Source organism: Streptomyces sp. NPDC056224 (assembly GCF_042267665.1).
In the GTDB taxonomy this organism is placed as follows: Bacteria; Actinomycetota; Actinomycetes; order Streptomycetales; family Streptomycetaceae; genus Streptomyces.
This window is the reverse complement of sequence record NZ_JBHJTK010000005.1, coordinates 224228-279639: the sequence shown is the minus strand read 5'-3', so window position 1 is coordinate 279639 and position 55412 is coordinate 224228. Positions and strand designations below refer to the sequence as shown.

Sequence of the window (55412 nt, the reverse complement as noted above, 5' to 3'; positions counted from 1 at the left end):
CTCGGCGGCGCCGGTGGAGTCCCAGAGCCAGTGCGTGGCGTTGCGGACGATCAGGGGCGCGGGTTCCGGTACCCGCCCGGCGTACTGGATGCCGAGGAGCTGCTGTTCCGGGCGGTCGACCTCGCGCCACAGGCTGGGGCGGCCGGGGCCGCGGCGTTTTCGGCAGGTGAGGAGCCGGTCGTCGACCCCTGAGGCCGAGGGGCCGAGCTCGACCTGCCAGTACATGGTGTTGGCCGAGAGGAAGACGAGGGAGGTGCCGTGGTCGCGGGCACGCTCGACGGTGCGGCGCATGGGGGCGGACCAGTACTCGTCGTGGCCGGGGAAGACCAGGCCGCGGTAACGGGTCGGGTCGACACGGCCGGCGTGCAGGTCGCGGGTGTCGGCGTAGGCGAGGTCGTAGCCGTAGCGCTCGGCCCAGCGGATGAAGTCGTATGCGTGGCCCACGTGCAGGGGCAGGCCCGCGCCCGCGTAGGGGCGGTCGAAGGAGACCGTGATGGCCGCGTCCTGCTCGCCGAGCAGCCGCCCCTCCTCGTCCCAGGCGTGGTAGAGGCTGGCGCCGGTGCGGCCGTCCTCCGGGTAGAGGTTGTACGCCTGCCAGGTGATGTCGGGAAGCAGGAGCAGGAGGTCCGCCGGGTGGTCGTCGCGGACCGTGAAGGGGATGTGGGAGCGGTAGCCGTCGACGGTGGTGAGGACGGCGACGTACGCGCCGACGCTCCAGTACGACGGGACCTGGAGGCGCCAGGACAGCCACCAGTGGTGACAGGAGACGGTGCGGTCGGCGGCCAGGGGGGGCGGCTGCACGATGCCGGACAGGCGGGGACTGGTGGTGATCTTGGAGGCGCCGTCGCCGCCGTAGTGGCCGATGCGGTAGACGTCGACGGAGAACTGCTGGGGCGGATCGACGGTGATGTGGAAGTCGATGGCCTCGCCGGGGGTCACGGCTCCGGTGGAGGAGAAGCCCTTGATCTGGCGGTGGACGTCATCGGCCGTACGGGGGCCGCCGGTGCCGCGGGCGCGGGGGATCTGGCCGGTGCCGGCGGCCGCGGCGGCCGGGTCCACGTACCAGGGCACGACCTGGCCGGTGTCGTCGAAGTAGAGCTCGCTGCCGCGGAACCAGGGCAGGGGGCCCTGCCCGAAGGGGTCCGTCACCGCGTGCGCGAGCGCACCTGACTCCCAACGCCGGATCTGGTCCGCTCCCATGACCGCTCCCCTCCCTCGCTCCCCCGAACGGGCGTGCATCGACCCCAGCACATCACATAACGCATGCAGTCCGTCACCGTTCGTCGCGAATTGACGTGACCGGAACATGGAGAACCGGCCACGTGTGCGATCAGTAGCCCGCCGGGGCGAGGGCCGTCACACCAGGCGGACGGGCTTCTCCGGGCGGACGCCGAGGTCGGCGAGCCAGTCGCGCAGGGGCTCCGGGTCCCCGTCCTCGACCAGGCAGAGCACGCGCGGCGCCAGGTCGGAGCGGCGGTCGCCGCCGATCAGCAGGATCGGGCCGTCGAGCCAGTCCAGGCCGGGCGCGGCTCCGGCCGAGTCGACGGCGGCGCAGCACACCATCGCCGTGACGTGGTCGGCCAGCAGGTCCCGGCCGCTGCGCGGCGGCTGGAGCGGGAACAGCGGTACGGCGTCCGCGCCGCGCGCCTTCGCGGCCCCGGCGGACGGACCGGCGGCCCGCTCCTCGCGGGCCAGGTCGCCGCTGAGGCGTCCCGCCAGCGCCTCCCCGGCGGCTCCGTCGCCGGCCCGGTCGGTGAGGTAGCCCAGCACCCGCTCCAGCGTGGGTCCGGCCCCGGCGGACGGACCGGCGGCGCCGACCGGCAGTCCTGCCGGGGCGGCCAGGGAGTCCAGCGCCGCGTGCAGCCGGGCCGCCTCCGTACGCCACTTGCGGTCCACGACCTCTTCCGGATACGCCGCCCAGTCCACCGGGGACCAGTCCGGCCCGGCCTCGGCCGGACCGCCGTGGAAGAGCCGCGCGGCCAGCAGCGAGGCTGCCTCGTCGACCATCCCGGGCTGTTCCAGCAGGTCACAGGCGGGGCGCTCGCCGAGCCGCGAGGTGAAGCCCTCGGCCAGCCGGTCCCGCCGCGACAGCTCCGTCAGCGCGGAGACCACCCCTGCGTCGAGATGCGCCGGCCAGCGGCCCATCCGCCAGGCGGGCAGGGCGACCCGGGTCAGCAGCCGGTCCCAGCCCGCGTAGGCCAGGCCGACCTGCTCCTGGGCGACGATGCGCAGCCCGTAGTCCACACCCTGTGCACGCTCCGAGGCGGCAGCGGCCACCCCGCGCTCCATCTCGGCGGCATCCACCCGGCACAGCCGCAGCAGCAGCCGGGCGGGCCCGGCGATCCAGCCGAGGCCGGGCCTGCCGCCCACGTCCACGGCAGCGTCCAGGCCGCGCACGAAGCCGCGCGCGTCGGCTATGTCGGGATGCGCGGAGGGTCCGGTGCCCGCGACGACCGGTGCGAGGACGGCCCGCAGCTCGGCGACCCGCATCCACCACAGGAAGGGCGAGCCGATCACCAGCACAGGAGCCGCGCCGGGCTCGGACTCCGGGCCGGCAGTTCCGGCTATGCCGGCGGATGTGCGCGCGCCGCCGCGGCGGTGGGCCGCGTGGGTGCGGTCCTCCAGCCAGCTGTCGCAGTCCGGCGTCAGGGCTATCGCGGAGGGCGGTGGTACGTCCATCCGGTCGGCCAGGTCCCGCACCAGCCGGTAGAGATCGGGCGCGGCGGCCTCCGGCACCGGCACCGTCGGCGTCACGGCGGGGCTCGCCCGCAGCACCACGGCCGCGAAGATCCCGCCGGCCAGCAGCACCAGCGCGGCGACCGCGCACACGGCGAGGGTCACCGCGGGCCAGGGGTCGCCGGCCAGCCGCCCGGTCATCCGGGCGGTCACCAGCACCACCGCGAGGGCGGCGGGCAGCAGCCCCAAGGCCAGGGCCCTGCTGCGCACGCGCAGCACGGCCAGGGCGCGGGACCGCGCGGACGGCACGCCCACTTCCATGATCGAACCGGTTCCGGACACGGCCGGACCTCACCCCCTCTGCCCTGCGGCGGCTTTGCTCACTCCCCCACTGTGACACCCGCCACTGACATCGCAATGCCGGTGGGCCAAGTGCCGGAATGCTTGGCAACGCACCCTAGTTGGGGTACGCCCGGCCGTCAGGCGGACCGGGTGACGATCACCCGATGGAATGGCTTTGGGTAAAGCTGGGTGCGTTCGAACGAGGTCGAATGCACTCGCGCCCGGACACGCCCGCGGGCCCGGGCGCACCTCGGGCGCACCGGGCCCGCGGGTCGGGGGAGCCGCTGGTCAGCGTCCCTCGGCCGCCTTGGCGGCGATGTCCGTACGGTGCTGCGAGCCGTCGAGCCGGATCCGCGACACCGCCTTGTACGCCTTGTCCCGGGCCTGCGCCAGGTCGGAACCGGTCGCCGTCACCGACAGCACGCGGCCGCCCGCGCTGACCACCGCGTCGCCCTCGCGCCGGGTCCCGGCGTGCAGCACGTACGCGTCGGGTCCGTCCTCGGCGGCCACGTCGGCCAGGCCCTCGATCACGTCGCCGGTGCGCGGGGTCTCGGGGTAGTTGTACGAGGCGATGACCACCGTGACCGCCGCGTCCTCGCGCCAGCTCAGCGGCGGCTCGGCGTCCAGGGTGCCGTTGGCGGCGTTCAGCAGCACGCTCGCGAGCGGGGTGCGCAGCCGGGCCAGGACCACCTGGGTCTCGGGGTCGCCGAAGCGGGCGTTGAACTCGATCACCCGGGTGCCGCGACTGGTGATGGCGAGGCCCGCGTAGAGCAGCCCGGAGAAGGGGGTGCCGCGGCGGCGCAGCTCGTCCACGGTCGGCTGGAGGACCAGCTCCATGACCTCGTCGACCAGCTTCGGGTCGGCCCAGGGCAGCGGGGAGTACGCGCCCATGCCGCCGGTGTTGGGGCCCTCGTCGCCGTCCAGGGCCCTCTTGAAGTCCTGCGCGGGCTGGAGCGGGACGACGGTGACGCCGTCGGTGATGGCGAAGAGCGAGACCTCGGGGCCGTCGAGGTACTCCTCGATGACCACCCGGTCGCAGGCGAGGGCGTGGGCACGGGCCGCGGCGCGGTCCTCGGTCACCACGACGCCCTTGCCGGCCGCGAGGCCGTCGTCCTTGACGACGTACGGGGCGCCGAAGGCGTCGAGGGCCTCGTCCACCTCTTCCGGGGTGGTGCACACGTAGCTGCGCGCGGTCGGGACCCCGGCCGCGGCCATCACGTCCTTGGCGAAGGCCTTGGAGCCCTCCAGCTGGGCCGCCTCGCCGGACGGGCCGAAGACGGGGATGCCGGCGGCGCGCACGGCGTCGCCGACCCCGGCGACCAGCGGGGCCTCCGGGCCGACGACGACCAGGTCGGCGCCGAGTTCGGTGGCGAGAGCGGTGACGGCGTCGCCGTCGAGGGCGTCGACCGGGCGCAGCTCCGCCACCTCGGCGATGCCGGCGTTGCCGGGAGCGCAGTACAGCGCGGAGACGTCGGGGTCGAGGGACAGAGAGCGGCACAGGGCGTGTTCGCGGGCGCCGCCGCCGATGACGAGGACCTTCACGCTGCTCAGACTAGCCCGGACGGCGCGGCCGGTTTCGTGCGGCCACCCCAATCAGGAGGGACTACTCATTCGTGTATTCCTCCACAACGGTCGCTCCGAGCTCGCGCACGATGAGGTCGTGACCGGTCAGGGCGCTCTCGACGAGGTCGGGATCGTCCTCCTCCGCGAAGTCGTCCTCGGGGGCGACCGGCGGGGGCGCCTGCTGCACGGGGGGCTGCGGGGCGGAGGCCGACTGGGGCGGCTGCTGCTGGTACTGCGGCTGCTGCTGCGCGGGGGCGGACGGCGCCTGGGGCGGCGGGCTGTAGGCCGGGGCGGGCGGCGGCGGGGCGGCGTACGAGGACGTCTGGAGCGGGGCGGGCGAGCCGCCGCCGACCACCGCGTCGATCTTCCAGTTGACCTGGAACTGCTCGGCCAGGACCGCCTTGAGCACGTCCTCGCTGCCGCTGCTCGCGAAGTTGTCGCGGGCGCCGGCGTTGGGGAAGCCGAGCTGGAGGGTGGTTCCGTCGAAGCCGGTGACCTGCGCGTTCTGGCTGAGCAGGATCCAGGTGAAGCGGCGGCGGTTCTTGACGGCCTCCAGCACGCCGGGCCACATCGCCTGGATCTGTCCGGCTCCGGCGGCCATGCCGGGGGAGGGCGCGGCGGCGGGAGCCGCGGCGGCCGGGGCCTGCTGGGCGGGGGCGGGCGCGGCCGGGGCTCCCTGGCCGGGGGCGGCCGCGCTCGGCCAGGCACCGGCGGCGGGGGCCGGGGCCGCAGGGGCGGCCTGAGCCGGGGCGGCCGGGGCGGCGGCTCCCGGCCAGGCACCGGGGGCGCCGCTGCCGGGCTGAGCGGCCCCGGGCCAGGCACCGGGCGCGGGGGCGGCGGGGGCCTGGGCAGGAGCGGCGGGGGCGGGGGCCTCGGCGGGAGCGGCCTGAACCGGCGCCTCCGGCCGCGCGGGAGCCCGTACCGGCTCGGGGGCGGCGGCCGGCGCGGCGGCCGGAACCGGCGCGGGGGCCTGTACGGCGGCGCGCGCGGCGGCGACGCCCCCGCCGGGGCCGGCGGGCGCCATCGCGTGCGCCTCGGGCCCCGGTACGTAGCCCATGGCGGGCGGCGCGGCGAAGGAGGCGGCCGCGCCGCGCTCCAGCCGGTCGAGCCGGGCCTGGAAGGACCGCTCGTCGTCGAAGGCGGCGGGCAGCAGCACGCGGGCGCAGATGAGCTCCAGCTGCAGCCGCGGCGAGGTCGCGCCGCGCATCTCGGTGAGGCCGCTGTTGACGAGATCGGCGGCCCGTGACAGCTCGGCGGCCCCGAACACGGACGCCTGGGCCTGCATCCGCTCCACGACGTCGGCGGGGGCGTCGATCAGCCCCTTCTCCGCGGCGTCGGGCACGGCGGCCAGGATCACCAGGTCGCGCAGCCGCTCCAGCAGGTCGGCGACGAACCGGCGCGGGTCGTTCCCGCCCTCGACGACCCGGTCGACGACCTCGAAGGCGGCGGCCCCGTCACCGGCGGCGAAGGCGTCGACGACGGAGTCGAGCAGCGACCCCTCGGTGTACCCGAGCAGCGAGGTCGCCATGGCGTATGTCACACCGTCGTCGGCGGCGCCGGCGAGCAGCTGGTCCATCACGGACATCGAGTCACGCACGGAACCGGCGCCGGCGCGCACGACGAGCGGCAGCACGCCGTCCTCGACCTTGGCGCCCTCGCGCCCGCAGACCTCGCCCAGGTACTCCCGCAGGGTGCCGGGCGGGACGAGCCGGAAGGGGTAGTGGTGCGTCCTGGACCGGATGGTCCCGATCACCTTCTCCGGCTCCGTGGTGGCGAAGATGAACTTGAGGTGCTCCGGCGGCTCCTCGACCACCTTCAGCAGGGCGTTGAAGCCCGCCGAGGTGACCATGTGGGCCTCGTCGATGATGTAGATCTTGTAGCGGCTGGAGGCGGGCCCGAAGAAGGCCTTCTCCCGCAGGTCACGGGCGTCGTCCACACCACCGTGGGAGGCGGCGTCGATCTCGATGACGTCGATGGAACCCGGCCCGTTCCTGGCCAGGTCCCGGCAGGACTGGCACTCCCCGCACGGGGTCGGGGTGGGACCCTGCTCACAGTTCAGGCAGCGGGCCAGGATGCGCGCGCTGGTCGTCTTTCCACACCCGCGCGGCCCGCTGAACAGGTACGCGTGATTGACCCGGTTGTTCCGCAGGGCCTGCATCAGCGGGGCAGTGACATGCTCCTGCCCGATGACCTCGGCGAACGACTCGGGGCGATAGCGGCGGTACAGCGCAAGGGACGACACGTCTACGAGGTTATCCGGGCCCGCCGACAACGGCGGCCCGCCGGCGCCACCAAGGCCTCCCGGAACGCAAAGCGCCCCCCACGCACCCGCCAGAGCCCACTTACCCTTGCTGCCTTCCGGCCCTGGGGGAGTTGGGTGAGATAGCGCCACGTGAGGGGCTGAGCCCACCCTAGCGGATGGACGCCCCTGGAATCGAGTCCGGCCCCGACCTGCCCTCCCGCGGACGATCACGTTCGCGAGCACCCCTCAACGTCTTGTATTGTTTGCGGCGGAGGATTCGCCTAGTGGCCTAGGGCGCACGCTTGGAAAGCGTGTTGGGGGCAACCCCTCACGAGTTCGAATCTCGTATCCTCCGCCAGTGCCTCACCGGGCACTTGAAGGCCCCGACCGGGAAACCGGCCGGGGCCTTCTGCGTTCCGCACCCCCGTTCGAGTCACATGCGCCTCGGACATCCGCTGACGATCACGATGTCCGTGCGCGGCGTCACGCACGCGTCACGCACATGCCCGCCGCCTGTCCGGATCAGCGTTCGGCGAGGCGCTACTACGATCGCCGGTCATGGACTGGCTGGAGCGCACCGCGAAGCTGAGGCAGTGGACGAGGAGCGGGACGCGCGCCCCGCACAAGCCGTTGTTGTTCCTCTACGCCCTCGGCCGTTTCCAGCGGGATGCCGACGGCGAGCTGCGGTACAGCGTGGTGGAGGAAGACCTGAAGCGGCTGCTGGCCGAGTACGGGCCGGCCAACAGGACCACCCCGGCCTACCCGTTCCACCACCTGGCGAGCGACGCGGTGTGGGAAGTGCGCACCGATCACGGGCTCGGCAGCCCGGGCAGCGGAGTGCGGGAACTGCGGGCGTCGGGAGCCGCGGGGCGGCTGGCACCGGAATTGCGGGCGGCACTCCGCAGAGAGCCGTCACTGCTCGGCCGGATGGCGCGCATCCTGCTCGACCTGAACTTCCCGCCCTCGCTCCATGGCGAACTGTGCGACGTCGTCGGCCTGGAACTGGAGCCGACGGCGACCGAGCGGCTCCCGACGGTGCCGAGGCAGCGCGACCGGCGCATGCGGGAGCTGGTGCTGACGGCGTACGAGTACCGGTGCGCCTTCTGCGGCTACGACGGGAGGATCGGCGCGGTGCCGGTCGGACTGGAGGCCGCGCACGTGCGCTGGTGGGCGTTCGGGGGCCCCGACGACGTCGACAACGGGCTGTGTCTGTGCTCGCTGCACCACAGGCTCTTCGACAAGGGCGTCCTCGGCGTCGGCGACGGCCACCGCATCCTCGTCTCGCAGCGCTTCGTCGGCCACAGCCCCGCCGCCCGGGAGCACGTCATCGCTCTCGCCGGCCGTCCGCTCACAGGCCCACAGGCGGGCGTCCGCCCTGTCGCGGCGGCCCACCGCTCCTGGCACACCAGCCAGGTCTTCCACGGCCCCCCGCGCCACTGCGACGACGCCGGCCGGGGCATGTGACGGCAGGACCACCGAGCAGCGCCGGGGCCGGGTCCCCTCCCGACTCGAAGCCGCCGGCATCGGGAGGGACGAAGCCCGCCGGCCCTGTACCCACCCCCGGAAGGTGCGGGAGCGGTCGGAGCGTGGGCGCGTCGGGGGCTGGGACCGGTCAGAAGCCGAGGGCCAGGGCGGCGACGGCCGGGGCGGCGTAGAGGAGGGGGAAGGGGATGTGTGCGTACGAGCGGGCCCGGACGACGGTGATGACGGCCCCGGTGTAGTAGAGCGCGAGGCCGATGGCGGCGGCGATGCCGAGGGCGGGGACGAAGAGGCCCGCGACGAGGCCGGCGGCTCCGGCGGCCTTGGCCGCGCCGAGCCAGGTCCACCAGGTGCGCGGGACGCCGTAGGCGGCGAGGGGCTCGACGACCCACTTGGCGCCGGTGAAGACCGAGACCGCCGAGAAACCGGTCATGAAGGCGGCGACGAGGGTGACGACGACAGCGGTGGTGGACATGGGATCTGCTCCTCTGGTGGATTCCCTTGTGTGCGTCTCACTCCTCTGACCCGCCGCGTCACGCGAGTGTGACCGGCTCGCGAAAAAAACTTCCGCGCCCCGACGCCCGCACCCCGCCGGCGGTTCCGCGAGGGTGTCCGACTGCGTCGGCGCGGTCACGCGCGTGTGGTGCGGCGCCCTGCCGCCGCCGCGCCCGGGGATCTTGCCCCGCCGCGGTCCGACCCGCCGATCAGGCGGTCCGCAGCGAGATCTCGGTCGCCTTGATCAGCGCGACGACGGAGGAGCCCGCCGCCAGGCCGAGCGCCCCGACGGCGTCCGCGGTGATCGCCGCGGTCAGCCCGCCACCACTGACGTTGACCTTTACGGAGGCCATGGCGGGGCCGGCGACGACGTCGGCGACGGTGCCGGGGATCTGGTTGCGGATGGACAGGCCCTCGACCGGGCCGGTGGCCAGGGCCACGTCCGTGGCCTTGACCAGCGCCGTGACCGGGGAGCCCGCCGCGATGCCGAGGTCCTTGACGGCGTCGGCGGTGACGGCGGCGGTGATCTCCTGACCGCCGTCCAGCCGGACCTTGACCGCCGCCATGGCCTCACCCGCGGTGACGGCGGTGACGGTACCTGCGATCTGATTGCGGATGCTGAGGCTCATGCCCCAACCGTAGGGTCGTCCGCACGGACGGGCGTCGGGCCCTCGCGGCCACGACGAAGAACCACCCGCCCGGCTGGCACGGCCTCATCCGAACTTCGGCATCTCCCCGACCGTCGTCGACATGTCGATCACGGCGAAGGCCGCGCCCTGCGGGTCCGTGACCGCCGCGAAGCGGCCGAACGGGCTGTCCATCGGGCCGAAGTGCAGCTTCCCGCCGTGCTTCTTCGTCTTCGCCACCGCCTCGTCGCAGTCGGGGACACCGAAGTAGACCTGGATGTAGGACGGAATCTCCGGCGGGAACTCGTCGCCCATCTTCATCCGGCCCAGCACCGGATTCCCGGGGCCGCCGACGCTGAAGACCTTGAAGTCCATCCCGGCCGCCTCCGGGTCGTCACCCGCGTCCATCCGCTGCGCGTCGTACGGGAAGACCTTCGTGAAGAACGCGTCCGGCTCGGCCGGTTCCCGGGTGAAGACCTCCGCCCAGGCGTACGCGCCCGCCTCGCCCATCTTCTCGAAGCCCTTGTGCCCGCCCGGCTGCCAGACGCCGAAGACCGCGCCGCTCGGCTCCTTCGCGATCAGCATCGTGCCGAAGTCGCCGACCCGCATCGGCTCCATCACCACTTCGCCGCCCGCCGACTTGATCTTCTCGGCCGTGGCCGCCGCGTCGGGCGAGGCGAAGTACAGGCACCACTGCGAGGGGGCCTCCGCGCCGGGCATCGGCGGCACCAGGGCGGCGACCGCCTTGCCGCCGGAATACGCCTGCGTGTAGTTGCCGTACTCGCTGCTCGCCTCGCCGAAGGTCCAGCCCAGCACGTCGCCGTAGAAGGTCTGCGCGCCCTCCACGTCGGAGAACATCGCGTCTGCCCAGCACGGCGCGCCCTCGGTGAACTCAACCATGATCGATCGACTCCTCGACTCGTACCTGTCGTCCGGCCTGCGTCGTCCCCACGCTAGGCGTGCGGTGCGGCGGCCGCGCGGGGAGCGCGTCCGCGCGGCAGGCTGGACCCATGGACAAGGACATCACCATCCGGCTGGCCCAGCAGCCGGAGGCCGACGCGCTGCTCGCCCGGAGCCCGCTCGCCGCGCTCATCGGGATGCTGCTGGACCAGCAGGTGCCGATGGAGTGGGCGTTCTCGGGGCCCTGGACGGTCGCCCAGCGGCTCGGCTCCGACGACCTGGACGCGCACGCCATCGCCGCGTACGACCCGGAGGCCTTCGCCGCGCTGCTGTCGCAGAAGCCCGCCGTCCACCGGTACCCGGGGTCGATGGCGAAGCGGATCCAGCAGTTGTGCGCGTACCTGGTGGAGCACTACGACGGGGACGCCGCGGCCGTCTGGGCCGACGCGTCGACCGGGGCGGAACTGTTCGGGCGCCTCAGGGAACTGCCGGGCTTCGGCGAGCAGAAGGCGCAGATCTTCCTCGCCCTGCTGGGCAAGCGGTTCGGCGTGCGCCCGAAGGGGTGGCGGGAGGCCGCGGGGGGCTACGGACAGGCCAACGTGTACCGCTCGGCGGCCGACATCACGGGGCCCGAGTCCCTGGCCAAGGTCCGGGCGCACAAGCAGGAGATGAAGGCCGCGGCCAAGGCCGCGAAGGCCTCCGGCGCCTCCTGATCCGGCCCCGGCGCGCAGGCCCGGCCGACCTGACAGACTCCGGGACACCCGTGGCACCGGTCGGTCCGGGGCGGCGAAGCTGGGGACATGACAGAGATCGCGCCGACCCGCGCCGCCACCGCCGAAGCCATCTACGACGCCCCCGGCAGCCTCATCACGCTGCTGACGGACACCGCCGAACTCACCTGCAACACGGCTACCTTCGACGAGGGCGCGGCGGGGGCCCCGGTCCACTTCCACACCAAGGCCACCGAGTTCTTCCACGTGACCGCCGGCCGGCTCGACATCCTGGTCGACGACGAGGTACAGACCCTCGAAGCCGGCGACTTCATCGCGATCCCGCCGGGCGTCAAGCACGCCTTCGCCCCCGCGGCCGGCCACACGGCCAGCGTCTTCGTCGGCTTCACCCCCGGCATGGGGCGCTTCGACTACTACCGCCTCCTCGGCCGGGTGAACGCGGGCGAGGCCACCGTGCAGGACATCAAGGACAGTTCCCCGACGTACGACAACCACTACGCGGAGAGTGCCGCCTGGAGCGGCCGCCGCCGCAGCGCGGAGCCGTAGGTCACGTCCGCGTCGAGGCGCCGCAGCTCCTCCGAGATCAGCTCGGCGCCACTGCGGATCTTCAGGGCCACCCTGCGGTCGGGACTCCCCGGCAGCATCAGGGTGGCCAGCGCGCCGGCGGGCCGGTCGATCCGGATCTCGCCGCCCGTGGTCTGCAATGCCACGCGGGTGATCACCGGGCCGTCGCTCGCCACCCGGGCCACGCTCGTGCCGAGCCGGTCCTCCAGCCAGCGCGCCAGCAGCTCGGCGCTCGCGTTGTCGGGCTCGCTCTCCACCGTCGCGCCGGTCACCGGCAGCGGCTTCTGGTCCAGGGCGGCGGCCAGCAGCGCCCGCCACGGCGTCAGCCGGGTCCAGGCCAGGTCGGTGTCGCCGGGCTGGTAGGCGGCGGCCCGGTCGTCGAGCACGCCGACCGGGTCGGCGGCCTCGGCCGCGTCCGTGATCCTGCGCTGGGCGAGCGCGCCCAGGCAGTCGTTGGCCAGGTCGGCGGGGGCGTCGGCGGGCCACCACGCCACCACGGGCGCGTCCGGCACCAGCAGCGGCAGGACGACCGAGCCGGCCTGCCCGGTCAGGTCCCCGTGCAGGCGCAGCACCAGGGTCTCCCCGGTGCCGGCGTCCGAGCCGATGCGCAGCTCGGCGTCGAGCCGGGTCGCGCGGAGCTTGTGCGGGCCCCGGGAGGTCCGCTTGATCACCGCGATGATGCGGCACGGGTGTTCGTGCGAGGCCTCGGAGGCCGCGCGTACGGCGTCGTAGGCGTTCTCCTCGTCGGTGACGACCACCAGGGTCAGCACCAGTCCGGTGGTGGGGCTGCCGATGGCCCGGCGGGCGTCGAGCAGGGCCCGGTTGATCTTGCTGGACGTGGTGTCGGTCAGTTCGGTCCGCATGGAACGAGTCTGTCAGCGCACACCCCGTTCCGGGCACCCGGTGCGCTCGATTCCGCCTCGAACAGCGCTCCCGGGCCCGCTCCCGAGCCGGCCTCCGGGCCCGCAGGCCGCTCCCCGTCACTCCCCGGCCACTCGCAGCCACTCCCGGCCGCTCCGCGCCGGGCCGCTGTCATCTGCGCCGGCGGGCCGTACCGAAGATCGAGCGCGAGATCTCGCGGCCCAGCTGCGACCCGACCGACCGGGCCAGCGAGCGGAACAGCCCGCTCCCCACCACCTGTTCGGCCAGCGAGGGATCCGGCTTCGGCGCGCTGCGCGCCCCCCTCGCGGCCTCCTTCTCCGCCGCCTTCTCCGCCGCCTTCTCCGCCTTCTCCGCCTCCCCGGCCCTCTTCTCGGCTTCGGCGGCCGCCGCGGCCGCCTCCGCCCGCGCCTCGGCGGCGGCCTGCTCGGCGCTGATCTTCTCGTACGCCGACTCGCGGTCGACCGGCTCCGCGTACCGCGGGTAGAGCGGCGAGGACTTCACGGCCCGGTCCAGCGCGGCCGCCCCGAGCGGTCCCATCAGCGACTGCGGGGCGCGCAGCCGGGTCGCCGCGACCGGGGTCGGGGCGCCGTTCTCGCTCAGCACGGTGACGACCGCCTCGCCGGTGCCCAGTTGGGTGAGCAGCTCCTCCAGGTCGTACGCGGAGCGGGGGAAGGTCCTGACCGTCGCCTTCAGGGCCTTCGCGTCGTCGGGCGTGAAGGCGCGCAGCGCGTGCTGCACCCGGTTGCCGAGCTGGGCGAGCACGTCCGACGGCACGTCCTTGGGGGTCTGCGTCACGAAGAAGACGCCCACGCCCTTGGAGCGGATGAGACGCACCGTCTGGGTGACGGAGTCGAGGAAGGCCTTCGACGCGCCGTTGAAGAGCAGGTGCGCCTCGTCGAAGAAGAAGACGAGCCCGGGCTTCTCCACGTCGCCGACCTCGGGCAGGTCGTTGAAGAGGTCGGCCAGCAGCCACATCAGGAAGGTGGAGAAGAGCTGCGGCTTGTCCGAGGCCGCCGCGAGTTCCAGTACGGAGACCGTTCCGCGCCCGTCCGCGGCCGTCCGCAGGAACTCCCCGGTGTCGAACTCCGGCTCGCCGAAGAACTCCGCAGCCCCCTGCTGCTCGAAGGCGGTCAGCGCCCGCAGGATCACCCCGGCCGTCACCGTGGACAGCCCGCCGATTCCCTTGAGTTCCGGCTTTCCCTCGTCGGAGACCAGGAAGGCGACGACCGCGCGCAGGTCCTTGAGGTCGATCAGCTCCAGGCCCTTGGCATCCGCGTAGTGGAAGATCAGGCCGAGCGACTGCTCCTGCGTCTGGTTGAGCTGGAGCACCTTCGACAGCAGCACCGGACCGAAGCTCGTCACCGTGGAGCGGACCGGGATGCCGGGGCCGATGCCGCCGAGCGAGTAGAACTCGCTGGGGTATCCGGTGGCCTCCCACCGCTGGGCGACCTCCGCGGCCCGCTGCTCGGTCTTCGGGTGCGACGCGCCCGGGACGGAGATTCCCGAGACATCGCCCTTGATGTCCGCGAGGAAGACCGGGACGCCGTTCGCCGACAGCTGTTCGGCGATGAGCTGGAGGGTCTTGGTCTTGCCCGTGCCGGTGGCGCCCGCGACCAGCCCGTGCCGGGTGAGCATGGGCAGGGGGATGCGAATCTGCCGGTCGGGCAGGCAGACGCCGTCCCAGAGCAGGGCCCCGAGGTCGAGCGCGGGTCCGGCGAAGGCGTACCCGGCGGCGATCTTGTCGGCCGGGCCCGGCTGATCCGCCGAGGCGGCGGCTTCGGTGCTCTCACTCATGCATCACTCCCGAATTGACCCTGTCCGCCACTTTTGCACCCGCGCTGCGAGGCTGCGCCCGCAGGGCCGGGCCCGGTAGGCTTTCCGTGTGATCTTCAAGCGCATCGGTAACGGAAAGCCGTACCCCGACCACGGCCGGGAAAGCACCCGGCAGTGGGCGGACGTCGCGCCGCGCCCGGTCCGGCTCGACCAGCTGGTGACGACCAAGGGGCAGCTCGACCTCGAAACGCTGCTCGCCGAGGACTCCACCTTCTACGGCGACCTCTTCGCGCACGTCGTCAAGTGGCGGGGTGACCTCTACCTGGAGGACGGACTGCACCGCGCCGTGCGCGCGGCCCTGCAGCAGCGCCAGGTCCTGCACGCCCGCGTCCTCGAAATGGACTGACGCCCCGCCCTCCGGACCCGCGCCGGAACGGACCTCACCACCGCCCTCGGGATGCCCCGGGGCGGGCAGCCGCTTCGCGTAGATTGCGCCTTTCGGGTCAGTATTGACCTATCAGCAGATCATTTAGTAGGCATCGTCGGCGGGCGGCACTACGCTGCGCCCATGAGCATGCTCACTCCCCCCGGCATGGGCGGAAAGTACCGCGTCACGGGAGCCGCCTACCCCCGCATGAGCCGTAAGCGGAGCCGCCGTCGGATCGTCCTCGCCGTGTTCGGCTCGGTCCTCGCACTGGCCCTGCTCGGCTACGGGGCCCTGCAGCTCATCGACGTGTTCCAGGGCAACAGCCCGAAACGGAATACCGCCGCTGGGACCAAGGACTGTCCGACCACAGCCGCCGAGCCCGCCGTCAAGGGCGGCTCCAAGGCCGGCCCCGAAGCCGCCGCCTCCGCAGCGGCCGGGCCGGCGGTCGTGCTGCCCAAGCCCGGCGACATCACCGTCAACGTCTACAACGCGACCCCGCGCGCCGGGCTCGCCAAGGCCGTCGGCGACGAGCTGGCCAAACGCGGCTTCGTCATCGGCAACGTCGGCAACGCCCCCGCCGACTTCGACAAGAAGGTCCCCGGCATCGCGATACTGCTGGGCTCCCCCGCCACCGACAAGGCCGCCTTCTCCGTACTGGGCACCCAGCTCGTCGGCGCCACCCAGCAGACCGACGCCCGCGAGACCGCGGACATCGACCTGATCCTGGGCGACGCCTTCAAGGAGCTGAGCACGAAGGAGGACGCGGACAAGGCGCTGGCCCTCCTGGCCAACCCCGTGCCCGCGCCCGCCAAGAAGTGCTGACCGAGCCGGACGACCGCTCCGCGGGAAACTACTCCGCGGAGCCGTACATGCGGTCGCCCGCGTCACCCAGGCCCGGGACGATGTAACCGTGCTCGTTGAGCCGCTCGTCCACCGCGGCGGTCACCACCGTCACCGGCGTGCCCGCCAGCTCGCGCTCCATGATCTCGACGCCTTCGGGCGCGGCCAGCAGCACCACGGCCGTGACGTCGTCGGCGCCGCGCTTGATCAGCTCCCGGATCGCCGCGACGAGCGTGCCGCCGGTGGCCAGCATCGGGTCGACGACGTAGACCTGCCGCCCGGAGAGGTCTTCCGGCATGCGCGTCGCGTACGTGGAGGCCTCCAGGGTCTCCTCGTTGCGGACCATGCCCAGGAAGCCCACCTCGGCGGTCGGCAGGAGCCGCACCATGCCGTCGAGCATGCCGAGGCCGGCGCGCAGGATCGGCACGACCAGCGGGCGCGGGTGCGAGAGCTTCACACCGGTGGTCGGCCCGACCGGGGTCTCGATGTCGGCCTGCTCGGTGCGCACGTCCCGGGTGGCCTCGTACGCGAGCAGGGTCACCAGCTCGTCGGCGAGCCGCCGGAAGGTGGGGGAGTCGGTGCGCTTGTCGCGCAGGGTGGTGAGTTTGTGCGCCACCAAGGGGTGATCGACGACCTGCAAACGCACAACATCCTCCAAAACTCGACCTGCGACCTGCAAAAACGGCCGCACGACGCGACCTGCACCCAAAAGGCTACGCGCTGACGCGGCCCCTTCGCGTCCGAAGCCGCAGCCACGCCCGCGACAGCCTGCGGATGCGGCCCGCCCGGACGCCCACCACGCTGGACTGATGAGCAACGCACCGGTGATCGCGGCCGTCGACGGATCCGATCACAGCCTGAGGGCCCTGGAGTGGGCCAGGACCGCGGCTCTGCTGCACGGTACGCGGCTGCTGATCGCCCACGTCCTGCCCGACCACGCCCAGCTGTACGCGGGGCGCCGAACCGCCCTGCACGACGCCTCGCAGCCGGAGGAGTTCGCCGATCCGGTGAGCGACCGGATCCGGGCCCTGCTCGGCGGCCCCTCCGGGCTGCCCGAGGGGGTCGAGTACGTGGCGCTGGAGGGCTCCGTCCCCGAGGCCCTGCGGGTGATCGGGGCGGAGGCCAGGGTGCTGGTGATGGGTTCGCGGGGGCGGGGCGGCTTCGCCAGCCTGCTGCTCGGCTCGAACAGCCGCGCCGTGGCCGCCACGGCCCCGTGTCCGGTCGTGGTGGTCCCGCACGCGGAGCGGAGCGCGGGGGCGCTGAAGGCCGCCGCCGGGCAGTCCGCCGGGCGGGTGGTGCTCGGCCTGCACGCCGCCGAGACGCCCGACGACGTGCTCACCTTCGCGTTCGCGGAAGCGGCCGTGCGGGGGACCACCGTCCAGGTGGTGTCCGCGTACGCCATCCCGCCCGCGCCGACCATGGTGATCGACAGCCCGTTCACGGTGATCCCGCCGGAGGGGCTGGCCGACGACGGGAACGCCGTGCCCGCCGAGCGGGAGATGCTGCGGTCCCAGACGGAGCGGCTGGCGCCCTTCCGCACCCGGTACCCGGACGTCCGCGTGGAGCAGGCCGCCGTGCCCGGAGACGCGGCGGGCCGGCTGGTCACCGCCTCCGAGTCGGCGGCGCTGGTCGTCGTGGGGCGCCACCACCCGCGGCGCACCGCCATGTCCCTGCACATCGGCTCGGTGGCGCACGCGGTGCTCCACCACGCGCACGGCCCGGTGGCCGTGGTCCCGACGCTGTCGGACGACGTCTGACCTGCACAGGGGTGGCATCAAACCGCCCGTCCGGGGGAAGGTGGGTGCAGGGGGAACGACCGACCAGCCCGGGGTGGTGGCCGATGCCCGACACGCAGCCGAGCGACGACGCGCCGGAGACCGCCGCGCAGCGCCGAGCACGCCGCGCGCAGTTCCTGCGCGACCTGATGGAGGCACGCGCCCTGCGCGACCGCGTCCAGCCCCGCCGCGCCCGCGCGGCCCGCATGCGCCAGCAGATGCGCATGCGCACCTTCCGCTGGTGACCGGGGCCCGGCGCCCGGCCCGGCCCCGCGACACGACCGGGCGCGGCAGCCTCCGCGAGGGAGCCGCCCCGGCCTCCGGCGGCGCCCGGCAGCCGTACGACACCACCGCCCCACAGCCCCCGTGCGGGCCGCGCGGCGCACGGCACGGGACGACGCAAGCGCGGAAGACCTCTCGCAAAGCCGCTGTTTCTGCCACGATGCCGATTGGGCGGGGCAGGACGGCGGGCACGACAGCCGTTCGACCCCATCCTCCGGCCGGGGGGACCTCCAACCGGCACGCCTAAGACCAGTGGGAGAGTCACGGTGTATTTCGCCGCACTGCTCGCGCGCACCGAAGACGGGTGGGAAGCGAGCGACATGGAACTCGACGACGTCGAGTCCCTCAGTGATCTGATCGATCGCGCCCGTTCCGCCGCTGTCGACGACGACACGGTGGTCGCCCTCATCGAGCAGGAGGACGCCTGGTTCGGCGTCGTCCGCGTGGACGGCGAGGAGGACCCGCGGTACTTCGTATCGAACGCCTCCGCGGCCGCCCGCAGCTCCTACGGCTCGATGCTGACCAAAGAGCTGCTGGGCAGCGACAAGGAGGACGACGAACTCGACGAACTGGACCTGGACGGCACCGAGGACGGCGAGGACGAAGCACTCTCCGCCTTCACCGACGAGGACGACGACGAGGACGAGGCGGGCCGCGGCGGCGCGGAGCCGGTACCGGCCGGCCCGCTCGGCGACCCCCGGCTGCTGGACGACCTCGGGGTGACCCACAAGCAATTGATGACCCTGGACGGGGACGCCCTCTCGGAGATCGCCGACTCGCTCGGCGCCACCGAGGTCCTGGAGGCCGTCCGCTAGTGATCCACACGCACCAATCGCACACCCCCGATCCCGTACGGGATCCCTGGCGGGACTCCATGCGCCTGGCGCTGCAGGAGGCCGCCCGGGCGGTGCCGGCCGGCGACGTGCCGGTCGGCGCCGTCGTGCTCGGCCCGGACGGCGGGATCCTCGCGACCGGGTACAACGAGCGCGAGGCGACCGGCGACCCGACGGCGCACGCCGAGGTGGTGGCGCTGCGCCGGGCCGCCGCCGCGCTCGGGGAATGGCGGCTTCCGGGGTGCACCCTGGTGGTGACCCTGGAGCCGTGCGTGATGTGCGCGGGCGCGCTCGTGCAGTCGCGCGTCGCCCGGGTCGTCTACGGCGCGGACGACGAGAAGGCCGGCGCGGCGGGCTCGCTCTGGGACCTCGTACGGGACCGCAGGCTCAACCACCGGCCCGAAGTGGTCCGCGGCGTCCTCGCGGCGGAGTGCGCGCGGCAGCTGACGGACTTCTTCCGCGACCTGTGACGACGCCCGCCCGGAGGGGCGGCAGCCGACGCGGGATGCCGATTTCGGCGAATGCGCCTCCTTAGGCTAGGATCCATCTCGGTAGTGTGTCCGAGTGGCCGAAGGAGCTCGCCTCGAAAGCGAGTATGGGGCAACCCATCGGGGGTTCAAATCCCTCCACTACCGCTCCGATCGAAAGCCCCGCCCCGCAAGGGTCGGGGCTTTCGGCGTTCGTACGGCCTTCGTTTGGCTCCCGGGCTTCGTTTGGCTCCCGGACTTCGCCGGCTCCCGGCCCTCTTTCGGCTCAGGGCTGCCGGTTGGCGCCCATGGCTGTCGTTCGGCGGTCGGCCGTCGTTCGGCCGACGGCTTCCTGCGGTGCAGGGCGCTCTCCGCTCCGCTCTCCGGAGTACGGCCGCGTGACCGCCCGCCCCCTCGGCCGTTGTCACGGCATGACCAAGACCCAGCGCATGCTCGCCGCCTTCGCCCTCGCGGGGGCCGCCGCGGGCCTCGCCGCACCCGCCGCCTCCGCCGCGCCCCTCGCGCCCCTCACCCTCCCGGACCTCCCGACGGCCGCTCCCGGCATGCCCGCCGGGGCCACGCCGGCCTCCGTCCAGGAGATCGGCGGGAAGCTCGGCGAGGGAGCCAACCAGCTCAACCAGCTGATGGAACTGCCGAACCAGCTCTCGCCCGTGATCGCCCCCGTACAGCCCCTCACGGACCTCGCCGGCGGCCTGCAGTAGCCGCAGCGGCGCCTGCGGGAGCGGGAAACGCGGAGAAGGCCCCGACCGGGGTCGGGACCTTCCGCGTGTCGGACGGGGGAAGTGGCATCCGGGGGACAAGCCACTTCCCCCGAGGAGGACGGACCTGCCGGTCCGGGCCGCAGTCAGGGGAAAGCCGGCGGCTCGGACCCCGCAGCGAGGCCCTGTCCCTCACCCACCGGTTCCCTGCCAGAACCGGGGGGCGCACACCCATCGTGCGCCCCCCTTGTCCGTCGGCACCCCGGCAAAGGACCCGGAGCACCGGGCCATTGGTCCTTAAAGGTCGGGTGAGTGTCCAAACCTGACCGGTTAGACTCACCCGACTTTGCAGGACCGGTTGGGGAGGCCGTCACCGCTCATGGACACCAAGAAGCTCATCACGGGTGCCCTCACCGTCTTCGTCCTCTTCGTGATCATCACCCAGCCCAAGCGGGCGGCCGAGATGGTGGGAATAGGTTTCCAGGGCATATCCGATGCCGCCTCCGGCATCGGCGAGTTCATGACCGAACTGGTGCGCTGACCCGTACGCTGAAGCGGCTTCCGGACTTCCCGGCCCCCCACTCCGACGGGTGGGGGGCTTTTGCATACCCATCACTGGGCATAATGCCCCAATATGCCCAACTTGCCTTCAACACGGTGATATACGGTGCTTGCACACAGTGCACATGTCTTGTGATGCTATGACCGCTTTTGACGGATGAGTTGACTGAAGGGGTGGCGTGACCGTGCCGGCCAGTACAGCGCCTCAGGTGCCACCCCAGCAGGACCCCCAGGTGCCGCCCCAGCATGAACCCCCGTACGAGCCCCGACGAGAGTCCCGGCAGGAATCGGTCCAGGAGCCCCGGCAGGAATCCCGGCAGGCGGTGGCCCGGGATGCGGCCCACGAGGCCCCCCAGGAGGCCCCCCAGGAGGAGCCCCCGCCCGCCCTGGCCCCCCAGAGACCGCCGAGCCGGGGCGCGGACACCCGGGCCCTCACCCAGGTCCTCTTCGGGCAGCTGAAGGACCTGGAGCCGGGCACCAACGAGCACCACCGGGTGCGCGGGGCCCTCATCGAGGCCAACCTCCCGCTCGTGCGGTACGCGGCCGCCCGCTTCCGCAGTCGCAACGAGCCGATGGAGGACGTGGTCCAGGTCGGCACCATCGGACTGATCAACGCCATCGACCGGTTCGACCCGGACCGCGGCGTGCAGTTCCCGACCTTCGCGATGCCGACCGTCGTGGGCGAGATCAAGCGCTACTTCCGCGACAACGTCCGCACCGTCCACGTGCCGCGCCGCCTCCACGAGCTGTGGGTGCAGGTCAACGCCGCCACCGAGGACCTCACCACGCTGCACGGCCGCACCCCGACCACCCCCGAGATCGCCGAGCGGCTGCGCATCAGCGAGGACGAGGTCCTCTCCTGCATCGAGGCCGGACGGAGCTACCACGCGACGTCGCTGGAAGCCGCCCAGGAGGGCGACGGGATGCCCGGCCTCCTCGACCGGCTCGGCTACGAGGACCCGGAGCTGGTCGGAGTCGAGCACCGCGACCTCGTCCGCCACCTCCTCGTACAGCTGCCCGAGCGTGAACAAAGGATCCTGCTGCTGCGGTACTACAACAATCTGACGCAGTCGCAGATCAGCGCCGAGCTGGGCGTGTCCCAGATGCACGTCTCCCGGCTCCTCGCCCGGAGCTTCGCCCGACTGAGATCCGCAAACAGGATCGAGGTGTAACCGGAACGAGTGGAGATCATCCCCTCGTATCCCGACAGAACGGACGGATCCCCTTCTGACCTCTTCTGTCGCTGGAGATATATGTCGACTTGGCGCTACAGCGTGTTGCCGACATGTGACATTCTGCTTGAACCGCGTTTGCCGCAGCCCCGCCTCCGGTATTCAGGTGGAGGCTGCGTTCCTCCGACGGGCGCGCCGCACGCGACCGTCCGCGACCTCAAGGGGGTGGCATGTCCGTAGACCAGGGCAGCTCCAAGGTGCTCACGCTCGTCAAGAGCGCGACTCCGGCAGTGTCCGACCGCTCGGAAGCCATCGACACCCGCACCCTCTCCCGCTCCCTCTTCCAGCGCCTTGCCGCCCTGGACGCGGACAGCCCCGACCGGGCGTACGTACGCGACACCCTGATCGAGCTGAACCTGCCCCTGGTCCGGTACGCCGCCGCCCGCTTCCGCAGCCGCAACGAGCCGATGGAAGACATCGTCCAGGTCGGCACCATCGGCCTGATCAAGGCGATCGACCGGTTCGACTGCGAACGCGGCGTGGAGTTCCCGACGTTCGCGATGCCGACCGTCGTGGGCGAGATCAAACGATTCTTTAGGGACACCTCCTGGTCCGTCCGCGTCCCGCGCAGGCTCCAGGAGCTGCGTCTCGCGCTGACCAAGGCCAGCGACGAGCTCGCCCAGAAGCTGGACCGCTCGCCGACCGTGCCGGAGCTCGCCGCCGTCCTGGGCGTCTCGGAGGAGGACGTGGTCGACGGTCTCGCCGTCGGCAACGCCTACACCGCCTCCTCGCTCGACTCGCCCTCGCCCGAGGACGAGGGCGGCGAGGGCTCGCTCGCGGACCGCCTCGGTTACGAGGACACCGCGCTCGAAGGCGTCGAATACCGCGAGTCGCTGAAGCCGCTGCTCGCCAAACTCCCGCCCCGGGAGCGGCAGATCATCATGCTGCGGTTCTTCGCGAACATGACGCAGTCGCAGATCGGCGAGGAGGTCGGCATCTCCCAGATGCACGTCTCCCGGCTGCTCACCCGCACCCTCGCGCAACTGCGCGTAGGACTCATCGGCGAGTGACGGGGCTTCGCGGGGTTCCCAATTGACGGAGCGTCAGCAAAACTGGCGCGATGCGAACGGGATCCCGTACGGCCGCCCCGGCCACCCTCCTCGCCCTGTGCTGCACGGCCGCCGCCGGCCTCACCGGCTGCGGCGGCCCGGCACGGGACGGTTACGTCGCCGTGGGCGCCGCGGCCCCGGGTCCCGAGCGGGCCCCGGGGGAGAACGTGGCGCCGCAGGGCCAAGTGGAGTTCCAGCAGCTCGGCGGCCCGTCCCCGGCGGGCGGCTCCTCCGTGTCGTCCGGTACGTCGGCCGGTGCTCCCGGGTCGCGGGCCCCCGGCGGCTCCGCCCCGGGCGGAGCGACGACCACCGCCCCCGACGGCTCCGGACGCGCCCCCGGGACCCCGCCCGGTGCGGGCCCGTCCACCATGCCGCCCGGCACACCGGACTCCCCGGCCTCGGCGGACTCCCCGGGCGTGCCGTCCGGCCCGTCGAGCCCGTCCGGCAAACCCGGCACCACCCCGCCGGCGCCTCCGGCGACCCCGGCGAGGCTGACGCTGTCCACCCCCGTCAGGGCGGCCGCGGCCGACCGCTGGTGCGAGCGGGTCACCGTCACCTTCACCAACACCGGTACCGCCGCGGCCCGTTCGGGAACGGTCAGCTTCGCGACGCACATCATCGGGGCCCTCGGGGTCGACTGGGCCACGATCACCACCACCCAGCCGCTCCCCGCGCCGATCGCGGGCGGGGCCGCCGCGACGCGCACCTACACGGTGTGCGTGGAGTCCTGGCGCGTGCCGCTGGGCATGCACGTGGACACCCAGAAGGTCACCGCCACCTGGAGCTGAACCCGCGCGGGCCCGGCGGTCAGTGCAGGACGACCCACAGGGCGGCGCCGAGGACGAGCACGAGCGCGATGCCCACCCCGAGCCACGCCCCCTTCTTGGAGCCCGCGGCGGCCTGCTGCTCCTCCTCGCGGCGCTGGCGACGCGAGCCGGTGGGCGCCTGCCGGGCCGGGGCGGCCTCCTCGACGAAGGCGCGGAACATCTGGGTGCTGCCCGCGGGGTCGTAGTTGCCCTCGGGGACCTGTGAGTTGTGGTTGTCAGCCATGGAGCAGGACCCTAGCCGGTTTTCCGATTCCTTTACCGTCCCACCCCCAGATTCATTTGCCTGTAGCAACCATTCTCTTCTATGGTTGCCCTAAGCAACAAGATGAGGGGGTCGGCCGATGACCACGCGGTACGAGGAGCTGGCCCGCCGGCTCTCCGGGATCGGGGCGGTCAAGCGCGAGCTGGCCCGCGCCCTGCCTGCGGACTGCCCGCCCGGCGCGGCCGCCGTCCTCACCGTGCTCGACCGGCACGGAGAGATGCGGCTCAGTCGGCTGACCGAGCTCATGGCCGTCGACATCTCGGCGACCAGCCGGCACGTCGCCCACGTGGCGGAGCGCGGCTGGATCGAGCGCGAACCCGACCCGGGGGACGGGCGCTGCCGCATCCTGCGGCTCACCCCGGCCGGGCACGCGCTCCTCGCCGAGCTCGGCGCGCGGTACACGGCGGCACTGGAGAAGGCGCTGGCCGACTGGTCCGCCCAGGACATCGACGTCCTCAACACCCTGCTGGCCCGACTCCGATCGAGCTTCTAGACAGAAGGAAACACATGGCCACGTCGGAGACGCCGACAGACGGCACGTCCCTCTCCCCGTCCACAGCCCCCTCCATGGACCCGCCCATGACCCCGACCGCGACCCCGCCCGCGGCTCCGTCCACGACCCCGCCCGCGGCTCCGGCCCCGTCCATGACCCATCCGCAGATCATGAAGGCGCTGTCCGGGCTGATGCTCGGCATGTTCGTGGCGATCCTGTCCTCCACGATCGTCTCCAACGCCCTGCCGCAAATCATCAGCGACCTCGGCGGCACCCAGTCCTCGTACACGTGGGTGGTGACCGCGGCCCTGCTGTCGATGACGGCGGCGACCCCGCTGTGGGGCAAGCTGTCCGACCTCTTCAGCAAGAAGCTGCTGGTCCAGATATCCCTCGTGATCTACGTCCTCGGTTCCGTGGTCGCGGGCATGTCCCAGAACACCGGCATGCTGATCGCCTGCCGCGTGGTCCAGGGCATCGGGGTCGGCGGCCTGTCCGCGCTCGCGCAGATCGTGATGGCCGCGATGATCTCCCCGCGCGAGCGCGGCCGGTACAGCGGCTACCTCGGCGCGGTCTTCGCCGTCGCCACCGTCGGCGGGCCGCTGCTGGGCGGTGTCATCACCGACACCGCGTGGCTGGGCTGGCGCTGGTGCTTCTACGTCGGCGTGCCCTTCGCGGTCATCGCCCTGATCGTGCTCCAGCGCACCCTGCACCTCCCGGTGGTACGCCGCGACGTCAAGGTCGACTGGCTGGGCGCCTTCCTGATCAGCGGTGCCGTCTCGCTGCTGCTGATCTGGGTCACGCAGGCCGGTGACTCCTACGAGTGGATCTCCTGGCAGACCTGGGCGATGACCGGCGGCGCGGTGGCGCTCGGCCTGCTGTTCGTCCTCGTCGAGTCCCGGGCGAGCGACCCGATCATCCCGCTGCGACTGTTCCGCAACAAGACCATCACCCTGGCCTCGGCGGCCTCGCTGTTCGTGGGCATCGCGATGTTCTCGGGCACCGTGTTCTTCAGCCAGTTCTTCCAGCTGGCCCGGGGCGAGTCCCCCACGATGTCCGGAGTCCTCACGATTCCGATGATCGGCGGGCTCTTCGTCTCCTCCACCGTTTCCGGTCTGGTGATCACCAAGACCGGTAGGTGGAAGGCGTGGCTCGTCTCCGGCGGTGTGCTGCTGACGGCCGGCCTGGGACTGCTGGGCACCCTGCGGTACGACACCCCGTACTGGCACATCGCCCTCTACATGGCGCTGACCGGCCTCGGTCTCGGCATGATGATGCAGAACCTGGTCCTCGCCACCCAGAACCAGGTGGCCCCCGAGGACCTGGGCGCGGCCAGCTCGGTCGTCACCTTCTTCCGCTCGCTCGGCGGCGCCATGGGCGTCTCGGCGCTCGGCGCGGTGATGGCGCACCAGGTCACGGGGTACGTGAAGGACGGCCTGGCCGCTCTCGGCCCGAAGGCCGCGGCGCTCGGCCACGGCGGCACGGGCGGCGGCGCCATCCCGGACCTCGACAAGCTGCCGGCCCCGTTCCGTACGGTCGTCGAGTCGGCGTACGGGCACGGCGTCGGCGACGTCTTCCTCTACGCCGCCCCCACCGCCCTGCTGGCGCTGCTGCTCTGCCTGTTCATCAAGGAGGTCGCGCTGAAGTCGAAGCCCGCGGCCCACGCCCCTGCGGCGACGTCCGCCGGGGCCTCCGCCCCGGCAACCGCCGGGGCAGCCGCCGGGGCAGCCGCCGAAGCCCCCGCCAAGGCCTGAGCCGCCGCCGAGCCCCGAGCTGCCGCCGAGCCCTCAGCGGCCGGCCGACCCCGAGCGGCGGCCACGCCCTAAACGGCGGCCTTCGCCTCGATGCCCGCGATCAGGACGTCGAGCGCGAGACAGAAGTCGCCCTCGGGCGCCCGCCGGGCCGTGCCCCCGCAGCCGTGCAGGAACTGCGAAACGGCCAGGTGGGCGCCGGTCCGGGCGGAGTCGGCGAGGCCCGTCGCGTCCAACAGCCGCTGGAGGGCGGTGTCGAAGGCCCGGGCGTGCGGACCGATGTTCGGATAGGCGACGGCGAGCGGGGCAACCCAGGGGTGGTCCGTCAGTACGCGCCGGTAGCCCCGGGCCAGCGCCCGCAGCCGGCCGGGCCAGCCCTCGGGGGCCGGCCCGGCCGACAGGGCCAGCTCGCCCAGGGCGCTGTCCAGGGCGAGTTCGAGCAGATCGTGCTTGGTGTCCACGTACCAGTACAGGGACATCGCGGTGACCCCGAGGCGGGCGGCGAGCCGCCGCATCGAGAACCGGGTCAGTCCATCGGCGTCGAGCAGCCGCACGGTGGCGGCCGTGATCCGCTCCCGGTTGAGCCCGGAGGGCGCCTCGCTGCGGCGTCCGCCGGATCGGGCCGGTGCGGCGGGTCCGGCGGCCAGCCACACACTGGTCCGGGGCTCACCGGAATCGGCAGCGGTCACCATGGAGGTACCCTCCTCACGCCAGGTGGATCAGCCCGGAATGCCCGGTCCGCCCTCTTGATGCTAGATCCTGTCGTCGGAGCAGGGCCTTACCGGCGCTCCTTCGACGACAGGGCCCGAGGGGCGCCGCGCCGGTCGGGTGCGGATCAGGACGTGGGAGCCGTGAGGTCGTAGACGGTCGCCCCGCCCAGGGTCGACGCCTTGAACGTGGCCTTCACCCAGCTTTCGATGGCGCTGCTGGTGCCGCCGCCGGGACCGCCCTGCCGCATGCCGCCCGCGGCCTCGGCGGATCCGCCGCCCTGACCGGCGCCCTGACCGCCGGGCCCGCCCACCTGGCCTCCGCCCTGGCTGATGAACCAGTGGATCCGGCCGTCCTTCACGTACTGCCGGAACTGCTCCAATGTGGGCGAGGGGTCACTGCCGTTGAAGCCGCCGATGGCCATCACGGGCACGCCGGAGGCCAGTTGGTAGCTCGCCGCGTTCTGCGAGCCGACCGCGGCCGCCGCCCACGTGTACTTCCCGGCGCCGGCCCGCAGGGCCGCCTTGGCCTCGGCGCCGACCTGGGTTCCGCCCAGCAGGCCGCCGGGCCCGCCCTGGCCTCCGCCGGCGCGGTCCATGCCGCGCCCGTCCTGGCCGCCCGGGGCTCCCGTACCGCCCTGGCCGCCCCCGCCCGGCGGCATGCCGCCCTGCGGTGGGGTGTTGCCGCGCTGCGGACCACCCTGCTGGGGGCCGCCGGGCCCACCGGGCGGCATCTCACCGGCCGGGCCGCCGCCCCGCATCATGCCGCCGGGTCCGCCCCGGCCGCCCGCCACTGCCGGTCCGGCGGTCACGATCGAGCCGGCGTGCCCGGTCTGCACGGTGGTCAGGCAGTACGCGAGCGGGCCCGCCAGCGCCGCACCCAGCCCCAGCGCCGCGGTGGCCAGCAGCACCCGGCGACCGGCCGACGCGACGAGCGGCAGCGCGGCCGCGGCGAGCAGGCCCCCCAACAGGACCGCCCAGCGCAGCCACGGAAGATAGCCGGTGGCGCGGCCGAGCAGGACGTACGACCAGACGGCGGTCAGGGCGAGCGTCCCGGACAAGGTCACCAGCGCCGCCCGGGAGCCCCGCTCCTCCCACAGCACGGCGACGCCCATGCCGATCAGCGCCGCGACGAACGGCGCCAGCGCCACGGTGTAGTACTCGTGGAAGATGCCCTGCATGTAGCTGAAGACGATCGCGGTGATCAGGAGCGAGCCGCCCCAGGCCAGGAAGGCCGCACGGGCCATGCCCTCCAGCGAGTCGGTGGCCCGGCGGGCCCGCCAGGTGACCACGAGTCCGGCGACGAGCAGAACCAGGGCGGCCGGCAGCAGCCAGGAGATCTGACCACCGATGTTGGCCGAGAAGAGCCGGTCGATGCCCGTCTCACCCCAGCCGCCACCACCGCCGGCGCCACCTGCGCGTCCGCCACCGCCGACGCTGCCCGTCTCGTTGCCGTTGATCCGCCCCAGGCCGTTGTAGCCGAGCGTCAGTTCCAGGAAGGAGTTGTTCTGCGAGCCGCCGATGTAGGGGCGGGAGGAAGCCGGCCACAGTTCCACGACGGCCACCCACCAGCCGCCGGCCATCACCGTCGCGAGCCCGGCGAGCAGCAGCTGACCCAGGCGCCTGCGCAGCCGGGTGGGCGCGCAGACGGCGTACAGCACGGCGAGCGGCGGCAGGATCACGAAGGCCTGGAGGGTCTTGGTGAGGAAGGCGAAGCCGACCGCGACACCGGCCCACAACAGCCAGCCGGTGCGGGCCCCGTCGAGGGCGCGCAGGACGCAGTACACGGTGACCGTGAGCAGCAGGGTCAGCAGCGCGTCGGGGTTGTTGAAGCGGAACATCAGCGCGGCGACGGGCGTGAGCGCGAACGCGGCGCCGCTCAGCAGTGCGGCCCCCGGCCCGAACTGGCGCCGGACGGCTGCGTACAGCACACCGGTCGTGGCGACGCCCATCAGTGCCTGCGGGACGAGGATCTGCCAGGAGCCGAGCCCGAACAGCCGGACCGACAGCATCATCGGCCACAGGGCGGCCGGGGGCTTGTCGACGGTGATGGAGTTCCCGGCGTCGGAGGAGCCGAAGAAGAAGGCCTTCCAGCTCTCGCTGCCCGCCTGTACGGCGGCGGAGTAGAAGGAGTTGGCGTAGCCGGAGGATCCCAGGTCCCAGAGCAGCAGGACGGCCGTGGCGATCAGCAGCCCGGCGAGGGCGGGCCGTTCCCAGCGGGGCCGGTCGACGGCGCGCCGACCGGTACCGGCCCGGGCCTCGGGGACCGGGAAGAGCGGAATTGCTGCGGTGGTCATCGGATGTCGTCCTTCGCGGGAGTGTCGCGCCGCTCGGGGAAGACCCAGGCGCGGAAGAGCAGGAATCGCAGCACGGTGGCGGCGAGGTTGGCGGTGATCAGGACGGCCAGTTCGGTGCTGTGCGCGGGTGCGGCGGCGGCCGCTCCCAGGGCCGCGAGGGAGCCGCTGGTCAGGGCGAGGCCGATGGCGAACACCACCAGTCCCTGGGCCTGGTGACGCACGGCCTGGTCCCGGCCGCGCACTCCGAAGGTGAGCCGGCGGTTGGCGGCGGTGTTGGCGACGGCGGAGAGCAGCAGGGCGGCGCCGTTGGCGACCTGCGGGCCCCCTCCGGTGCGGAAGGCGGAGTACAGCAGCAGGTAGAGCAGGGTGGACAGGGCCCCGACGGCGCAGAAGCCGAGGAGCTGGCGGGCCAGTCCGCCGTCCACGCCGGGCAGCGCGGTGCGGTCGCGCGGGTCGTCGCCGAAGGGACGGGCGAGCCGGTCGAGCGGGAGCGCGCCGACGGCCAGTGCCCGGCCCACCCGCCAGACGCCCTTGAGGTCCTCGGTGGCGGTCTGCACGATGCGGACGGTGGAATCGGGGTCGTCGACCCAGTCCACCGGCACCTCGTGGATCCGCAGCCCGGCCCGCTCGGCGAGCACGAGCATTTCGGTGTCGAAGAACCAGCCGGTGTCCTGCACCAGCGGCAGCAGACGCTCGGCCACCTCCCGCCGGATGGCTTTGAACCCGCACTGGGCGTCGCTGAAGCGGGCGGCGAGCGAGGAGCGCAGGAGGAGGTTGTAGGCGCGGGAGACGAACTCCCGCTTCGCTCCGCGCACCACCCGGGAGGACCGGGCGAGACGGGTGCCGATGGCGAGGTCGGAGTGGCCGGAGATCAGCGGGGCGACCAGGGGCAGCAGGGCGTTGAGGTCGGTGGACAGGTCCACGTCCATGTACGCCAGTACCGGGGCGTCGGAGCCGGACCAGACGGTGCGCAGGGCCCTGCCCCGGCCCTTCTCCTCCAGCCGGGTGCTGCGTACCCCGTCCAGGGACGCGGCGAGCTCGCCCGCGACCTCGGGGGTGCGGTCGGTGCTCGCGTTGTCGGCGACGGTGATCCGGAAGGGATAGGGGAACGTGCGGGTGAGGTGCTCGTGCAGCCTGCGCACGCACGGTCCGAGGTCTTTCTCCTCGTTGAAGACCGGGATCACCACGTCGAGGACGGGCTCGCCGGGCACGGGCGCGAGTGGCGCCCGTGCCGGAAGGGCCCCGGGAGAGGCGTCGATTGGCATGTACCGACACTCGCCGGGCGGCCTGTCACCGCTGTGTGATGAGCCTGTGCCCCGTCTGTGAGTCCGTCTCCGAGTCCGTACGTGAGTCCGTACGTGAGTCCGTCCCCGAGGCCGTCTCCAAGGCCGTGCGTACGTCCGACCGCGCGTGCGGCAACACGACCTCGAAGCAGGTCCGCCCCGGCTCGCTGCGCACGCCGACCTGTCCACCGTGCGCGGTGACCACGGCCCGGACGATGGCGAGCCCCAGTCCGGTGGAACCCGCCGCCCGGGAGCGGGAGGCGTCGCCGCGGGCGAAGCGCTCGAAGACGTGGGGGAGCAGGCCGGGCGGGATGCCGGGCCCGTCGTCCTCGATCCGCAGCCGCACGACGGATGTTTCACGTGAAACATGCGCGGTGACGGTGGTGCCGGGCGGGGTGTGGGTGCGGGCGTTGGCGAGGAGGTTGACCAGGACCTGCTGGATACGGGCCGGGGCGACACGGACGGGCGCGGGTTCGTCGGGCAGGCGCAGCCGCCAGTGGTGCCCGGGGCCGGCGGCACGGGCGTCGCTGACGGCGTCGACGACGAGCGGGGCCAGGTCGGTGTCGGTGTCCCCGGTGGAGACGGGGCGGCCCGCGTCGAGCCGGGCCAGCAGGAGCAGGTCCTCGACCAGGCCGGTCATGCGGGTGGCCTCGGACTCGATCCGGCCCAGCGCGTGCCGGGTGTCGGGGCCCGTCTCCTCGCGTCCCCGGCGGGTCAGCTCGGCGTAACCGCGTATGGAGGCCAATGGGGTGCGCAGTTCGTGGCTGGCGTCGGCGACGAACTGCCGGACCCGCATCTCGCTCTGCTGGCGAGCCGTGAGGGCGGAGGAGACGTGGCCCAGCATCCGGTTGAGGGCCGCGCCGACCTGACCCACCTCGGTGCGGGGGTCGGCCTCGGCACCCCGGACCCGTTCGTGCAGCGCGGGCTCGCCGCTGTGCAGGGGCAGTTCGGAGACCCGGGTGGCGGTGGCCGCCACCCGGCGCAGCGGGCGCAGGGCGACCCCGACCAGTGCCTGACCGGCGAGGGAGGCCGCGATCAGCCCGGCCAGGGTGACGCAGACCTCTACTGCGACCAGGGTGTTCACCGTGGAGTCGACCTCGTGGAGCGGGAATCCGAGAACGAGGCTTCCGTCGGCAGCGGGCAGCACCCTGTACGCCCCGAGCCCGGGCAGGCTCAGGTTCACGGGTGCGCCGCGGCCCTGCCCTGCCGTGCGGGCGGCCTTGGCCAGGGTCGCGGTCTGGGCCTCGGTAAGGGGCTGGTGTCTGAGTTCGGGATCTTCGTCGCGCACGTTGCGGTCGGCCCCGAACACCTTGCCGTCGGAGTCGATGCGGAATCCGACGGCGCCGAGCGGTGTGCCGGGCCCGAGGACGGACCTTCCCTCCCTGATCGCCTTCTGCATACCGGGAGGCGAGGCGGCCATGTCGACCGAGATCCGCAGCTGCTCGTCGAGCTTGTCGACCAGGTACGAGCGCAGGGCGAGGGTGGTGACGGTCCCGATGGCCGCGCCCACCACCGCGATCAGCGCCACCGCCGAGACGACGAGCCGGGTCCGCAGGGACCAGGGGCGGCCCGGCCGCTTCAGGCGGAGGCGGCCTGCCACTACTCGGCCGACTTGAGCAGGTAACCGGCGCCTCGCCGGGTGTGGATCATCGGCGCCATGCCCGGCCCGCTCTCCAGCTTCCGCCGCAGGTAGGAGATGTACAGCTCGACCACATTGGCCTGGCCGCCGAAGTCGTAGGACCACACCCGGTCCAGGATCTGCGCCTTGCTGAGCACCCGGCGCGGGTTGCGCATCAGGTAGCGCAGCAGCTCGAACTCGGTGGCGGTCAGGTGGATCTCCCGGCCGCCGCGGACCACCTCGTGGCTGTCCTCGTCGAGGCGCAGGTCCCCGACGGCGAGCACCGAGCCGCCGCGCGCGGCCTGTGCCGCGCCCGAGCGCCGGACCAGGCCGCGCAGCCGGGCCACGACCTCCTCCAGGCTGAACGGCTTGGTGACGTAGTCGTCGCCGCCCGCCGTCAGGCCCGCGATGCGGTCCTCGACGGAGTCCTTCGCGGTCAGGAAGAGTACGGGGACCTGGGGGATCTCCCGGCGCAGCTGCCCCAGGACGGCCAGCCCGTCCATGTCGGGGAGCATGATGTCGAGGACCACGACGTCCGGCCGGAACTCCCGCGCCGCCCGCACCGCACCGGCCCCGTCACCGGCGCTGCGGACCTCGCAGCCCTCGTAGCGCAGGGCCATGGACAGCAGTTCGGAAAGGGAGGCCTCGTCGTCGACGACGAGGACCCGGCATGCTCCGCCGTCGGGCCGCGTCAGGGCCGTCGGGTTGCTGGTGGACGTGGACGCGTGGGAAGTGGTCGTCGCAGTCATACGGCCACGCTGTCCGGCGCCTCTGAGAGCGTTCTTTTCCCTACCTGTGAATTTCCTGAGAAACGCCGCTCAGCCGTCGAGCCGGAACAGGCGGGCGCCGTTGTCGTGACAGACGGAACGCAGCCAGTCGTCGCCGAGGCCGAGCCGTTCGAGGGCGGTGAGCTGGTGTTCGTAGGGGTAGGGGATGTTCGGGAAGTCGGTGCCGAGCAGGATCCGGTCGCCGAGGTCGGCCAGCCGCCCGAGGCCCCCGGGCGGGAACGCGCAGAGCCGCTCGGAGAAGTCGGTGAACGCCATGGTGGTGTCGAGGCGCACCTCGGTGTACCGCTCGGCCAGGTCGAGGAAGTCGGCGTACTCGGGCATGCCCATGTGCGCGACGATCAACGGCAGCCGTGGGTGGCGGGCCAGCAGCCGGGCGATCGGCTCGGGCCCGGTGTGCTTCCCCGGGGCCGGCCCGGACCCGCAATGGATCACGGTCGGGACGCCTGCCTCGGCGAGCAGCCCCCAGACGGGGTCGAGCCGGTCGTCGTTCGGGTCGTAGCCACCGACCTGGAGGTGCGCCTTGAAGACCCGCGCCCCGGCATCGAGGGCCCTGCGGACGTACGCGGCCACATCCTCCTCCGGGAAGAAGGTCGCGGTGTGCAGGCAGTCAGGGGTCCGGGCGGCGAAATCGGCGGACCAGGCGTTGAGCCATGCGGCCATCGCCGGCTTGTGCGGGTAGAGCATGGCGGTGAAGGCCCGGACCCCGAACTCCCGCAGGAGCGCGACTCGCTGCTCCTCCTCGTGCCGGTAGGTGATGGGCCACTCGACACCGGTCAGCGGGCCGACCGCGTCGAAGTAGTCCCAGACCTTCTCCAGGACCCGCTCCGGCATGAAGTGCGTGTGGACGTCGACCAGTCCGGGCAGCCCGAGCCGCTGCCGGAAGGCGCGGACCGCCTCAGCCGTTGCGGGCAAAGCCGTGGCTCCGCTCAACGGTCGCGACGTGCAGGGTGTAGCTCTCGTACCAGTCGTCGCGGCCCTGCCTCATGGCCGCCTGGTGCTCCAGGTCCCCCCGCCACACGGCGAGGGACTCGTGGTCGCGGAAGTAGGCGACGGTGATACCGAGGCCTCCCGGGGTGCGGGCCGACTCGTAGCCGAGGAACCCGGGATTCTCGGCGACGATCTCCTGCATCCGGGCGAGGGTCTCCGGATATCCGCTGTCGTCGGAGGATCGGACATTGCTGAAAACGGCCATGACATAAGGCGGTTCGAAGGCCGCTACGGGCTGGATGCTCATGCCCACCACCCTCGGCGGCGGGCCTCGGCATGTCCACCGGAATCGGCCCCGGAAGGTCAAAGGGATCCAAGTTTTGACCATGCCCGGGCGGGACGGCCGCAGGTGGCGCCCCTCAGAACAGCCCGTCCTGCTCTGCGGGCGGCCGTACGGCGACGGGCGCGATGACCGACACCGGCACGGTCGTCACGGCCTCGTCCTCCGGAACCGCGAGCTCCCAGCCGGCCAGCAGCCGGGTGTCCACCACCAGCCCGTCCGCGAGGTGCAGATCGGGTCCGGCCGCGCCCACGAGCCGGCCCACGACGGCCCCGCCGGGCACCATCTCGGTGATCACCCCCGCAGGCGCGGGCAGCCCGTCCAGCCCGAACGGCCCTGCGTGATCGACGACTTCGCACCGCACCCGCTCCAGCGACTCCGGCCACCCGGGCAGCACGGCGGCCCGGTCGTGCAGCTCGGCGACCTCCCGGGCCCGGTCGGCCGCGGCCGGCAGCTGCGCCCGTACAGCACGCTTACGGGCATACGCGATCCGGTCGGGCACCCCGAGGGCCGCCCGCAGCAGCTCCTCCGTGCGCCGGGTGGCCATGAGCGGCCCGCGTCCCAGCCAGGCCCAGGCCACGGCACCCTGTTCCAGCAGCCGGGCCGAGCCGCGCTCCTCGGCGGTGATGCCGACCTTGACCATCCCGGGCCCGAACCACGCCAGATAGACGCGGTAGGTGCGCGGATCGGCGACATTGGTGTCGGCGGCCACCGAGAACGACCGGTCGAGGCGCGCGCATTCGGGACACTGCGCGTTTCCGGCGCGGCCGGGCACGGTCGCGCCGGTGGGGCAGGGCGTCCGCTTCCCGGCCCGCCGCACCCCGAGGCAGCGCCGCTCCGCCCGGGCGACGAAGGCCAGCCGCTGCCCGTAGCCGAGCACGCTCGCCCGCTCGCCGCGCCCCTCCGCGTACCAGCCGACGGCAGGGCGGCCGCCGTTCCACCGGATCCCGGTGCACCACCAGCTCACAGCGGGAGCGGCCGCTCGAAGAACGTGTCCAGGACGACGGTGGCGTGCGTACCGCTGACCCCGTCGATCGCGTACAGCCGCCGCAGGACGTCCTGCAACTGCCCGGTCGAGGCCGTGCGCACCTTGACCATGACGGACGCGCTGCCCGCGATGATGTGCGCCTCCTGGATCTCGGGGATCGCGGCGAAGGCGGCGGCGGACTCACCCATCCATGCGTTGGAGTCGACCATCACATAGGCGAGTACGCCACTGCCGACGGCCGCCGGGTCGACCTCGACGGTGGTCCGCCGGATCACCCCGCGCTCGCGCAGCTTGCGGACCCGCTCGTGGGTGGCCCCGGCCGAGAGCCCCACGGCCGCACCGAGGGCGGCGTACGACTGGCCGGCGTCCTCCTGCAGGCGCAGAACGAGCGCCCGGTCGATGTCGTCCACTCGATCTTCCTCCTATGGGCCCGTCGGCCCTTGCGAAGACGGTACCTGATCCTGCAATCTCACCCTCGAACCGAACAAAATTCGGCAATCTTCTCTCAGGGGGAATCATGTCTGCCATAGCCGACCTCACCTTGTACGAGATTCTGGACGAGCGCTTCAAGACCGGCCGCTGCGCCAACGGCGACGCACGCCTGGACCGGCTCTACGACGACTGCCGGTGGGCGGAAGGCCCGCTGTACCTGCCTGCCTGGCGCCAGCTCGTGTGGAGCGACATCCCCAACGACCGCATGCTGCGCTGGGACGAGGCAACCGGCGCGGTCTCGGTCTTCCGCTCCCCGGCCGGACACTCCAACGGCAACACCCTCGACCGCGAAGGCCGCCTGATCACCTGCGAGCAGGGCGGTCGACGCGTCACCCGCACCGAACCCGACGGCAGCATCACCGTCATCGCCGACCGCTTCGAGGGAAAGCGGCTCAACAGCCCCAACGACGCGGTGGTCCGCTCGGACGGCTCGATCTGGTTCTCCGACCCGGACTTCGGAATCACCAACGACTACGAGGGCCACCGCGCACCCAGCGAGATCGGCGCCTGCAACCTCTACCGCGCCGACCCCGCGACCGGCGAGGTCCGCATGGTCGCCGACGGCTTCCTCGGCCCCAACGGGCTGGTGTTCTCCCCCGACGAGAGCGAGCTGTACGCGGCGGACACCCGCGCGGGCCACATCAGGGCCTTCAAGGTCACCGACGACGGCACCCTCACGGGCGACCGCGTCTTCACCGCCTGCCCGCGGGTCGACAACATCCGCTTCGACGACGAGGGCCGGCTGTGGGCGGCCGCGATGGAGAACGGCGTCCAGTGCTACGCCGCGGACGGCACCCTGATCGGCCGCCTCCGCGTCCCCGAACCCGTCTCGAACATCGCCTTCGGCGGCCCCAAGAACAACCGCCTCTTCATCACCGCCACCACCTCGCTCTACTCCCTGGTGATGTCCGTGACCGGCCTCCCCAGGGTCCTGTGAGGACCGCGGCGCCCCGCTACCGGGCGACGAACTGCGTCAGGATCGCCTGCACCTCGTAGATGTCGACTCCCTTGGTGAAGGTCTTCTCGATCGGCGCCGAGCTCCCGGATATCCAGATCTTGAGCTCGGCGTCGAGATCGAAGTGCCCGGCGGTCTCCACGGAGAAGTGGGTGATGCTTCGGTACGGGACGGAGTGGTACTCCACCTTCTTCCCCGTGAGCCCCTGCTTGTCGACGAGCACCAGGCGGCGATCGGTGAACAGGATCGTGTCCCGGATCAGCAGATACGCGGCGTGCACCTGCTCGCCGTGCCCCAGCAGTCGCGCGTAGTCCCGCTGCGCCGACGCCGGGTCGACGCTGTGCGCGTTTCCGAACAGTCCCATGAGAGCCCCCGATTTCCGGTTCGAACGATCTTCAAAACCGTACCGAGGGCGGGACGTGACCCGCGTCCCCCGCCAGAGCCATCCCACCCCCGACTACTCCCGGGGTAGCCCCTCCCCACGAAGGAGGAGGCCGACGCAGGCCGGCACATCGGGCATACGACAAAGCCCCCCAGGATCTCTCCTGGGGGGCTTTGCCCTGCTGTGCACTCGGCAGGATTCGAACCTGCAACCTTCTGATCCGTAGTCAGATGCTCTATCCGTTAAGCTACGAGTGCTTGGGCTTCCCGGGGTTTTGCGCCCCGTTGGCCTTGCGAGAACAACAATACATGGACCTCGCCGGGACGCGAAATCCATTAGCCAAACCCCTGCTGACCTGCGGAAACGACCCAGATGAAGATCGTCCGGTTGGGTTCGCACAGAGGTCGGGGCGGACCGGATTAACCCGGATCGCGTCCACACCCCAGAACGCATCGAAGCCCCGGTCCGTCAGGACCGGGGCTTCGATGAGGTGCGGAGGCGGAGGGATTTGAACCCTCGATGGACCGTAAAGCCCAAACCGCATTAGCAGTGCGGCGCCATAGACCGGACTAGGCGACGCCTCCAGCACACCCCCGCGTACGAGGGTGCGTGCAGATGATGACACAGGCGCAGGGCCCCTCACCAATCCGCTCCCACGGTACTAGGAGGGACGGGCGGAGGGCAAAGCCTTAAAGCCCATCGGTACGCAACGTCTGCGGGCCCGCGTCGTTGGTCAGGCGTACGACGTACGGACGACCTGGAGTGCCCCATGCTGCGTCTCGCCGCGCTCGCCGTCACCTCCGCCCTGGCCGCCGCGGCTGCGGGGCCGCTGCCCCCACTGCCTCTGGGCCGGCTGCTGGCGACACCCGACCGCCTCACCATCGCCATGGCCGACACGGGCACCCGCCGGCTGGACCGCGAGTTTCGGCTCGAATGCGACCCCGTGGGCGGCGACCACCCCTGGAAGGAGCAGTCCTGTGCCCGGCTGGACCAGCTCGCCCAGGAGGGGAAGGACCCGTTCGCACCCGTCTCCCAGCGGCAGGTCTGCTCGCTGCAGCACGGGGGCCCCGCCACCGCCCGGATCACCGGTACCTGGCACGGCCAGCGGGTGGACGCGACGTTCCGCCGGACGAACGGGTGCGAGATCAGCCGCTGGGACGAGTTGGAACCTCTGCTTCCACCTGGGCGTTCCTGACCTGGGAGGATGCGCGGGATGAGCGGTATCCGCCACACATCGGCCACCCCGGCGGGGGACTGTGGCCTTAGACTCCTCCCGTGACATGCCGGTAGTTGTGGTCAGGGAGGAAGCTCGTCGTGAGCAGCAGGCCATCCCGAGGCGCTGCTCGCCTCGCAGCAATACTCGACGCTCTTCCGGACGCGCTGTTGCTCGTCAACGCCAACGGCACTGTCGTCAACGCCAATTCGATCGCTCTCGAGGTCATGGAGAGTCCCGGCACCGGACTCGTCGGCCGCGGCGTGCTTGATCTCCTGCCCGATTTCGACTCCAAGCTGATCCCCGGCTCCATGCGCCGGCCCGGCGAGGACGACGGCGGCCGGGCCAAGCCCAAGCGGATGGTCGCGCGCCGCACCGACGGCAGCGAGTTCCCCGTCGAGGTCACCAGCGCCCATCTCGACGGGCGCGACGCCTACCGCGAGCCTCAGCCCTACACCGGTGACGAGCTGCTGATGCTCGTCGTACGGGACCTTTCGCAGACGGTGGACACCGAGGCCGAGCTGGCCCGCTCGCAGCGGCAGACCGAGATGATCCTTCGGGCCGCCGCCGAGGGCGTCGTCGGCACCGACACCGACGGACGGGTGGTGCTGGTCAACCCGGCCGCGGCCCAGATCCTCGGGTACCGCGCCACCGACCTCGGAAACCGCGAACTGCACGGCCTGGTCCTGCACTCGCGCGCCGACGGCTCGCCGTTCCCGTTCGAGGAGTCCCCGCTCGCCGACACCCTGCGCAGCGGGCGCAAGCACCGCGTCCGCGGGCAGGTGCTCTGGAACAAGGCGGGCCAGCCGGTCGCCGTCGACCTGACCACCTCGCCCGTACGGGACGGGGAGCAGCTCGTCGGCGCCGTCATGACTTTCACCGACCGGCGGCCCTACGACGCCCTCGCCGCGCGCCACGCGCAGTTGCTGGCCGTACTCGGCGACTCGCTGCGCGGCCCGCTGGACGAACTGCGCGGGGAGCTGGCCACGCTGGCCGCCGACGACGCGGGCCAGCTGTGGCCCGAGGCCAACCAGCTGCTGCACCATCTGGCCGCCGGCTACTCCCGGATGACCACGCTCGTGGACAACGTGCTCGGCTTCCAGCGCCTGGACGCCGGCACCGACCGGCTCACGAAGAAGAAGGCCCTGATCAACGGCGTGGTCGCGGCCGGTGTCGACGGCGCGGTCGAGCTGATCGGCCCGGGCCGCGCGCAGTTCGCCGTCCACGCCCCGACGATCGAGGCCGAGGTGGACGCCGGCCGGATCTCGACCGCGCTCGCGCACCTGATCGCGGATGTGGCCGGGGTGGACGCCACCGGCAAGACCCGTCAGGGCAGCGGGTACAGCGACTCGACGATCGTGGTGGCGGCCGCCCAGCGCGGCGATGTCGTGCGGATCGAGGTGCGCGGGCCCTACGAGGGCGGCGACCCGGTCCACGAGCCGATCGTCCGAGGGATCGTGGCCGCACACGGGGGCGTGCTGCAGACGGTGGAGGTCCCGGGCGCGCCCGGCGGCGCTTACGTGCTGGAGCTGCCGCTGGGCTCGGGCGCGGGGACGGTCACCCTGCCCGAGCCGGCGGAGGAGCCACCGGCCGACACGGGCGCCGCAGGCCGGGTATCCGGTGGACGGCGGGCCCGGCGCGGGGTGGACGCCTTCCTCGAGGACGAGGTCGGGTCCGGCGCGGCCGGCGCCGAGGGGGCCGCCGAGGGCGGCGCGCTGGCCCTGCCGTCCGGGCGGCGGCGGGCGGGCGAGGCCGGCGGCGAAGATGTGACGGGGCCGGAACTCGCGCAGTCCCCGGTGAACCCGGCGGGGCTCGGGACCGGGCGACGCCGTGGCCGCGACGGTGACGGCAGCGGCGAAGGCGGGGCGGGCGGCCCCGGGCAGCCGGTGCCCCCGCAGGGCGCCCCCATGCCCGCACTCCCGCCCGTAGCCGCGATGCCCCCTGTTCCGGTGACGGAGCATCCCGCAGGGCGGCGGCGAGCACTGGGTCCGGCCGGTCCCGCGCAGACCGGCGGTCCCGTACCTGCGACCGGGCTCGGGCCGATGCCCGCTCCCGCCCAGGCGCCCGCACGTCCCATCGCTCCCGAAGGCGGCTTCGCGCTGCCCGCCGGCCCGACCCCGGCGCCCCCGGTCCCCTCCGCTCCGCAGGCCCCCGCGATGGCCGGTTCGGCCGCCGCTCCCGCCGAGGCCGAAGCCGACGCCCCTGGCGGACGGCGTGGCCGAAGGGTGCTGAGCGCGCCCGTGGCCGAGGCCGAGGCCCCCGCGGCGCAGCCGGCCGAGGCCGAAGGGGACCCCGTACATCCCACCGGGCGGCGTCGTGCGCTCCCCGCCACCCCGGCATGGCCGGTTCCGGCAGCCCGGACCGCTCCCGAGGCCGACGAGGCCTCCGGCCCGGTCGCGGTGCCCGGGGCGAGGCAGCCGCAGGACAATCCGGCAGAGGGCCAGACCGCGCAGCCGATCAGCGTGCGCGCCCTCGGCACCCTCGGCCAGGGCATCTCCGTGGACCCCACCGGTTCCGGCTCCGGCCGTCGGCGTCGGCTCTCCGAGCCCGCCCCCCAGGGCCGGGCCTTCGCGATAGAGGCCCCTGAGGCGGGCTCCGACGAGGGTCCCGAGCCGCTGGACGGCCCCGGCGGCGCCGTGGAGGTCGTCAACCGTCCCGTGCCTCGGCCGGTCGACGACGAACTCCCCCCGGAGCCGCTGGACAACCCGCGGCGGCTCCTGGTGTGGCCCGCGCCCGACGTACAGACACAGCAGGCCCTGAGCGACCGCGGCTACCGGCCGGTGATCGTGCACTCCCGCGAGGAGGTGGACGCGCAGATCGCCGCGTTCCCCGCCGCGCTGTTCGTGGACCCGCTGACCGGACCGATCACCCGGACCGCCCTGCAGTCCCTGCGCCAGGCCGCGGTGGCCGCCGAGGTGCCCGTACTGGTCACGGCCGGTCTCGGGCACGCCACGCGCGAAGCGGCGTACGGCGCCGATCCGGCCGTCCTGCTGAAGGCTCTCGCTCCGCGCGACAGCGAGCAGCACCCCTCGCGGGTGCTGCTGATCGAGGAGCACGACGAGATCGCGACGGCCCTGACGGCCGCGCTGGAGCGGCGTGGCCTCCAGGTCGCCCGGGCGGGAGCCGACACCGACGCCGTGGAACTCGCGACGCGGATGCGCCCCAACCTGGTCGTCATGGACCTGATGCAGGTGCGACGCCGACGGGCCGGGATCGTGGACTGGCTGCGCGCCAACGGGCAGCTGAACCGCACCCCGCTGGTCGTCTACACGACGGCCGGCATCGACTCGTCCGAACTGCCTCGGCTGGCCTCGGGCGAGAGCGTGCTCTTCCTCGCCGAGCGAGCCACGACGGCGGACGTGCAGGGCCGCATCGTGGACCTGCTGGCCAAGATCGGCACCAACTAGCGATCCTGGCCCGATGGCCACCATCCACACCACCGAGCAGACCGTCCCCGCCGACAACGGGGAGGTGAACCTGCTGATCGCGCGACAGGTGGAGCCGGGGCACGAGGAGACCTTCGAGGCCTGGGCCCACGGGATCCTGGAGACGGCAGCGAGCTTCCCGGACCACCTCGGATACGGGCTCTTCCGCCCGGCGGTCGAGGGCGGGCCGTGGTTCCTGGTCCACCGCTTCCGCAACCAGGCGGCGTTCCGGCGATGGCAGGACTCCGCGGAGCGGGCCCAGTGGTTCTCCAACTGCCTCGGCCACCACCACACGGAGATAGCCCGCCGGGAACTGCACGGCATGGAGACGTGGTTCGCCAAGCCGGGTACGGCCCGGCCCGCGCCGCCGCGGTGGAAGATGGCGATCAGCTCGGGGCTGGCCATCTTCCCGATCTCGCTGATCGGCAACGCGGTGCTCGGGCCGTACCTGGTGGATCTGCACTTCGTGCTGCGGACGGCGGCCTTCGCCGTCGTCTTCAGCACCTTGATGACCTACGTGGCCATGCCCGCCGTCAGCAAGCTGCTGCGGCCATGGCTCACACGCGGCTAATCGAGCTTCGTGACGTCCAGCGTGCCGTCCGCGTACTGCCTGCGGATCACCTTCTTGTCGAACTTTCCGACGCTGGTCTTCGGCACCTCCTGGATGACCGTCCAGCGCTCCGGCAGCTGCCACTTGGCTATCGACTGGCCCAGGAACGCGCGCAGCCCCATGTAGTCCACGGTCGCGCCCTGCTTGAGGACCACGGTGGCCAGCGGGCGCTCACCCCACTTGTCGTCGGGGACGGCGACGACCGCCGCCTCGGCGACTTCGGGGTGCGCCATCAGCGCGTTCTCCAGCTCCACGCTGGAGATCCACTCGCCGCCGGACTTGATGACGTCCTTGGCCCGGTCGGTGAGGGTGAGGTAGCCGTCGGGGCTGATGACGCCGACGTCCCCGGTCTTGAGCCAGCCGTCCGCGCTGAACTTGTCCTCGGGGCGGAAGGGTTCGCCGGACGCGCCGCCGAAGTAGGCGCCCGCGATCCAGGTACCGCGGACCTCCAGCTCGCCCGCAGACTCGCCGTCCCAGGGCAGGTGGTCACCGCCCGGCCCGACCAGGCGGGCCTCGACGCCGGCCGGGAAGCGGCCCTGGGTGAGCCGGTAGGGCCACTCCTCCTCGGCGCTCAGACCGGCCGGCGGGTGCGCCATGGTGCCCAGCGGGGAGGTCTCGGTCATGCCCCAGGCGTGACAGACGCGGACGCCGAGCTTGTCGTAGGCCTCCATCAGGGAGGGCGGACAGGCCGAGCCGCCGATGGTGACGTGCTTCATCGAGCTCAGGTCGCGCGGGTTGGCCGTGACCTCGGCCAGGAGCCCCTGCCAGATGGTGGGAACGGCCGCGGCGTGCGAGGGCTTCTCCCGCTCGATCATCTCGGCGAGCGGGGCGGGCTGCAGGAAGCGGTCCGGCATCAGCATGTTGATGCCGGTCATGAAGGTGGCGTGCGGCAGTCCCCAGGCGTTCACGTGGAACTGCGGGACCACGACGAGGGAGGTGTCCTTGTCGGTCAGTCCCATCGACTCGGCCATGTTGACCTGCATGGAGTGCAGGTAGATCGAGCGGTGGGAGTAGACGACGCCCTTGGGGTCCCCGGTGGTGCCGGAGGTGTAGCACATGGCGGCGGCCTGGCGCTCGTCCAGCTCGGGCCAGTCGTAGCTGTCGGAACGGCCCGCGAGGAGCTCCTCGTACTCGTGCACGCGCACGTCCAGGCCGTCGAGCGCGGAGCGGTCGCCGATGCCCGAGACGACGACGTGCTCGATGGTCGGCAGGTGCGGCAGCAGCGGCGCCAGCAGGGGCAGGAGCGTGCCGTTGACCAGCACGACCCGGTCGGCGGCGTGGTTGACGATGAAGACCAGCTGCTCGGGAGGGAGCCGCAGGTTCAGCGTGTGCAGGACCGCGCCCATGGAGGGGATCGCGAAGTACGCCTCGACGTGCTCGGCGTTGTTCCACATGAGCGTGGCGACCCGGTCGTCCTGTTGCACACCGAGCTCGTCGCGCAAGGCGTTCGCAAGGCGGGTGGCGCGGGTACCGATCTCGGCGAAGCTGCGGCGGTGCGGCTCGGCCTCCCCGGTCCAGGTCGTGACCTGGGACTTCCCGTGGATCGTCATCCCGTGTCGGAGTATGCGGGTGACGAGGAGCGGTACGTCCTGCATGGTGCTCAGCAAAGCGTCCTCCCGGTGAGCGCTGCGGCGCTGCGGCGGCTACGGATGCAGCCGATTCTGCGCACGTACCGGTCGGCATGTCACTACCCAGGGGTAGAAAGCCGTGCTGTGTTTCACGTGAAACATCCCCCGGTTTCACGTGAAACATCTTCCGGCTCACCTGACAGGGGTGAGTTCCGGGTCCTCGCGGAGTTTGACCAACGCGCGGGAGACGGCGCTCTTGACCGTGCCGATCGAGACCCCCAGCAGCTCTGCGGTCTGCGCCTCGCTGAGGTCCTCGTAGTACCGCAGGACGACCATGGCCCGCTGCCGGTCGGGCAACCGCGTCACAGCGCGCCACATCGCGTCCCGCAGGGCCTGCGCCTCGGCCGGGTCGGCGGCGGGGTGCTCCTCGCTCTCCGGGAGCTCGTCGCAGGCGAACTCGTCGACCTTGCGCTTGCGCCACTGGGACGTGCGGGTGTTGACCAGCGCCCGCCGGACATAACCGTCGAGGGCACGGTGGTCCTCGATGCGGTCCCAGGCCACGTACGTCTTCGCGAGGGCCGTCTGAAGGAGGTCCTCGGCGTCGCACGGGTTGGCGGTCAGGGAGCGCGCGGTGCGCATGAGGACCGTGCCGCGGGTCCTGACGTACGCCGAGAACGACGGGTACGGCGTCGGATTCGAGGCGAGCGTGCACACAGGCGTGGTCATGGCTCCACGCTAGGAGCGCACGCTCCTCCTGGGATCGCCCGCAAGTGCCGAAGGGGGATCCACCTCAGGTTGTAGGGCCGGGAGGGGCTCCACCTCCTGAAGGTGGAGGAGGCGGAGCCCCGGCGGCTTCCGGATCTCAGCCGTCGGCGCCGAGGATCAGCCCGGACGTCGGTACCCCGGTGCCCGCGGTGACCAGTACGTGCTCGGCACCTGCGGCCTGGTTGACGGAGGTCCCGCGCAGTTGGCGGACGGCCTCCGCGATGCCGTTCATGCCGTGCAGGTACGCCTCCCCGAGCTGGCCGCCGTGGGTGTTGAGCGGCAGCGCGTCCGCGGCCACGAAATCGGCGGCCTCGCCGGGCCCACAGAAGCCGAACTCCTCCAGCTGCATGAGCACGAAGGGAGTGAAGTGGTCGTAGAGGATGCCGACGTCGATGTCCGAGGGCCGCAGCCCGCTGGTCCGCCACAGCTGGCGCGCGACCACGTCCATCTCCGGGAGCCCGGTGAGGTCGTCCCGGTAGAAGGAGGTCATGCCCTCCTGGCGCCGGCCGGCACCCTGCGCGGCAGCGGTGATCACGGCGGGCGGGTGCCGCAGGTCGCGCGCCCGCTCGGCCGTGGTGACGACGAGGGCCTGGCCGCCGTCGGTCTCCTGGCAGCAGTCCAGCAGCCGCAGCGGTTCCACGATCCAGCGCGAGGCGGCATGGTCGGCGAGGGTGATGGGCTTGCCGTGGAAGTACGCGGCCGGATTGTTCGCGGCGTTCCGGCGGTCGGTGACCGCTACGTGCCCGAAGGCCTCGGGGGTGAGGTCGTACGTGTGCAGGTAGCGCTGCGCTGTCATCGCCACCCACGAGGCGGGTGTCAGCAGCCCCCAGGGCAGCGACCAGCCGAGCGCAGCGCCCTCCGCCGAGGGCTCCCGCTGCTGGACGCCGGAGCCGAAACGGCGCCCGGAGCGCTCGTTGAAGGCGCGGTAGCAGACCACGACCTCCGCGACCCCGGTGGCGACGGCGAGGGCGGCCTGCTGGACGGTGGCGCACGCCGCGCCACCGCCGTAATGGATGCGGGAGAAGAAGGACAGCTCACCGATACCTGCCACCTGGGCGACGGTGATCTCGGGGCTGGTGTCCATCGTGAAGGTGACCATGCCGTCGACGTCGGCGGGGGTGAGCCCGGCGTCGTCGAGAGCGGCGTGCACGGCCTCGACGGCGAGCTTGAGCTCGCTGCGGCCGGAGTCCTTGGAGAACTCGGTCGCGCCGATGCCGACGATGGCGGCCCGGCCGCCGAGCTCGTCTCGGGTGCGGGCGCTCATGCCGGCACCTCCACGGTGACCGTCCCCGTGACGTGGTGGCCGATTCCGTTGGCGCCGACGATCCGGATCTCGACGGTGCTCCCGGCCACCGCGGTGACGGTGCCGGTCAGCGTCATGGTGTCGCCCGGGTAGTTGGGGGCGCCGAGACGGATGGCCACCTTGCGCAGTACGGCCTGTGGCCCGAGGTGGTCCGTGATGTACCGGCCGACCAGGCCGTTCGTGGTGAGGATGTTCATGAAGATGTCCGGGGAGCCCTTCTCCCGTGCGAGCGACGCGTCGTGGTGCACGTCCTGGTAGTCGCGGGAGGCGATCGCGCCGGCGACGATCAGGGTGCGGGTGACCGGTATCTCCAGCGGCGGGAGCACCTCGCCGGCTCTCAGCGCGTCGATCACGATTCAGCCCTCCTGCGCCAGTACGGCGCCCAGTTCGGCCAGCAGCTCGCTGCCACAGCCCAGATAGGCGTCCAGCTGGCGCCCCCACAGGAAGTGCCGGTGCACGGGGTGCTCCAGATCGGCGCCCATGCCGCCGTGCAGGTGCTGGCCCGCGTGCACGACCCGCTTGCCCGCCTCCGAGGCCCACCAGGCCGCCGTGAGCGCGTGTTCGCGCGCCGCGAGACCCTGGTCGATGCGCCAGGCCGCCTCGTACGCGGTCACCCGGATCGCCTCGGTGTCCATGTACGCGTCGGCCGCGCGCAACATGACCCCCTGGTTGGTGGCGAGCGGCCGGCCGAACTGCTCGCGGGTGGACGTGTACTCCACGGCCCGGGCGAGCGAGCCCGCGCAGACGCCCGCCTGGAGCCCGGCGAAGGCGGTGCGCGCGGCGGCGAGCGTGTCCTCGTATGCGTCCTGGTGGGCGCTGCCGGTCCCGACGCGTTCGGCTTCGGCTCCGGTCAGCGTCAGCCGGCCCGCCGACCAGGGGGCGGTGGTCTCCACCGGGGAGGTCCGTACGCCCGGCCCGCCCGTCCGTACGAGCCACAGGGCTCGGTCCGCGTCCGGGACCAGTACGTGCGTGGCCTCGCGCAGCCAGGGCACCACGGGGGCGGTCCCGGTCAGCCGGCCGTCCTCGGCCGTGATCCGGCCGCGGGCCGGGAAGGCCCCGGTGGCCACGGCCTCGCCGGTGCCGAGGGCGGGAAGCAGGCGGGCGCGCTGCTCGTCGCTGCCGTGCGCGGCCAGGGGGAGCATGCCGTACGCGCAGGTGGCGGCGTAGGGGACCTGTGCTGTGGTGCGGCCCTGTTCCTCCAGCAGCAGGACCAGGCCGAGCAGGCCGATGTCCTGGACGGCGGCGATCAGTCCTGAAGCGGCGAGGGCCTTCCACAGCTCGGCGTCGCTGCCGGTGCCCGCGGCGGTCAGGCGTTCGTGGGTGGCGAGGTCGCGGAAGATCCGGGCGGCGAGGCCGGCCGCGGCGGCCTGCTCCTCGGTGGGGTGGAAGTCCATCAGGCCTCGTTCCCGCGGAAGACGGGGAGTTCGAGGTTGTCGTCGACGCGCAGGAACTCCAATTGGACGGGCAGGCCTATGCGCACCTTGTCGCAGGGGACGCCGGTGATGTTGCTGATCATCCGCACGCCTTCGGCGAGCTCGACGAGCGCGACCGCGTACGGGGGGTCGAAGGCCGGGAAGGGCGGGTGGTGCATGACGACGTAGCTGAACACCGTTCCTGCGCCGGACGCCTCGACCGTGTCCCAGTCGGCGCAGGCGCAGGCGTTGCAGCCGGGCAGCCACGGGAAGCGGAGGGTGGAGCAGGAGGCGCAGCGCTGGATCAGCAGTTTGTGGTCCCGGACCCCGTCCCAGAATCCCTGGTTGTCGCGGTTGATCACTGGACGGGGCCGCCGGGCGGTGGGCCCGTCCCGTCGGGTCGCGGGCGCGTACTTGAGGATGCGGAAGCGGTGGGTGCCCGCGAGCTCGCCGTCCACCCGGACGTCGGTGCGGGTGGTGACGAAGTGGCCGGTGCCGAGCTTGGTCGTCTTGCGCGGGGAGACGGACTCGATGACGGCGTCGAAGGTGACGGCGTCGCCGGGCCGCAGCGGGCGCAGGTACTCCTGCTCGCAGTCGGTTGCGACGACGGAGGTACAGCCCGCGGCGTCGAGGAGCGCGAACAGCTCGTCGTAGGCGGACGACCGGTCGGTGTGGCCGGAGAGGCCGCCCATCGTCCAGGCCTGGAGCATGGTGGGCGGGGCGATGGCGTCCGGACCGGTGTAGGCGGGGTTCGCATCGCCCATCGCCTCGCACCAGTGGCGGATCATCGGCTCGTTGACCGCGTCCTTGCCCCGGCCGGCGGTCGCGGCGGGCCGTCCCTCGAAGGCCCTGAGCAGCTCGTGGAAGCGGGCCGCTTCCCCGGCCGTGCCGGTTGCGTGCGCCGTCATCGCTTCCTCCCCTTCATGCCGAGCCGCATCATGGCGACGATCTCCCGCTGGACCTCGCTGACCCCGCCGCCGAAGGTGTTGATCTGCGCGGCCCGGTTCATCCGCTCCAGCTCGCCGCCGGCGAAGGCCGCGGGCCCCCGGATCAGGGCCTCCTCGCCCACCACCTCCTGGCACATCCGGTACACCTCGACGGTGGATTCGGTGCCGAGGAACTTGACGCCGCTGGCGTCTCCCGGGGCCAGGGTGCCGCCGCCCACGTCCTGGACGAGGCGCCAGTTCAGGAGGCGTACGGCGGCCAGCCTGGCGTGGGCCTCCGCGAGCCGGGACCGTACCCAGGGCAGGTCTGCGGGGCGGTCGCCGGTGACGGGGTCGGGGGTGCGGGCGTGCGCGAGCGCGGCTCCGTAGAAGTCCTCGGCCTGCATGCCCAGGGCGGCGAGGGCCACGCGCTCGTGGTTGAGCTGGTTGGTGATCAGGCCCCAGCCGCCGTGCTCGGGGCCGACGAGGTTGCCGGCGGGGACGCGGACGGAGTCGTAGTACGTCGCCGTTGTGGTCAGTCCGCCGACGGTGTCGATCGGGGTCCAGGAGAAGCCGACGGCTTCGGTGGGAACCAGGATGATCGAGATGCCCTTGTGTTTGGGGGCCTGAGGATCGGTGCGGCAGGCGAGCCAGATCCAGTCCGCGTTCTGGGCGTTGGAGGTGAAGATCTTCTGTCCGTCGATCAGCCAGTCGCCGCCGTTTCCCCCCTCACCGCCCGTCCCGCCTGTGTCTCCCCCGGCCGCCTGCCGGAGGGCGCGAGTGCGCAGCGAAGCGAGGTCGGTGCCGGCCTCGGGCTCGGAATAGCCGATGGCGAACACGATGTCGCCCTTGAGGATCCGGGGCAGGAAGTAGTCCTTCTGCTCCTGTGTGCCGTACTTCATCAGGGTCGGACCGACGGTGTTGAGCGTGACCATGGAGACCGGGGCTCCGGCCCGGTACGCCTCGTCGAAGAAGACGAACTGCTCGTCGGGTCCTCGGCCTTGGCCGCCGTACTCCACGGGCCAGCCGATGCCGAGCAGACCGTCCGCACCGATGCGGCGCAGCAGTTCGCGCTGGCGCCCCGGGTCTTCGGGGAGACCGTCCGGCATCAGTTCCCGGAAGTACTTCCGCAGTCGGGCACGCAGCCGCAACTGGCCTTCGGTCGGAGCGAGGTGCACGGCGCTGGCCTCCCGGCATCGCAGCATCGAGTCAAACCTGACTGTCCGTCAGATTTGCCCGTGGTGTCAAGACCCGGGGGCGCAGGGCGACGCGGATCTGACCCGGACGTGCGCGAGGGTGCCTTCGTGTGGTGGCGACGTCGCGAGACCGGAGCAACCTCTTCTTCGGATCGCCGTGTCCCGAACATGCCGAAAGGGGCCGCGCCGTCCGGGAACCCCACCGTCTCCCGGGCCTGCGGCCCTGCAATCTCAAGCTTCGCGTCCCCTTGCGCGCCCCGGCGCCCGCCGGGGCAATCCATGGGTGCCCGCCCTGGGACACCACGCGGCGCGATCCGCGGTCACGCATGACCGGGCTCCAGCGCCTCTTCCCGCTCCTGGCCCTGCTCGTGTACGTGTTCCCGTCCGGTGGCGGCGCGTACGCCGGCGAAACCGGATCCTGCGACTGGGTGCCCGGCCTAGGCGGCTAGCGCGAGCCCGTCCCGGGCAGCTCCGGCGGAGGCTGCGACGGGGGCCGCGGCGGGCGCTGCGGCGGAGGCTGCGAGCGTGGCTCCGTGCGCGGCCGGGACCTGGGACCCGACCACGGACCCGACCGCGGTTCCGAGGAGGGTCGAGGCCCGGTCAGCGGTTCCCGGCCCGGCACCCAGGGCCGCGGCGGTGGTGGAGCGACGGACCGACGGGGTCTTGCCGTGCGCCTCGGCGCGGATCCGCTGCTTGATGGTGGGCGGGAGCGAACCTCCCCGCATCATCGCCCGCCAGGTCCGCCGGGCCGTGAAGGACGGACGCCGCACCGTGGCGGCCGCGCCGGCAGGGGCTGCGGCCGAGGCGGCGGAGGCGGCGGCCGGAACGGCCTTCCCGACGAGGCCGAGGGAGGAGAGGACGGCCACGAGCGCGGCGAGGACGGAGGTCCAGATCGACAGGAGGGTGCTGCGGTGAGCCATGACGGGTGCCTCGTTTCAGGATGTTCTGACGGGCGGATCTGAATACATTCGTCATGATGTGGCCGCAACCGCGCCGCCCCCACGACCCGCGCCGATCTTCCGACAAACACCACCCGGAAGGCCCAAGGGCCGCCAACGGAGAAGGGGCGCCCCGAGATCGGGACACGCCCGGAAGCCTGCGCACACGTCAGCCTGTGAGGCCGTGGTTGCAGCACTCCCACCGCGCTGACCTGCACGGACACCCTCCACCGACGTTTCTCGGCGGGACCCGCGGAACCCCTGGGGGACAGGCACCGGCCTGGGTGCTCCGCCAAGCACGCTCGCAGCAGAGCGGCAAGTCGGAAACTCGTCGCCCGCCTTACCCCCGACGGAGAACACCTCCGGGGCATGGGAGCAGACACCCGGACCCTGCCGGCCGGGCAAGCACGGAGAAAGCAGAAGGGGTGCCACCGGATTGGTGGCACCCCTTCTGAGCAGGGCCTTGGCCCTACCTGGCGGTGGGTGTGGGATTTGAACCCACGGTGACATCGCTGCCACGACGGTTTCCAAGAGGGTTCCGCAGGCGGCGACCATATAGGGTCTGACCTGCCCTGCAGCTCCCAAAGGAGGCTCTTTCGAACGCTCCTGGCCCACACATGGCCCAACGGTGATGCAATTCGCCGAGGCCGTCGGTAGGTCAACCACACTGAAGGGAGCGTCCCGAACCGATGGCAGGATCCGGATGCGCGACCGAAGGTGCGCTGGTGCTGCTTCTCAGATGAGCAGTTTATAGAGGTACAACCCTCGCTCGCCTCCAACTGCAAGTTCGTGAGCGGGGCCCCAAGCACACGAGTAGAGCCCGTCTTCAGCTCGTGCGACGGCTGCAATGCCGCGTAGCTCGATATTCCAAATCCGCACCGTCCCGTCGTTGCTGCCGCTGGCGAGCCACGCTCCATCCGGCGCGACCGCCACCGACTTCACCGGGCCGGTGTGACCGGTGAGGGTGGCGGTGCACGAGCCCGAGGCCCGGTCCCAGATCCGCACCGTCCCGTCCCGGCTGCCGCTGGCGATCCATGCGCCGTCCGGCGCGATCGCCACTGACCACACCGGACCAGTGTGACCGGTGAGGGTAATGGTGCAGGTCCCCGAAGCGCGGTCCCAGATCCTCACAGTCCCGTCGCCGGCACCGCTGGCGATCCATGCGCCGTCCGGTGCGACCACCACCGACTTCACCGGGCCGGTGTGACCGGTCAGAGTTGCGCTGCAGGCGCCCGAGGCCCGGTCCCACAACAACACCCATCCATCGTTGCCGCCGCTGGCGAGCCAGGCGCCGTCCGGCGCGACCGCCACCGACGACACCCGGTCCGTGTGGCCGATCAGGGTTGTCGTGCAGGAGCCCGAGACCCGGTCCCACAACCGCACAATCCCGTCCTCACCGCCGCTGGCAAGCCAGGCGCCATCCGGAGCAACCGCCACCGACTCCACCTGGTCCGTGTGGCCAGAGCTGACGGGAGGTTGAGCATCGGCCAACCGATCCCAGATCCGCACTGTCCCGTCGCGGCTGCCGCTGGCGAGCCAGGCTCCACCCGGCGCGACCACCACCGACTTCACCAAGCCGGTGTGACCGGTCAGAACCGCCGTACAGTCGCCCGAGACCAGGTCCCAAATCCGCACCGTCCCGTCGCCGCCGCCGCTGGCGCTGGCGAGCCAGGCGCCGTCCGGCGCGATCGCCACCGACCACGCAAGACCGGTTTGGTCGATGAGGTTAGTCGTGCCTGTGCCCGAGACCCGGTCCCAGATCCGCACCGTCCCGACGCTGCCGCTGGCAAGCCAGGCGCCATCCGGAGCCGCCACCGACCACACCGGATCGGTGTAACCGGTCAGAACCGCCGTACAGCTGCCCGAGACCGGGTCCCAGATCCGCACCGTCCTGTCGGCGCCGCCGGCGCCACTGGCAAGCCAGGCGCCGTCCGGCGCGATCGCCACCGACCACACTGCGCTGGTGTGGCCGGTCAGGGTGGCTGTGCAGGTGCCTGACGCTCGGTCCCAGATCCGCACTGTCCCGTCGGCGAAGCCACCGCCGCTGGCAAGCCAGGCGCCATCCGGCGCCACCACTACCGACCATACGGGGCTGAGGCCGGGGCCTGGGCCTTCCGCGCCGTCCTTGCTGAGGATGGAACGCTGCGCTCTCGCCATGAGGTCGAGAAGCCGCCGGAGGACATCGCTGTGGCCCTCGCCTGGATCGCTGGCAACCACGATCAAGGTGACCGAGGCCGGTCGGCCTGAGCGGCTGCGTGCGGCCTTGGACGCCCTCTCCAAGAGGCTCGACGGGAAGGCCGCCGCCGACAACACGGTGAGCCGCAAGCGCATGGTCCTCAGCAACGCGTTGCGGTACTCCGTGGAGCGCGGGATTCTGCCTGCCAACCCGCTTGGCCTCGTCGATTGGAGCGCGCCGGCCAAGGACGACGAGGTCGACTTCCGCTACGTCCCGAATCCACAGCAGGCGGCCGAGCTGATCGCGGCGGTACGACAACTCGGCACACGTGGGGAGCAGATGGCCGGGTTCTTCGGCTGCCTGTACTACGCGGCGATGAGGCCTTCCGAGATCGCCGCGCTGCACAAGTCCGACTGCCGGCTGCCGGAGACGGGATGGGGCGAACTCGTTCTCGGCGGTAGCCGCCCCGAGGTCGGCTCCGGGTGGACTGATGACGGGCAGTCCTTCGACCAGCGCGGCCTGAAGCACCGCGCCCGGCGAGCGACGCGATCGGTGCCGATCCCGCCGATCCTCACCGTGATGCTGCGGGAGCACATCGAGCAGTTCGGGGTGGCCGCCGACGGCCGGCTGTTCCGGGCAGCCCGCGGTGGGCGAGTGCGGTCCACGGAGTACTGCGAACTCTGGGATGCCGCCAGAGTCATGGCGCTGTCTCCGGAAGAGGCCGAGTCCCCGCTGGCGGACGTGCCGTACTCGCTCAGGCACGCCGGCGTGTCCCTGTGGATCAACTTGGGCGTCGACCCGGTGGAGGTGGCCCGACGAGCCGGGCACAGCCTGACGGTCCTGTTCCGTTTCTACGCCAAGATCCTCAGGGGCCAGCAGTCGCGTGCGAACGAACTGATCGAGCGCGGCCTCAGCGGCGGGTAGGGCAATGTCCTGCACATCTTGCCGACCCTGGAAGGAAGTCAGGCCTCGGCCGGACCTCGACCTGTCGCTGGGCAGAACAGCTTGCGAGATCCACCCGTATGGGGATCCATGCCTCGGCAAGATGTGCGAATGGACAGAGCATTCGACATGATCAAGAACAACCCCGAGGTGTTCGCTGCGCTGGTAGCTGCGATCGCCATCGTGGGCGGAGTCTTCGGAAACTGGATATCGGCCAAGGTGCAGGCATCAGGCGGGAAGGCTCAGGCCAACGCCGCAGTGGATGCAGCCCGGATCAGCACCGAGGCACAGCGCATGAGTGCTCTGCGTGAGGACCGGCGGGTGCAGATCGCCGCCTTCATCCGGCATGCCCGAGAGATCCTGAAGGAATGCGACTTGATGTTCTTTGAGGAGGGACACGAGCCGTCAGCCAGGTCCGCCTATGAGGAACTGGTCCAGCTGGAAGGACAGCTCGAACTTGTCTCTCCGGAGAGCGTCCTAGCACAAGCTGAACGAGTAATGGATGCTGTCGGGGACAGCCTGCAATTGGGGCTTCTCCGTGGACCGGCGGCTCGTGCACGGCGGACCCTGGCCCGCGTGCGAGCAGGCGACAGTGGCTACGAGGCTGCCCATGAGGCATGGAACCGCCTTGAGGAACTAAAGGCTGCGTACGTTGGCGACGACGATGACGCACAACGGCAGGCCTGCCGCACAGCGGCGAGTTCCGCACTCGACAACGTCCCGGCACTCACAGCTCAGCAGCGGAAGACTCTGGTGTTCGATGCAACGTTGCCGCCGCTCGCTGACGCCCAGCTCGAGATTGGTGCACAGCGAAACTCGGCGGTGAGGGATCTCGTGACCGAGGCTCGGTCGGTCCTGGGGGCAGATGCAGCCTGATCAATACGGAGCACGGCCACACAGCCCTCCTCCTGGCCCACAGATGGCCCATACGTGCTGGTCAACAGCGAGATACGAGTGGTCCAGGGTGAGACAGGCTGAGCAGAGAGGGCGGGCACCCGGTTCGGGTACCCGCCCTCTGACCTGCTACTTCTCTGACCTGGCGGTGGGTGTGGGATTTGAACCCACGGTGACATCGCTGCCACGACGGTTTTCAAGACCGTTCCCTTAGGCCGCTCGGGCAACCCACCTGGCCGGTACAGAGTACCGGCCAGGTGGGGATGGCGGGGGAGGCTACGGGTCAGGCGGTCTGAGCCTTGTCGTAGGCGGCCTTCGCCTCGTTGCCGAAGTACGGGCCGTACATCCGGTTCGGCAGGAAGTTGTAGCCGAAGCTGTTCACCGAGACCTGGGTGCCGAGGCCGGTGGCCTCGTTGAAGTCCTGGAACCAGGGGCCACCGCTGGAGCCGCCGGTCATGTTGCAGGCCAGGCTGTGGTCCTTGGTCAGAAGAAAGTCCTTGCCGCTGTTGCCGCTGCAGTAGACGAGCTTGGTGCCGTCGTACGGGGCCGCCGCGGGGAAGCCGAAGGAGTACATCTTCTTGCTGTATCCACCGTTGAAGAGGATGCCCTGGGCTCCGACGGCCTGACTGAGGGTCTGCCCGTTCAGCGGGGCGACGACGGCGAGGCCGACGTCCATGTTCATGTCTTCGCTGGCCGCCCACTGATCGGTGGCGAACGTCTTGGTGGCCGACCACTGGCCGTAGGGCGCGCTGCCGTTGTTGTAGGCAGGGACGAAGACCCAATTGGTGTGCCAGGCGCCCTGGTACTTCACGCAGTGGCCGGCCGTGATGACCGTGCTGCCGTTGGCGCTGGTGATCGAGTCACCCGAACAGGAGGCGGTCCGGTCCCCCATGGTGAAGAAGACCCGGCCCGAGGTCTTCACGACGGCACCGGAGCCCGTCCAGGCGCCGCCCGCCTGCGGGAACGACGTGGGTGAGGCCGCAAGGGACGACGAGGGCGCCGTGGGGGAAATGCTGGTGGGAGCGGCCGAGGTGGCGACCGGCGTCCGGGCCGCGCCGGGGGCCGCCGTGACGTCGAGCGGGGTGGCGTTCCTCATGCGCTCGGCGGTCCAGAACCCTTCGGTGTGCTGCTGCCGGAAGGACGCGGGGGCGTCCGCCGCGATCGAGGGAGTGGCCGCTGTCAGGACGCCCGCGATCAGGGCGCCTGCCGATAAGAGGACGGATGCGGCGGTGCGATGACGATTCACGCATGACTCCTTCTGCCGTGCCCGGTCCGGTCCTGTAGGTCGGACCAGGGCAGGGGTGGGGGTGAAGAACGGTCGGTGCGGATCGGCTGTGCAGTGTGCGCTGCGCTGTCTGTGCCGTGTGCGGAGTGCTGTGCGGCCGCGCGGCTTGCGGCTTGCGGCTTGCGGCTTGCGGCTTGCGGCTTGCGGCTTGCGGCTTGCGGCTTGCGGCTTGCGGCTTGCGGCTTGCGGCTTGCGGC

Annotated in this window: 54 protein-coding genes, 5 tRNA genes and 1 other RNA gene (1 of these 60 cut by a window edge); 25 read left to right on the top strand and 35 right to left on the bottom strand. The window is 72.1% G+C overall.

From position 1 onward, the window contains the following. The 5 genes from ACFCZ1_RS10260 to ffs all read right to left on the bottom strand — a co-directional run. Nucleotides 1-1200, bottom strand: partial view of a N,N-dimethylformamidase beta subunit family domain-containing protein gene (locus ACFCZ1_RS10260; protein WP_376677936.1) — the 5' portion only. The gene continues 288 nt to the left of window position 1, outside the view; only the first 1200 of its 1488 coding nucleotides appear in the window; its start codon is at nt 1198-1200; its stop codon lies beyond the left edge, outside the window. A gap of 156 nt (nt 1201-1356) precedes the next feature. Next, entirely contained in the window at nt 1357-3018 is a 1662-nt protein-coding gene (locus ACFCZ1_RS10255) for a hypothetical protein (RefSeq protein WP_376677935.1), read from the bottom strand. 288 nt (nt 3019-3306) lie between these two features. Beyond that, complete coding sequence (gene purD, locus ACFCZ1_RS10250; protein WP_376677934.1) at nt 3307-4560, bottom strand: phosphoribosylamine--glycine ligase; 1254 nt, start codon at nt 4558-4560, stop codon at nt 3307-3309. A 61-nt stretch (nt 4561-4621) separates the two neighbouring features. Next, nucleotides 4622-6823, bottom strand: a complete 2202-nt coding sequence (locus ACFCZ1_RS10245; RefSeq protein ID WP_376677933.1) for a DNA polymerase III subunit gamma and tau — start codon at nt 6821-6823, stop codon at nt 4622-4624. A 64-nt stretch (nt 6824-6887) separates the two neighbouring features. Then, nucleotides 6888-6986: signal recognition particle sRNA small type (gene ffs / locus ACFCZ1_RS10240), an RNA gene on the bottom strand. Nucleotides 6987-7093: 107 nt separating this feature from the next. Between ffs and ACFCZ1_RS10235 the strand changes: the two genes are divergently transcribed. Both ACFCZ1_RS10235 and ACFCZ1_RS10230 read left to right on the top strand, forming a co-directional pair. Continuing rightward, a tRNA-Ser gene (locus ACFCZ1_RS10235) sits at nt 7094-7181 on the top strand. 200 nt (nt 7182-7381) lie between these two features. Then, complete coding sequence (locus ACFCZ1_RS10230; protein WP_376677932.1) at nt 7382-8287, top strand: phosphorothioated DNA-binding restriction endonuclease; 906 nt, start codon at nt 7382-7384, stop codon at nt 8285-8287. Between the two features lie 148 nt (nt 8288-8435). Here the strand turns inward: ACFCZ1_RS10230 and ACFCZ1_RS10225 are convergent, their stop codons facing one another. From ACFCZ1_RS10225 to ACFCZ1_RS10215, 3 genes are all read right to left on the bottom strand, one after another. After that, nucleotides 8436-8777, bottom strand: a complete 342-nt coding sequence (locus ACFCZ1_RS10225; protein ID WP_376677931.1) for a DoxX family protein — start codon at nt 8775-8777, stop codon at nt 8436-8438. Nucleotides 8778-9006: 229 nt separating this feature from the next. Further along, nucleotides 9007-9426 (bottom strand): molybdopterin-binding protein, encoded by a 420-nt coding sequence (locus tag ACFCZ1_RS10220; protein ID WP_376677930.1) that lies wholly within the window; start codon nt 9424-9426, stop codon nt 9007-9009. Nucleotides 9427-9510: 84 nt separating this feature from the next. After that, a complete protein-coding gene (locus tag ACFCZ1_RS10215; protein ID WP_376677929.1) occupies nt 9511-10323 on the bottom strand; it encodes a VOC family protein in 813 nt (270 codons plus the stop codon). Between the two features lie 110 nt (nt 10324-10433). Here ACFCZ1_RS10215 and ACFCZ1_RS10210 point away from each other — a divergent pair, with 110 nt between their 5' ends. Together ACFCZ1_RS10210 and ACFCZ1_RS10205 are read left to right on the top strand one after the other, a co-directional pair. Then, nucleotides 10434-11036, top strand: a complete 603-nt coding sequence (locus ACFCZ1_RS10210; RefSeq protein ID WP_376677928.1) for an HhH-GPD-type base excision DNA repair protein — start codon at nt 10434-10436, stop codon at nt 11034-11036. 87 nt (nt 11037-11123) lie between these two features. Next, the gene (locus tag ACFCZ1_RS10205) at nt 11124-11600 is read left to right on the top strand and encodes a cupin domain-containing protein (protein WP_376677927.1); all 477 of its coding nucleotides are present in this window, start codon (nt 11124-11126) and stop codon (nt 11598-11600) included. On the opposite strand, the gene opcA is transcribed toward ACFCZ1_RS10205, so the two are convergent. Together opcA and ACFCZ1_RS10195 are read right to left on the bottom strand one after the other, a co-directional pair. After that, a complete protein-coding gene (gene opcA / locus ACFCZ1_RS10200; RefSeq protein WP_376677926.1) occupies nt 11549-12481 on the bottom strand; it encodes a glucose-6-phosphate dehydrogenase assembly protein OpcA in 933 nt (310 codons plus the stop codon). The genes ACFCZ1_RS10205 and opcA overlap by 52 nt on opposite strands. Nucleotides 12482-12650: 169 nt before the next feature. Then, complete coding sequence (locus ACFCZ1_RS10195) at nt 12651-14294, bottom strand: helicase HerA-like domain-containing protein (RefSeq protein ID WP_376677925.1); 1644 nt, start codon at nt 14292-14294, stop codon at nt 12651-12653. Between the two features lie 88 nt (nt 14295-14382). Here ACFCZ1_RS10195 and ACFCZ1_RS10190 point away from each other — a divergent pair, with 88 nt between their 5' ends. Both ACFCZ1_RS10190 and ACFCZ1_RS10185 read left to right on the top strand, forming a co-directional pair. Next, nucleotides 14383-14679, top strand: a complete 297-nt coding sequence (locus tag ACFCZ1_RS10190) for a type II toxin-antitoxin system VapB family antitoxin (protein ID WP_017240525.1) — start codon at nt 14383-14385, stop codon at nt 14677-14679. Nucleotides 14680-14841: 162 nt separating this feature from the next. Further along, nucleotides 14842-15522, top strand: a complete 681-nt coding sequence (locus ACFCZ1_RS10185) for a LytR C-terminal domain-containing protein (RefSeq protein WP_376677924.1) — start codon at nt 14842-14844, stop codon at nt 15520-15522. Between the two features lie 28 nt (nt 15523-15550). Here the strand turns inward: ACFCZ1_RS10185 and upp are convergent, their stop codons facing one another. Beyond that, nucleotides 15551-16186 (bottom strand): uracil phosphoribosyltransferase, encoded by a 636-nt coding sequence (gene upp, locus ACFCZ1_RS10180; protein ID WP_031141526.1) that lies wholly within the window; start codon nt 16184-16186, stop codon nt 15551-15553. A gap of 163 nt (nt 16187-16349) precedes the next feature. Between upp and ACFCZ1_RS10175 the strand changes: the two genes are divergently transcribed. The 10 genes from ACFCZ1_RS10175 (at nt 16350) to ACFCZ1_RS10130 (ending at nt 23246) form a co-directional block, all read left to right on the top strand. Further along, nucleotides 16350-17297 carry a universal stress protein gene (locus tag ACFCZ1_RS10175; RefSeq protein ID WP_376677923.1) on the top strand — a complete coding sequence of 316 codons (948 nt, stop codon included), beginning with the start codon at nt 16350-16352 and terminating at the stop codon, nt 17295-17297. Between the two features lie 83 nt (nt 17298-17380). Next, complete coding sequence (locus ACFCZ1_RS10170; RefSeq protein ID WP_030027564.1) at nt 17381-17560, top strand: hypothetical protein; 180 nt, start codon at nt 17381-17383, stop codon at nt 17558-17560. A 303-nt stretch (nt 17561-17863) separates the two neighbouring features. After that, nucleotides 17864-18412, top strand: coding sequence for a hypothetical protein (locus tag ACFCZ1_RS10165; RefSeq protein WP_376677922.1), 549 nt, complete (start codon nt 17864-17866; stop codon nt 18410-18412). Nucleotides 18413-18471: 59 nt separating this feature from the next. Next, a complete protein-coding gene (gene tadA, locus ACFCZ1_RS10160; RefSeq protein WP_376677983.1) occupies nt 18472-18900 on the top strand; it encodes a tRNA adenosine(34) deaminase TadA in 429 nt (142 codons plus the stop codon). Between the two features lie 80 nt (nt 18901-18980). After that, a tRNA-Ser gene (locus ACFCZ1_RS10155) sits at nt 18981-19065 on the top strand. Between the two features lie 263 nt (nt 19066-19328). Beyond that, the gene (locus tag ACFCZ1_RS10150) at nt 19329-19619 is read left to right on the top strand and encodes a hypothetical protein (protein WP_376677921.1); all 291 of its coding nucleotides are present in this window, start codon (nt 19329-19331) and stop codon (nt 19617-19619) included. Nucleotides 19620-19995: 376 nt separating this feature from the next. Then, entirely contained in the window at nt 19996-20157 is a 162-nt protein-coding gene (locus ACFCZ1_RS10145; protein WP_215014193.1) for a hypothetical protein, read from the top strand. Nucleotides 20158-20362: 205 nt separating this feature from the next. Next, a complete protein-coding gene (locus ACFCZ1_RS10140; RefSeq protein WP_376677920.1) occupies nt 20363-21349 on the top strand; it encodes an RNA polymerase sigma factor SigF in 987 nt (328 codons plus the stop codon). Between the two features lie 230 nt (nt 21350-21579). Continuing rightward, nucleotides 21580-22419 (top strand): RNA polymerase sigma factor SigF, encoded by an 840-nt coding sequence (locus ACFCZ1_RS10135; RefSeq protein WP_362389641.1) that lies wholly within the window; start codon nt 21580-21582, stop codon nt 22417-22419. Nucleotides 22420-22469: 50 nt separating this feature from the next. Further along, a complete protein-coding gene (locus ACFCZ1_RS10130; RefSeq protein ID WP_376677919.1) occupies nt 22470-23246 on the top strand; it encodes a hypothetical protein in 777 nt (258 codons plus the stop codon). A gap of 19 nt (nt 23247-23265) precedes the next feature. Here the strand turns inward: ACFCZ1_RS10130 and ACFCZ1_RS10125 are convergent, their stop codons facing one another. Next, nucleotides 23266-23508, bottom strand: a complete 243-nt coding sequence (locus ACFCZ1_RS10125; protein WP_376677918.1) for a hypothetical protein — start codon at nt 23506-23508, stop codon at nt 23266-23268. Between the two features lie 118 nt (nt 23509-23626). On the opposite strand from ACFCZ1_RS10125, the gene ACFCZ1_RS10120 reads away from it, so the two are divergent. Further along, entirely contained in the window at nt 23627-24040 is a 414-nt protein-coding gene (locus ACFCZ1_RS10120) for a MarR family winged helix-turn-helix transcriptional regulator (protein WP_376677917.1), read from the top strand. Between the two features lie 152 nt (nt 24041-24192). Beyond that, nucleotides 24193-25791 (top strand): MDR family MFS transporter, encoded by a 1599-nt coding sequence (locus ACFCZ1_RS10115; RefSeq protein WP_376677982.1) that lies wholly within the window; start codon nt 24193-24195, stop codon nt 25789-25791. Nucleotides 25792-25859: 68 nt separating this feature from the next. Here ACFCZ1_RS10115 and ACFCZ1_RS10110 read toward each other — a convergent pair whose 3' ends face one another. From ACFCZ1_RS10110 to ACFCZ1_RS10070, 9 genes are all read right to left on the bottom strand, one after another. Further along, entirely contained in the window at nt 25860-26480 is a 621-nt protein-coding gene (locus tag ACFCZ1_RS10110) for a TetR/AcrR family transcriptional regulator (RefSeq protein ID WP_376677916.1), read from the bottom strand. 143 nt (nt 26481-26623) lie between these two features. Continuing rightward, nucleotides 26624-28792, bottom strand: coding sequence for an ArnT family glycosyltransferase (locus ACFCZ1_RS10105; protein ID WP_376677915.1), 2169 nt, complete (start codon nt 28790-28792; stop codon nt 26624-26626). Further along, nucleotides 28789-30057: a glycosyltransferase gene (locus tag ACFCZ1_RS10100; RefSeq protein WP_376677914.1), complete on the bottom strand. Its 1269-nt coding sequence runs from the start codon at nt 30055-30057 to the stop codon at nt 28789-28791. Before ACFCZ1_RS10100 ends, ACFCZ1_RS10105 begins: the two co-directional genes overlap by 4 nt. Nucleotides 30058-30082: 25 nt before the next feature. Then, nucleotides 30083-31675, bottom strand: coding sequence for a sensor histidine kinase (locus ACFCZ1_RS10095; RefSeq protein ID WP_376677913.1), 1593 nt, complete (start codon nt 31673-31675; stop codon nt 30083-30085). Further along, a complete protein-coding gene (locus ACFCZ1_RS10090; RefSeq protein WP_376677912.1) occupies nt 31675-32442 on the bottom strand; it encodes a response regulator transcription factor in 768 nt (255 codons plus the stop codon). The genes ACFCZ1_RS10095 and ACFCZ1_RS10090 overlap by 1 nt, the downstream gene beginning before the upstream one ends. Nucleotides 32443-32511: 69 nt before the next feature. Next, entirely contained in the window at nt 32512-33411 is a 900-nt protein-coding gene (locus ACFCZ1_RS10085; protein ID WP_376677911.1) for an amidohydrolase family protein, read from the bottom strand. Next, the gene (locus tag ACFCZ1_RS10080) at nt 33377-33715 is read right to left on the bottom strand and encodes an antibiotic biosynthesis monooxygenase family protein (protein WP_376677910.1); all 339 of its coding nucleotides are present in this window, start codon (nt 33713-33715) and stop codon (nt 33377-33379) included. Before ACFCZ1_RS10080 ends, ACFCZ1_RS10085 begins: the two co-directional genes overlap by 35 nt. A 112-nt stretch (nt 33716-33827) precedes the next feature. After that, nucleotides 33828-34715, bottom strand: a complete 888-nt coding sequence (locus ACFCZ1_RS10075; protein ID WP_376677909.1) for a DUF2797 domain-containing protein — start codon at nt 34713-34715, stop codon at nt 33828-33830. Next, nucleotides 34712-35146, bottom strand: coding sequence for an Lrp/AsnC family transcriptional regulator (locus ACFCZ1_RS10070; RefSeq protein ID WP_328926498.1), 435 nt, complete (start codon nt 35144-35146; stop codon nt 34712-34714). The genes ACFCZ1_RS10075 and ACFCZ1_RS10070 overlap by 4 nt, the downstream gene beginning before the upstream one ends. Before the next feature lie 107 nt (nt 35147-35253). Between ACFCZ1_RS10070 and ACFCZ1_RS10065 the strand changes: the two genes are divergently transcribed. After that, nucleotides 35254-36165: an SMP-30/gluconolactonase/LRE family protein gene (locus ACFCZ1_RS10065; RefSeq protein WP_376677908.1), complete on the top strand. Its 912-nt coding sequence runs from the start codon at nt 35254-35256 to the stop codon at nt 36163-36165. A gap of 16 nt (nt 36166-36181) precedes the next feature. Here the strand turns inward: ACFCZ1_RS10065 and ACFCZ1_RS10060 are convergent, their stop codons facing one another. The 3 genes from ACFCZ1_RS10060 to ACFCZ1_RS10050 all read right to left on the bottom strand — a co-directional run bounded on the left by ACFCZ1_RS10060 (nt 36182) and on the right by ACFCZ1_RS10050 (nt 37149). Beyond that, a complete protein-coding gene (locus tag ACFCZ1_RS10060; protein ID WP_376677907.1) occupies nt 36182-36547 on the bottom strand; it encodes a PH domain-containing protein in 366 nt (121 codons plus the stop codon). Between the two features lie 202 nt (nt 36548-36749). Beyond that, a tRNA-Arg gene (locus ACFCZ1_RS10055) sits at nt 36750-36822 on the bottom strand. A gap of 236 nt (nt 36823-37058) precedes the next feature. After that, nucleotides 37059-37149 (bottom strand) — tRNA-Ser (locus ACFCZ1_RS10050). A gap of 185 nt (nt 37150-37334) precedes the next feature. Here ACFCZ1_RS10050 and ACFCZ1_RS10045 point away from each other — a divergent pair. The 3 genes from ACFCZ1_RS10045 (at nt 37335) to ACFCZ1_RS10035 (ending at nt 41774) form a co-directional block, all read left to right on the top strand. Then, complete coding sequence (locus ACFCZ1_RS10045) at nt 37335-37760, top strand: SSI family serine proteinase inhibitor (protein WP_376677906.1); 426 nt, start codon at nt 37335-37337, stop codon at nt 37758-37760. Nucleotides 37761-37879: 119 nt separating this feature from the next. Next, a complete protein-coding gene (locus ACFCZ1_RS10040) occupies nt 37880-41185 on the top strand; it encodes a PAS domain-containing protein (RefSeq protein WP_376677905.1) in 3306 nt (1101 codons plus the stop codon). Nucleotides 41186-41198: 13 nt separating this feature from the next. Next, entirely contained in the window at nt 41199-41774 is a 576-nt protein-coding gene (locus tag ACFCZ1_RS10035) for an antibiotic biosynthesis monooxygenase (protein WP_376677904.1), read from the top strand. Here ACFCZ1_RS10035 and ACFCZ1_RS10030 read toward each other — a convergent pair. The 7 genes from ACFCZ1_RS10030 to ACFCZ1_RS10000 all read right to left on the bottom strand — a co-directional run bounded on the left by ACFCZ1_RS10030 (nt 41771) and on the right by ACFCZ1_RS10000 (nt 48962). Further along, nucleotides 41771-43420: a long-chain fatty acid--CoA ligase gene (locus ACFCZ1_RS10030; protein ID WP_376677903.1), complete on the bottom strand. Its 1650-nt coding sequence runs from the start codon at nt 43418-43420 to the stop codon at nt 41771-41773. The genes ACFCZ1_RS10035 and ACFCZ1_RS10030 overlap by 4 nt on opposite strands. A 153-nt stretch (nt 43421-43573) precedes the next feature. Then, a complete protein-coding gene (locus tag ACFCZ1_RS10025) occupies nt 43574-44107 on the bottom strand; it encodes a SigE family RNA polymerase sigma factor (RefSeq protein ID WP_376677902.1) in 534 nt (177 codons plus the stop codon). Nucleotides 44108-44243: 136 nt separating this feature from the next. Continuing rightward, complete coding sequence (locus tag ACFCZ1_RS10020) at nt 44244-45410, bottom strand: lipid-transfer protein (protein ID WP_376677901.1); 1167 nt, start codon at nt 45408-45410, stop codon at nt 44244-44246. Then, nucleotides 45407-45790 carry a MaoC family dehydratase gene (locus ACFCZ1_RS10015; RefSeq protein ID WP_376677981.1) on the bottom strand — a complete coding sequence of 128 codons (384 nt, stop codon included), beginning with the start codon at nt 45788-45790 and terminating at the stop codon, nt 45407-45409. Before ACFCZ1_RS10015 ends, ACFCZ1_RS10020 begins: the two co-directional genes overlap by 4 nt. Nucleotides 45791-45805: 15 nt before the next feature. Beyond that, nucleotides 45806-46843: an acyl-CoA dehydrogenase family protein gene (locus tag ACFCZ1_RS10010; RefSeq protein WP_376677900.1), complete on the bottom strand. Its 1038-nt coding sequence runs from the start codon at nt 46841-46843 to the stop codon at nt 45806-45808. Beyond that, entirely contained in the window at nt 46843-47769 is a 927-nt protein-coding gene (locus ACFCZ1_RS10005; RefSeq protein ID WP_376677899.1) for a bifunctional MaoC family dehydratase N-terminal/OB-fold nucleic acid binding domain-containing protein, read from the bottom strand. Before ACFCZ1_RS10005 ends, ACFCZ1_RS10010 begins: the two co-directional genes overlap by 1 nt. After that, entirely contained in the window at nt 47766-48962 is a 1197-nt protein-coding gene (locus ACFCZ1_RS10000; RefSeq protein ID WP_376677898.1) for an acyl-CoA dehydrogenase family protein, read from the bottom strand. The genes ACFCZ1_RS10005 and ACFCZ1_RS10000 overlap by 4 nt, the downstream gene beginning before the upstream one ends. 344 nt (nt 48963-49306) lie before the next feature. Here ACFCZ1_RS10000 and ACFCZ1_RS09995 point away from each other — a divergent pair, with 344 nt between their 5' ends. Beyond that, complete coding sequence (locus ACFCZ1_RS09995; protein WP_376677897.1) at nt 49307-49429, top strand: hypothetical protein; 123 nt, start codon at nt 49307-49309, stop codon at nt 49427-49429. On the opposite strand, the gene ACFCZ1_RS09990 is transcribed toward ACFCZ1_RS09995, so the two are convergent. Then, nucleotides 49418-49900 carry a DUF6344 domain-containing protein gene (locus tag ACFCZ1_RS09990; RefSeq protein ID WP_376677896.1) on the bottom strand — a complete coding sequence of 161 codons (483 nt, stop codon included), beginning with the start codon at nt 49898-49900 and terminating at the stop codon, nt 49418-49420. The two genes, ACFCZ1_RS09995 and ACFCZ1_RS09990, sit on opposite strands and share 12 nt — an antisense overlap. A gap of 753 nt (nt 49901-50653) precedes the next feature. Next, nucleotides 50654-52135, bottom strand: a complete 1482-nt coding sequence (locus tag ACFCZ1_RS09985) for a WD40 repeat domain-containing protein (RefSeq protein ID WP_376677980.1) — start codon at nt 52133-52135, stop codon at nt 50654-50656. A gap of 7 nt (nt 52136-52142) precedes the next feature. Here ACFCZ1_RS09985 and ACFCZ1_RS09980 point away from each other — a divergent pair, with 7 nt between their 5' ends. Together ACFCZ1_RS09980 and ACFCZ1_RS09975 are read left to right on the top strand one after the other, a co-directional pair. Continuing rightward, nucleotides 52143-53018, top strand: coding sequence for a tyrosine-type recombinase/integrase (locus ACFCZ1_RS09980; RefSeq protein ID WP_376677895.1), 876 nt, complete (start codon nt 52143-52145; stop codon nt 53016-53018). A gap of 147 nt (nt 53019-53165) precedes the next feature. Next, on the top strand, nt 53166-53912 hold the full coding sequence (locus ACFCZ1_RS09975; protein WP_376677894.1) for a hypothetical protein: 747 nt from the start codon (nt 53166-53168) through the stop codon (nt 53910-53912). Between the two features lie 161 nt (nt 53913-54073). Here ACFCZ1_RS09975 and ACFCZ1_RS09970 read toward each other — a convergent pair. Both ACFCZ1_RS09970 and ACFCZ1_RS09965 read right to left on the bottom strand, forming a co-directional pair. Further along, nucleotides 54074-54163 (bottom strand) — tRNA-Ser (locus ACFCZ1_RS09970). Nucleotides 54164-54213: 50 nt separating this feature from the next. Further along, nucleotides 54214-55176, bottom strand: a complete 963-nt coding sequence (locus ACFCZ1_RS09965) for a trypsin-like serine peptidase (RefSeq protein ID WP_376677893.1) — start codon at nt 55174-55176, stop codon at nt 54214-54216. Nucleotides 55177-55412: the final 236 nt, after the last annotated feature.

Excerpts from the sequence above, each read along its gene's own strand:
- ACFCZ1_RS10115 (WP_376677982.1), top strand. The coding sequence starts at position 24,193 with ATGACCCATCCGCAGATCATGAAGGCGCTGTCCGGGCTGATGCTCGGC.
- ACFCZ1_RS10170 (WP_030027564.1), top strand. The coding sequence starts at position 17,381 with ATGCCCGACACGCAGCCGAGCGACGACGCGCCGGAGACCGCCGCGCAG.
- tadA (WP_376677983.1), top strand. The coding sequence starts at position 18,472 with ATGCGCCTGGCGCTGCAGGAGGCCGCCCGGGCGGTGCCGGCCGGCGAC.
- ACFCZ1_RS09990 (WP_376677896.1), bottom strand. The coding sequence starts at position 49,900 with ATGGCTCACCGCAGCACCCTCCTGTCGATCTGGACCTCCGTCCTCGCC.
- ACFCZ1_RS10010 (WP_376677900.1), bottom strand. The coding sequence starts at position 46,843 with ATGGACTTCCACCCCACCGAGGAGCAGGCCGCCGCGGCCGGCCTCGCC.
- ACFCZ1_RS10175 (WP_376677923.1), top strand. The coding sequence starts at position 16,350 with ATGAGCAACGCACCGGTGATCGCGGCCGTCGACGGATCCGATCACAGC.
- ACFCZ1_RS10060 (WP_376677907.1), bottom strand. The coding sequence starts at position 36,547 with ATGGGACTGTTCGGAAACGCGCACAGCGTCGACCCGGCGTCGGCGCAG.
- ACFCZ1_RS10105 (WP_376677915.1), bottom strand. The coding sequence starts at position 28,792 with ATGACCACCGCAGCAATTCCGCTCTTCCCGGTCCCCGAGGCCCGGGCC.
- ACFCZ1_RS10215 (WP_376677929.1), bottom strand. The coding sequence starts at position 10,323 with ATGGTTGAGTTCACCGAGGGCGCGCCGTGCTGGGCAGACGCGATGTTC.
- ACFCZ1_RS10225 (WP_376677931.1), bottom strand. The coding sequence starts at position 8,777 with ATGTCCACCACCGCTGTCGTCGTCACCCTCGTCGCCGCCTTCATGACC.
- ACFCZ1_RS10185 (WP_376677924.1), top strand. The coding sequence starts at position 14,842 with ATGAGCATGCTCACTCCCCCCGGCATGGGCGGAAAGTACCGCGTCACG.
- ACFCZ1_RS10090 (WP_376677912.1), bottom strand. The coding sequence starts at position 32,442 with ATGACTGCGACGACCACTTCCCACGCGTCCACGTCCACCAGCAACCCG.
- ACFCZ1_RS10020 (WP_376677901.1), bottom strand. The coding sequence starts at position 45,410 with ATGAGCGCCCGCACCCGAGACGAGCTCGGCGGCCGGGCCGCCATCGTC.
- ACFCZ1_RS10195 (WP_376677925.1), bottom strand. The coding sequence starts at position 14,294 with ATGAGTGAGAGCACCGAAGCCGCCGCCTCGGCGGATCAGCCGGGCCCG.
- ACFCZ1_RS10205 (WP_376677927.1), top strand. The coding sequence starts at position 11,124 with ATGACAGAGATCGCGCCGACCCGCGCCGCCACCGCCGAAGCCATCTAC.
- ACFCZ1_RS10220 (WP_376677930.1), bottom strand. The coding sequence starts at position 9,426 with ATGAGCCTCAGCATCCGCAATCAGATCGCAGGTACCGTCACCGCCGTC.
- ACFCZ1_RS10230 (WP_376677932.1), top strand. The coding sequence starts at position 7,382 with ATGGACTGGCTGGAGCGCACCGCGAAGCTGAGGCAGTGGACGAGGAGC.
- ACFCZ1_RS10035 (WP_376677904.1), top strand. The coding sequence starts at position 41,199 with ATGGCCACCATCCACACCACCGAGCAGACCGTCCCCGCCGACAACGGG.
- ACFCZ1_RS10120 (WP_376677917.1), top strand. The coding sequence starts at position 23,627 with ATGACCACGCGGTACGAGGAGCTGGCCCGCCGGCTCTCCGGGATCGGG.
- ACFCZ1_RS10065 (WP_376677908.1), top strand. The coding sequence starts at position 35,254 with ATGTCTGCCATAGCCGACCTCACCTTGTACGAGATTCTGGACGAGCGC.
- ACFCZ1_RS10100 (WP_376677914.1), bottom strand. The coding sequence starts at position 30,057 with ATGCCAATCGACGCCTCTCCCGGGGCCCTTCCGGCACGGGCGCCACTC.
- ACFCZ1_RS10145 (WP_215014193.1), top strand. The coding sequence starts at position 19,996 with ATGGACACCAAGAAGCTCATCACGGGTGCCCTCACCGTCTTCGTCCTC.
- ACFCZ1_RS10110 (WP_376677916.1), bottom strand. The coding sequence starts at position 26,480 with ATGGTGACCGCTGCCGATTCCGGTGAGCCCCGGACCAGTGTGTGGCTG.
- ACFCZ1_RS09995 (WP_376677897.1), top strand. The coding sequence starts at position 49,307 with ATGACCGGGCTCCAGCGCCTCTTCCCGCTCCTGGCCCTGCTCGTGTAC.
- ACFCZ1_RS09975 (WP_376677894.1), top strand. The coding sequence starts at position 53,166 with ATGATCAAGAACAACCCCGAGGTGTTCGCTGCGCTGGTAGCTGCGATC.
- ACFCZ1_RS10150 (WP_376677921.1), top strand. The coding sequence starts at position 19,329 with ATGACCAAGACCCAGCGCATGCTCGCCGCCTTCGCCCTCGCGGGGGCC.
- ACFCZ1_RS10005 (WP_376677899.1), bottom strand. The coding sequence starts at position 47,769 with ATGACGGCGCACGCAACCGGCACGGCCGGGGAAGCGGCCCGCTTCCAC.
- ACFCZ1_RS10130 (WP_376677919.1), top strand. The coding sequence starts at position 22,470 with ATGCGAACGGGATCCCGTACGGCCGCCCCGGCCACCCTCCTCGCCCTG.
- ACFCZ1_RS10045 (WP_376677906.1), top strand. The coding sequence starts at position 37,335 with ATGCTGCGTCTCGCCGCGCTCGCCGTCACCTCCGCCCTGGCCGCCGCG.
- ACFCZ1_RS10080 (WP_376677910.1), bottom strand. The coding sequence starts at position 33,715 with ATGAGCATCCAGCCCGTAGCGGCCTTCGAACCGCCTTATGTCATGGCC.
- ACFCZ1_RS10210 (WP_376677928.1), top strand. The coding sequence starts at position 10,434 with ATGGACAAGGACATCACCATCCGGCTGGCCCAGCAGCCGGAGGCCGAC.
- ACFCZ1_RS10025 (WP_376677902.1), bottom strand. The coding sequence starts at position 44,107 with ATGACCACGCCTGTGTGCACGCTCGCCTCGAATCCGACGCCGTACCCG.
- ACFCZ1_RS10125 (WP_376677918.1), bottom strand. The coding sequence starts at position 23,508 with ATGGCTGACAACCACAACTCACAGGTCCCCGAGGGCAACTACGACCCC.
- ACFCZ1_RS10135 (WP_362389641.1), top strand. The coding sequence starts at position 21,580 with ATGTCCGTAGACCAGGGCAGCTCCAAGGTGCTCACGCTCGTCAAGAGC.
- opcA (WP_376677926.1), bottom strand. The coding sequence starts at position 12,481 with ATGCGGACCGAACTGACCGACACCACGTCCAGCAAGATCAACCGGGCC.